This window comes from Phyllobacterium sp. 0TCS1.6A, from assembly GCF_026420825.1.
Classification (GTDB): domain Bacteria; phylum Pseudomonadota; class Alphaproteobacteria; order Rhizobiales; family Rhizobiaceae; genus Phyllobacterium.
In genome coordinates, this window is record NZ_JAPMAB010000004.1 from 114,704 (window position 1) to 169,740 (window position 55,037).

Sequence of the window (55,037 nt, forward strand, 5' to 3'; positions counted from 1 at the left end):
TAGGCGTCGGTCTCACCGCTTCGCTGATCAATCCCGTTGCATTTTCCTATGGCTATGACCGCCTGCGATTTGTCCGGCCGGTGCATATAGGCGACACGATCAAGACCAGGGTGACGATCAGCGCCAAGGAGGACGATCCGAAAAGGCCGCAGGCCGGGCGGGTCGTCGAGCGTTGCGAGGTCCTGAACCAGCGCGGCGAAGTCGTCCTGGCCGCGGATCACATCCTGATCGTCGAGCGCAAGCCACTCGCTGGCTAAGGGTCAGGCCAGCAGGCCGGCAATGGTAAAGCCGCCATCGACACTCAACGTCTGGCCTGTGATGAAGCCGGACTGGCTGCCGTCGAGAAGAAACATCGCAGCGCCGGCTATGTCCTCCGGCATGCCATAGCGTCGTTGCGGCACGGTGTTCATCCAGGCCTCCCTCACCTCCGGCGTATGCACCACCTGCACCAGCGGCGTTTCGATGGGACCGGGGGCGATCGCATTGACCCTTATGCCGTGAGCTGCCCACTCGACGGCAAGGACCTTGGTCATGGTCAGGACACCGCCCTTCGAGGCGCCATAGGCCACGCGGCCGCGATTCCCCTTGATACCCGATACGGAGGCGATGTTGACGATCGAGCCGCCGCCATGGCGCCGCATCGCCTTGCCCGCTTCACGGCAGAGAAGAAAGCTGCCGACGAGATTGACGTCCACGATCTTGCGGAATGTCGCAAGGTCCGTTTCGAATGCCGGCACGTCGCGCGCGATGCCCGCCGAGTTGACCAGCCCGCTTATGCGCCCGAACGCCTCCCATTGCGCCACGCTTTCCACCACGGCTTCCTCGTCGGCGATGTCGATGCAGGCGGTCATTAACGCGGGGCCTGCACCGAGTTCGGCCCTGCATCGTTCGAGTGCCGCCTCGTCACGATCCACGATGACGACCCGGGCGCCGCGGCCGAGAACGGCCTCCACCACCGCCCTGCCTATGCCGGAAGCCCCGCCAGTTACAATGATCACCGAATCCCGATCCATAAGCACCTCCCGAAGCTCATTCGATCCATATCATGGACCATGCAATTCATATGAGTTCCAGTGGACTAGAGGATGAGCAGCTCGTCAAGCTGCATGGCCGTAGAATCGCGATATTTCTGGACATTTGGCGGAAGCCGTCTGGACCTGTCGATCCATATTGTGGAATCGATGTTGCGCGCTCACAGGAGCGCCCTATCTGGCGGTCCGACTAGCAGCCGCGGCACGGCAATTCCTGAAGTTCGATGTTGCCAAGCCGCTTCTATTGGGGTGTTATTGAATGAGGGCATCTGGAGTTGCGCGCTGCAAGCAGAGCGCGCATTCGAAGAGGATGCTCGGATGGACCCTGCCCGCCGCATAGTCGTCGTTGCGTTCTCCCGGTCTGATTCAGGGGAACTCGTGCCGGACATGGATGCGATGAAATTCGAAACGGAAGCGCTCGCCCTCGAAGCGGCAAGAGAACTGGCGCCGCTTCACCTTGGCGTTGTCGCCTGGGCACGCAGTGCGTGCCGGCATCCGGGCGATTATGGCGCGCCGATGATCCTGTTTCAGTCGGGGGAAGTCCCGCCGATCCTGTGATCAGCGGCCTTTCTTCCGGTACAGTATTTCGCCCTTGCCGGATACCGCATTGTCGCCGGCAAACTTGCCTGGCCTCGCGCCCAGCAAGGCGCGATCAGTGATCTTCTCGCTGATGAGATAGCGGTCCAGGAGGCCGGCAAACGGGCTGTCGGGCTCGCCGCATGGCAGGAATGTCGGCGAGAGGTGCTCCGGCTGCCGGTCGAAAAGCAACGTACCGCGCTTCATCAGGTAGCCGGGCATGATTCCTGACCGGCCCAGGATGACGATGGTCCCGGCAATCATGCGATAGCCGGGATAATCGCCGCAGCCCTTGCACAAGGCAATTGTGCCGCGGCGCAGGCGATCCCCGGCATAATCGCCGGCTTTGCCGCGAATGATGAGGACGCCGCCATCCATGCCGGTGATTTCTCCGGCAAGCGGGCCGCCGACATTGTCGCCGGCATTGCCCGTGACCTCTACGCGCCCGCCGGTCATGCCCGAACCTGCATGCTTGCCGACGCTTCCGCCAATATAGAGCGAGCCGCCGGTCATTGCCCTGGCAATCTGGTTTCCGGCGTCGCCGACCAGCCGGATGGACCCGCCGGTCATGCCGGACGCGACCCCGTCAAAACGGGAATGACCGCCTTCGAAGACGATGTTGGCAGGATCGCTGCCGGTGATCTTGAACAGGTCTCCGACCGATGCGGGCCTGCGACTGGTCCCGATGCGGAGTTTGGCGATCTCGTTCCTGGTCAATTCTGCGAGCGTGCTCGGCGTCAGTATCGACAGGTCGAGACGCTCTTCCGGCGGGTTGATCAGGGTGAAGGTCAAGGCTTTCATCAAAGCAGTTCCTTCAGATGATAGTGGAACTTGCCGAGCTTGCCGCCATAATTGCCGGCGCTTATGCGCAGCGCGCCTTTCTGCGGTCCAAGATCGATGACGGCTTTCAATCCGGCCCGCATCGCGGCGGCTACAGCGTCGCTGGTCTCGCCGTCGATGACGATCTCGAGCACCGCATTGATCTCCGGCGTCAGCGCGGATTTGACCACGCCGCGCAAGGTCGGTGCGAAGGCATCATTGGTGGATGCCATCATGCCCTTATATTTGCCGCCGACCTTCGAGCCCGACCGGACGATACCGCCCGGAAAGGGCATGATGGCGCCGGGCACCTTGCCGATCGCCGCAACGGCACGTTCGGCGGCTCGCAGGGCTTTCGCATTGTCCGCCGCAAGCAGAAGAAGATTGCCGCCGCCGACCGCTCCTTTGGTCAGGCCGGTCGTCGCCTCGCACAGGAATTCGCCATCCATGACCGGCACGCGCCAATAGTGTCTGCCGGCCAGTTTCTTCGAAATCTGCCAGCCATCACCGAAATAGCGCAGTGAATTGCCCAGATCGAGGCGCGCCGGCGCCTCCAGCCCGGCAAAACATGCGCTGCCGGGCGATGTGAGGACGCATTGGCCGAGCCTGCTCTTCAGCTGTTTCTGCAATTCGTCCGTGCCCATGGCGAAGATCATCACCCGGCAGCCCGGGCGTCCATCCGGGGTGCGGGATGCGGGAATATCGACGTCGATAGCGGCCTCACAGCCGCAGCCGATAACCGATGTGGCATAGCCGGTCATAGTGATCGCCGCCTGCCGCGCCCATTTCAGCGTCGGCGCCGTGATGATGATCGCCGTTGCCCGCATGCCGAAAGCTTCGGCAAAAGTATCGTCGATGGCGACGCCGTTCCGCATCAGCTGTTCCATGGGACCTCCATGAACGGCTCGTCGCGATCGATCGCCGAATCGGGGAAAGTGAACCATTCAAGCGGCAGGCCGTAGCGGTCCTCGTGATAGGCTTTCATCCGCTTGACCATGGCGCGGTCCGGCGGCGGGTTCAAACGGAGCGTTTTTCCCCAGCGATAGGCCGAAACCTTGCCGTTCTTCACGACAAGCTGGCCATTCTTGAACACAAGTGCCGCCTCGCGGAACATTTTGGCGATATCCTTGCCCCGGCGGTAGACCGCTATGTCGGCAATGGCTCCGGCGCCGAGATGGCCGCGATCCTTCAGACCGAGCAGCTTGGCCGGGGACGCGCGTGTCATGATGGCGATCTCTTCAAGACTGTATTCGCGCCGGATGGATGCAAGCGTCGTCATTTCAAGGGCAGCGACATTCAGTTCGACCGCTCTCGCATCGCGGGCCTCGCTGCTCATCAGCAGCGCGAATATATCAGGATAGGCGGTGAACGGCGCGCCGTTCGGATGGTCGGTCGTGAAAAACACCTGCCAGGGATTGGCAATCAGCAGGAATAGTTCCAGGCCGACCGCCCATTGCAGCGTGCCGTAATAGTTGCGTTTGTAACTATACGGCACGATGCCGCCACCGCCATTGCCATCACCATCGATGATCACCGATTTTTTCGGGCTGGCTTTGTCTATGGCCGAGAACTGGCGCATGACATCCGACGAGATCGTCACGGTCTGGCCAAACATCACCTGCCCCACATCGATGGTGACATTGGGGTTGGAATTCACCGATTCGGCGAGCCGCGCCGCCTCCGATGAAAATGCCCGCTTGCCCTGCGTGCCATAGCCGTAGAATTGCAGATGCGCCAGGTGCATCGGCACACCTTCCGTTGCCGCGATGGTCACATCGGCGGTATCGGCACTGCCGGCGAGGCCGAGATTGTTGGCGTGAACATGCAATGGATGCGGAATACCGAGCCGCGTGACCGAATGCTGCATCGACTTGACGATCTTGCGCGAGCTCAGCCCGTATTCCGGCACCTCATCGTCAAAGGAAAAGGCGCGGACGTTCTCCTTGAAAGCCGCAGCGGCGCCCGCATTGATCACCTTGACGCCGAGCGCCCGGGTCGAGCCGACCACCCAGGCGACATAATCGTCGATCATGGCTTCCGACTTGCCGTCGCGCAGAAGCGAGAGCGTGAAATCATCATTGCCGAGGATGGCGAGCGTCGCCCGGTCGATGATCGGGATGTCGGCAAGTTCGAGGTGGGTGTGCAACGCCGTGTAGGGCGCCATTGCCGGTTCCACCACGGTCGTGAACCCCATCTGGGCGTAGAGACAGCCGGTTTGAAAGGTGGACCAGCCGGCATTCGACAGCGGCGTCGCAGCCGGCCTCGGCAGATGCGCCTTGTGGTGCTCCGGCAGAAGCAGACGGGCGGTATTCACATTGCCGCCGCCAATATGCGAATGGATATCGATGGCGCCCGCCATGATGATGCAGCCGGAGACGTCGTGCGTCTGGTCGGCCGCTTCACCTTCGCGCGGATCCACGATCACGCCATCCCTGATCCAGATGTCGCGTATGCCGGTCGCGCCATTGACCGGATCGACGACCTCGCCACCTGTCAGTCTTGTCAGCATATAAGGGTTCCCTTGCCGGGCATCGCCTCGGCCAGCTGCCGCAGGACGGCCGAGACACTCGGCAGCGGCGACGGTTCCGCCGCCTGTACCACGGTGAATGTTCCCACCCTGCTGGAATAGCGCACGCCATCATGGTCCAGTCCCGCCTCGCCGACGGCAATGGTTACCGCGGCGCCTCGGGCAGGCCTTTCCGTCTTGTCCAGGGCAATCACGGCCGCGCTCCCCCTTTTGGGGGGATCTTCGCCGCCACGCGCGGACATCCAGACATGAACGTCAGCCTCTCGCTCACGTATCATGCGCTGGACGTCCCACCGGACCGGGTCATAGCTTGGGAGGCTATTGATGAAACCTGTGCGGGGTGGAAATCCGGTCATCCATAGTGACGTCAGCACCGTTCCCCAGGCATCGTCGTCGTCCGGCAGGAACAGGCTGCTGAGACGATGCCGGCTGTTGAAATCGACGATCAGGTCCTGCAGCATGACGAGGCCGGCCTGGTCGAGCGAGCCGCCGCTGAATACGAACACGGGGAATTGCGCGGAGGCCATGGCCTTCTTCAACCGCTCCACGTTCTGCAAAGGCGCCGCAACCGTGCGGTCCTGCAACTCGGCGCGCAGTACGGCAAGCGTGGCGTTCAACGACAATCCCTCGCCCTTCAAGGGAACTGCCTTTACCACCGCCTTGCCACGCCGCGTCGGCTGGTCGCTTGCCGACACCTGGAACCAGCGCCGGGGCGCCTTGTCGCCGAGGTCGGGCGAAGAGCCCGCCCAACCCTTGAACAGTTCGGCATGGGCGGGGGCGATATCTCCGACCAGAACAATCAGGCTTGAGCGCCGCCGTACCTCGCCGGGCGTCGTGAACATGCCGCCATGGTCGGTGAACAGCGCGACCTCGCGCGCCACCGCATCACCGGAACGATGGTCATAGGCAGCGCCCAGCACAGCCGCCAGCGCGATCGCGCTGCGCGTACCATGCACATCCGCATCAAGGGAGAAAACGGGGCACCGGCTGGACGCCAGAAGCTTCGCAGCGGTCCGAACTGCATCCGCCAAAGGTACCGGCTGGCTGCCAATCCATGCAACCGACATATTCCGCAACTTTCTGGTGCCGATCCTGAGCTTATCTAATTTTTCTGCGTTGTGAACCCTGCGGGAACGCAAAATTTGCGGTCAGTCATCATATTTGAGATAGGCGAAGCGCTGATCCGTCGCCGGCGTTCCCTCCAGTGAGCCCTGCTCGCGGCCCGGCTGCCATTGCACGACGCTCTCGATCTTTGCCGCCAGCTCGAAATCCTTGTCGGTGATGCCCTTGGCCGCATGGTTCATCAAAAGCACCTCCACCCAGGCATAGGACGCCTTGATGTCGGGATGATGCCAGGCCGCCTCCGCCAGATGCCCGACCGTGTTGATGACCATCAATGTCGATTTCCAGCCATGGGTCTTGTATTTTCGCCTTATCCAGCCGTTCTCATAGCGCCAATGGGACAGTTCCTTCTCCAGCCTGGCGATTATCTCGTCGTCGGAATAGACGCGCTCCCTGCCTTTGTTCGACTTCGTTTCCTGATCCATTGCGACAATCCTCCACGCTTTCATTCAACGGCTTGCGCCGGGATTGAAAGACGATATCATAGTGCAGGGCCCGATTTTTGAGATTGTGTAATTTGCAAATGTCGGAATCCGTCACGATCGAAGTCCCGGCCCGTCTTCACCTTGGCTTCCTCGACATACCGGGCAGCGCCCCCGAGCCCGGCCGCGAGCGGTTTGGCAGTATCGGCCTGCCGATCACCGGCATCTCTACCCAGCTGAAAATTTCGCTGGGCTCGAGCGATCAGGTCGAAGGTGACGAGAGCGATCGAATTTCCCGGCATCTATCGGCTGTCCGTCATCATCTCGGCCTGAATGCCCGGCACAGGATCATCGTCCAACGCACCATTCCCCAGCATGTCGGCCTGGGCTCGGGCACGCAGCTTGCGCTTGCGGTTGCTGCCGGCATTCGCGTCCTGCACAATCTTCCGCTCGATCCCGTCAACGATGCGAGCCTGCTCGGTCGCGGCATGCGCTCGGGCATCGGCATCGCCGCCTTCCGAAGCGGCGGGCTGATCATCGATGCCGGCAAGAGCCCCGCGAGGGCAGCGCCGACGATCGTCGCCAGGCTACCTTTCCCCGAGGATTGGCGGGCGATCCTGGTATCCGATGCCACTACGCAAGGAATCCACGGCGAGGATGAAATCGAGGCGTTCAAGACATTGCCGCCTTTTCCGGCCGCCGCCGCTGCTTCGATCAGCCGCCATGTGCTGATGGGTGTCATGCCCGGCGTGGTCGAACGCGACATAACCCTCTTCGGGCATGCCATCCACGCCATTCAGACAGAGATCGGCAATTATTTCGCCCCGGCCCAGGGCGGCGTTTTTACGAGCAGGCAGGTGGAGGCGGCCATGGGCAGGCTGAGCCAGGCCGGGGCGGTCGGCGTCGGTCAAAGCTCGTGGGGGCCAACGGGCTTCGCCTTTGCCGCGTCCGAAAGCGAGGCGGAACGGATCGTCAATGCCTGCCGTGAGGCGACGGCTGGCGTAAACATTGAGATCGTCGCCGGCAAGAACAGCGGAGCGCACATCCTGCGCCCGGCTGCATCGGACAATTGCGAAGTACCGACCGAAAACATCTTCATTCGACAGGAGCAGATATCTTGAGCCGCAAAACAATCCTGCACATGCTGACACCCCTCCGGCAGATGAGCCCCTTCGATGTGAACATGGCGCTCGACGCGGGCTATGACGCGACCATACCCTATACCGGCGTTGAACTTTCGGATGTCGGCAATCTGGTCCAGGACGCCATCTTCTCGCGCCCGCCCGATGCCGGCGTCGCCACCGGCATATTCATTGCCGGCAAGGATGCGCTTCTTGCCCTGGACATGGTGGAGGCCGCCCGGAGCGCAATGGTGCCGCCCTTCGAAATTTCGGTCTTCGCAGACCCGGCAGGATCGTTCACAACGGCTGCAGCCATGGTCGCGAAGGTCGAAAAGGCCCTGGCCAAGCACCATGGCAGGGATCTACGCGATACCAATATCGCGATCTTCGGCGCTACCGGCGTGGTCGGCTATTGCACGGCGGTGATCACGGCGGAACACGGCGCCAATGTCACCCTTGTCGGCCATGACGGCGTCGAGAGGGTAAATTCCATCGCGGCGACGATAAAGCAGCGCTTCAACGTGACGGTCGAAACGGCGGACGGCTCCACCGAGGAGAACAAGCAGAAGGTGCTGGCGCAGGCGCAAGTGGTGCTGGCTGCGGCCAAGGCAGGCGTTCAGGTGATTTCCGCGGCTCAACTCGGCGAGGCCGGCAAGCTTCTCGTCGCAGCCGATGTGAATGCCGTTCCGCCCGCCGGCATCGAGGGGGTCAAGGTCAACGCCAATGGCGACCCCATCGATGCGACACGCGCCGTCGCCCTTGGTCCGCTTTCGATCGGCAATGTCAAATACAAGACCCAGGCCGGCCTCTTCCAACAGATGATCCAAGCGACGAAACCAGTCATCTTCGATTTTCGGGACGCATTCACCCTTGCTCGCGATCTCGCCAAGTAATGCGGTCTTAATCGCCGCGATTTCCGGACGTTCGCTCGCTGCGGCAGCGCGACGCGCGGGGCTGCGGCCGCTGGTGGCCGATCTGTTCAACGATGCCGATACGCTTGCGCTGGCCGACCGGGCGGTAAAACTCTCCGGCAGCCTTGCAACGGGCATCGACGGGACGCAATTGATCGAAAGCCTGAAGGCTCTTGCCGGCGCCGACAAGCCGCTCGTCATTCTCGGTTCAGGCTTCGAGCGCAATCCGGATATGATCGAGGCCATCTCGCGCGCTTTCCGCCTCGCGGGCAACAGTGCCGAGACGGTGCGCCTCGTCAAAGACCCGGCAAAGCTGGCGGATATCTGTGCCGAGCTTCGTATTCCGCATCCGGACATAAGGTTCGACCGACCGGACGATCCGGACCAGTGGGTGCTCAAATCGGCCGGCGCCGCCGGCGGGTCCCATGTGCAGCGGGCCAGCACGCACGCGCTGGATATGGGCCGCTACTATCAACGCTTCGTGCGCGGAACCAACCTGTCCGCGCTGTTTCTCGCCAATGGCGAAACGGCCATCACCCTCGGCTTCAGCCGGCAATGGGTGTCGCCATCCCGCTCAAGCCCCTATCGCTATGGCGGAGCGGTGCGGCTGCGGCACTACCGCCGGGACAATGCCGACCAGATCAAGGCCTGGCTGTCCGCGCTGACTCGGCGCACCGGGCTGGTCGGCCTGTGCAGCGCCGATTTCATCACCCATGGCGCAACGCAGCACCTCATCGAAATCAATCCCCGGCCGGGCGCGACGCTCGACATATTCGACACGCCGGAGGCTCCCCTGATCGTCGAACATCTCAGGGCGTCGATGGGACATGCGGTGGCCAGACCCAGCTATCGCGGTTCCGCTGCTGCGGCGATCGCCTACACGAATGCCGATATCGGTGCGTTTCCGCACATCGACTGGCCCGATCTTACGGCAGATCACCAGATGGCCGGCACGGCACTCAAGGCCGGCGATCCGGTATGCACCGTCTTCGCCACAGCTGGCTCCGCCAGGGCCGCGATGAAAGCCGTCAAGGAACGGGTCGATCAGATTGCGGCCAATTGGAGAAGGGATTTCCCATGAGAGATGGTCACGCCTATCTCAACAAAAGTGCCGAGGATCTCGCTCGCGCGATGATCCGGGATGCCGACCGGCTGGGCATTTCCCATAGCCGCGGCGAATTGGGCGAGCATCTGATCGACGCGGGCGCGAAGGCGCCGGGCGGCATCGAAGCCGGGTTGCGGCTGATCGAAATCTGCATGGGCGGGCTCGGAACGGCGACCACCACGCTCGGAAGCGGAAAATGGCCCTATGGGGTAACCATATGTTCGTCGCAGCCGGTCCTTGCCTGTCTCGCCAGTCAATATGCTGGCTGGAACCTCTCGCACGAGAAATATTTCGCCATGGGATCAGGCCCGGTGCGTGCGCTGGCGAGAGTGGAACCTCTGTTCGACGAGATCGCCTACCGCGAGCCGGACGCGACCTCCTCCGTCGTGGTGCTCGAGACCTCCTCCCCTCCTCCCCGCGCCGTGGTGGAAAAGGTTGCGAAGGCAACCGATCTCGCTCCCGATGCGCTGACCTTCATCTACGCGCCGACGCAAAGCCTCACCGGCGCCGTGCAGATCATCGGCCGTGTGCTCGAAGTCGCGCTGCACAAGGCGCATGATCTCAAGTTTCCGCTCGAGAATATCGTCGATGGCGTCGGCCGCGCACCCATACCCGCCCCACATCCGGATTTCCTGCGGGCCATGGGGCGAACCAATGACGCCATCATCTATGGCGGTTCGGTACAACTCTTCGTCCGTGGCAGTTCCGACGACGCACGCGCGCTCGCCGAGAACCTGCCGAGCAGGACGTCGCGGGACTATGGGCAGCCCTTCGCGAAGATATTCGAAGAGTTCAAGGGGGACTTCTATGCCATCGACCCACATCTGTTCAGCCCCGCCGAAGTGATTGTAACGGCGATAGAAACCGGCGATACATTCCGCAACGGCGAAATCAACGAAGCCATGCTCGAACAATCCCTGGGTTGAGTGGAATGACCGGAACCATACTGATACTATCGGATCGGCCGGACAAGCAGGTGAGGCAGTTGCGCGCTTCGCTACGCTCCCTCGGCTACAGTTCCGAGACGATGCCCATCGCCGATATCGGCTTCGATACCCGCCATCCTTCGGGAATCGCCATTCCGCGCTTCAATGGCGCTCTTCCGGCCGCAGTCATCGTGCGCTCGGTTTCTTCCGGCAGTTTCGAGGCGATCACCCGGCGGCTCGGCATTCTCCACGCGCTTGGTCATCTCGGCGTGCCGGTCTGGAATTCGGCCAAGGCGATCGAGCGCTGCGTCGATAAATCCACCACGACGTTTCTCCTGGCGCAGGCGGGCCTGCCGACACCCGAGACTTTCGCCGTCGAAAGCCTGGCCAACGCCGCGGCCGTGGTGGAGCGGGAAGCGGTCAATGGCCCCCTCGTGCTCAAGCCGCTGTTCGGCTCGCAAGGGCGCGGCCTGCGATTGATCCGCAGCGTGGCGGATTTGCCTGCGCCGGACGAGGTCGACAATGTCTATTATCTCCAGCGCTTCGTCGCCCGGGCCGGTCCTTCCTATAGCGACTACAGGGTCTTCACCTGTGCAGGAGAGGTCCTCGGCATGATGACCCGCCATGCGGAAGGCTGGATCACCAATATCGCCAAGGGCGCCAAGCCCCAACCGGTGATCGGGGCTATCAGGGACGAACTGGAACGGCTCGGACTTGCGGCATCGGCTGCGATAGGTACCGATTTCGCCGGCATCGACATCATCCCCGCAGCGGACGACCGTCTGCTGATCCTCGAAGTGAACAGCATGCCGGCCTGGACCGGCCTGCAATCGGTGGCGCCGGTCCGCATCGCCGATTGCATTGCCGCGGCGCTGGTCGGCCAGATCGAGCGCGAGCTCCACGAGAGGCCCGCGGCGTGACACCGACGCGGGAACAGATCCGCCGCGCCTATATCGACGCCTGCCATGACGAAATCGAAGCGCTGAAGCCCGGCAATGTCCACCGCTTCGCCGATGGGCACGGGATGAGTGCCGCGCAGTTCTTCGACAGTGCGCAAATATCGGCCGGCGCTGTCAGCGACGCCGCGCAGCCCACCGGAAAAGGCATATTGTCGGCGGTGGATGCTACCCGGCAGAAGGTGGGTACGAACACCAATCTCGGCATCGTCCTGCTTTGCGTGCCGCTGGCCAGAGCCGCAGCGCTCGAAGGACGCGACCTGCGCCACGGCCTGATGCGGACGCTCGACAAACTCGACGACAACGATGCCCGCGACGTCTTCGCCGCCATCGTGCTGGCCAAGCCCGGCGGCCTCGGCACTGCATCCGAACATGACGTGGCGGAACCGCCTGCTGTGCCGCTTCTCGAAGCGATGCGTTCTGCTGCCGATCGCGACATGATCGCCCGGCAATATGCCAATGGCTTCGCCGATATTTTCGAAGGCGGTCTGTCGGCTCATGCCGATGCCGTCCTGAACGGCGAAGATGCCATGTGGCCGGCCGTCTTCGTCTACCTGCATTTTCTCTCGAGCTTCCCCGACAGCCACGTCATCCGCAAGCATGGCATCGCCGCAGCTGACAGCATCATGCTCGAGGCCCGCGAAATCCAGGCGCGAATCCTGCAAATCGGCGACGGGCGTGAGCGGGAAAAACTGCTGCTCGCCTTCGATACGAGGCTGAAGGGGCAGGGCTTCAATCCCGGAACTTCGGCAGACCTTACCGTCGCCAGCCTTTTTGCATCGAAGCTCATCAAGCTCTTGCATAATGACGATGTAAGTGCTTGAATTTCGCCAGCGGATTGTCCGCTGCTATCTGGCCAACCGACCCATTGAACCGAGGGTGCTGTGAACAAGGATAGCTGTCCATCGAGCGTCGTGTCTCGAGGTACGGCGTCTTTGGACAAACACTTGGAAACGGTTAGGGAGGTATTTAGCTGTGGGTAAAATCAACAAGGTCATGGTTGGCGAGTCGCTTGTCGGCGACGGAAATGAAGTTGCGCATATCGATCTTCTCATCGGACCGCGCGGCAGCGCGGTTGAGACTGCTTTCTGCAATGCGTTGACGAACAACAAGGACGGTTTCACTTCCCTGCTTGCAGTCATCGCGCCTAATCTGGCCTGCAAACCCAATACCATCCTGTTCAACAAGGTCACCATCAAGGGGGCCAAGCAGGCGGTACAAATGTTCGGCCCGGCACAGCATGCCGTCGCCAAGGCCGTGCAGGACAGCGTCGCGGACGGAACCATTCCGGCCGATGAAGCAGATGACGTCTTCATCTGCGTCGGCGTCTTCATCCACTGGGAAGCAGACGACGACGCCAAGATACAGGACTTCAACTACCGGGCGACGAAGGAAGCTATCGAACGCGCCGTGTCGGGCAAGCCGACCGCCGCGGAGGCAACCGCCCAGAGAGACGCCGTCAAGCATCCATTCAGCGCTTAGACAAGAAACAACCCCGCACAGAGCGAACCCTCTGTGACATCGGATGGACTGTTGCGCCGGTTGGCAAAACGTCTGGGCATATGAAACAAACCAAGGAAGGCTTCATCGCCATCCTTGGTTAGCCCATACTTACATTACCTGACATGAACGAGCGGATGATTTCGGCGGACAGCGAACCATTGTGAAGGGACGTCGAAACCAGTGCGGCATCGATGCCCATCGCCTCCAGCCGCTCCAGATCGGCCGGGCCGCGAATGCCGCCCGCCGCAATGATTTTTCGGCTTCCGGCGCGTTGCTTCACCGTATCCAGGCGATCGAAATCGGGACCGCCGCCGGCTCCGATGCGGCCAAGGGTCATGACGATCACCCGTGCCGGCCACCGCTCCGCATCGTCCAGAATCGCGGGCGGGCCAAGAAATTCGTCGCCGCGAAAATCCAGCGACAATACGAGACGCGGCTCCCGGTGCAATCGCTCCAGCACAGAGGCATTTTCCTGCGATTCGGAGCCAAGTACGGGCCAGAGACGGTCCGCCGCCAGCGCCGCTTCGAATTCGGACGATCGTGCGAAGCCGGCATCGATGAACACATCCGCCATCTCCAGAAGGGGCTCGAGCAGATCGATCGTCCGGTTTTGCCGACCATGCTGGATCGCATCGAGATCGGCCACGTAGAAGGCGGGAAAGGGATAAAGCTGCCGCAGCCCCCGCGCCACGTCCATGGGATCGGCGCTACGGCTCAGAGGCGTGGCGATCGGCCGATAATTGTCGCGATCGCCCCTCAGCGCCGCCACGACAAGCCCGTCTTTAATGTCCAGTACCGGAATGATATGCACGAATGCCGAATCCAAGGAACGATGTGCCCATGAAACGCCGATTTTCCACTGAAGGGAAGCCCTCCATCACCGGTTGGGACCTGGGCGGCGCCCATCTCAAGATGGCGCGGTGCGAGGCCGGGCAGATCACTTCCGCGCGGATCATCAAGACACCGCTGTGGCTCGGCCTGGACCAGGTGCGGGAGGCGGTGCGCGACCTCGCATCGCTGGCCCATGAGGGCCCGCATATCTTCACGATGACGGGAGAACTGTCCGATACTTTTGTATCACGCGACGAAGGCATCGCGCATTTGCTGGATTTCATCGCCGAGGGATTTGGCTCAGACACATTGATCTATGCCGGCCGGGCCGGAATATGCGACCTTGAAACAGCCCGCTCCCTTGGAGGGGACATCGCATCGGCAAATTGGCATGCGACGGCGTCGCTTGCCGCCAGGCTGGCGGGGACGGGCCTGTTCGTCGACATGGGCTCCACGACGACCGACATTCTCGCCTTCAGCGAGGGTAAATTGCTGAACGACGGCTATTCCGATGCGGAGCGGCTCCTGTCGGGCGAGCTCGTCTATACGGGTTTTGCGCGCTCGGCGCTGATCGGCATCGCCAAGCTTGTTCCGGTGCGAGGCCATATGACGCCGCTGATGAACGAGTACTTCGCCAATACCGCCGATCTCGGCCGCGTGCTTGGCACGTTGGACGAAGCGGACGATCTCTATCCGTCAGCCGACAGGCGGCCCAAGACGATGGCAGGTTCCATCCAGCGTATTGCGCGGATGGTCGGCCTCGACAGCGATGCCCTGGAAGAGAAGGAATGGGTCGATATCGCGCGCTGGTTCAGCGAGTACCAGTTGCGGCTGATCCATGATGGCGCGTTTCGCGTGGCAAGGACCATTTCCGACAATGCCGCTGCGCCAATCGTCGGCGCCGGCATCGGAAGGCCGCAGATCCGGGCGCTCGCGAAGCGCATGGACCGGCCCTATGTCGATTTCGGCAGCTTGATACCGACGACGACCGAAGCCCGCGACGATGCCAGCAAGGCCGCGCCGGCAGCCGCAGCAGCATTGCTGGCCGTCTCACAGCTTACGGATCAACTGCCGCCATCGGCATCATGATTCACCGCCTGGCTCTTTGAATCGCGCTGATCCCGATAATCCTTCACGCGCTGCATCAGCCATGTCCATGCCTTCAACTCGTCCGGACCCGCGGTCTTCTCTATTGCTATCGTGAGATAAGCGATCTCGGATTCGATCTTCTCCGGCGGCAGCATGTGGAGACGGCTCACCAGAATGGCAAGCTCCAGCACCGCCGCCTTGGCGCGGTTGAGCCCACGAAAGGGAGCATGGCTTTCCTCGCGCACCACCTTGCAGAAGTGCCGCGGACGCATGCCGTCATCAGCGACGGAGACAACCTGCAGCACGGCGTGGCTCAACGCGGAGTGCAGACGCGGAACGGGGCAATCATCGACAGGAACCGTCGGCCAATCCTTCCGGCCCGTCAGGCAGCCGGCAAAGACCAATACGTCATCGGTATAGTTCACCACAGCGACGCCGGTCTCGGCGAGATTGTCGAGCGTCCGCGAAGGGCGAAAAGGCGCGATGACCCAGCCGTCGCCCTCCTGGATTATCCCGAGCGGCGCAATATGCACGTCGCCCGCTCGGTTGACAGTCGTCACGATGGTCTCGCTGATATAGCTCAATTCGTGGTGTCTTTCCTGGCTTTCAATGTATGTCCTGCCTCTTTCAGCCTCAGCCGGTCCGCTTCCTTTTCCGGGGCGGCGGCTCCCCACTGCAGAGGCTCGTCTTGCGTATAGCGCTTGCCCAGCTTCCAGGCTGTTTCGGCTTTGGTGAGTTCCGAGCCAAGATAGAATGCGTGGCCGCCATCATTCTCAACGCCGAGATGCGGAAAGAGTTCAAATGCGTCCCGAGCCACCCTGTGCGTCTTGGCGTTGAAGACATGAATCCCGTCCGGCGCCGTCACGATGCGGTAATTGCCGTCGCGCACATCCGCCGCCAGCGCATCGATGTCATCCAGGCTATGCGGATATGGCTTGCGGTCGTGAACCTGCAAAAGGGCGCTGTCATAGCCACGCGGCAGCGCATTGTCGGCTTTGGCAGCATACATGATGCGCCGGGCCCGGTCATGTTCTTCCACCGTGCGGATCGTATGCGGGCTGACATTGACGACGAGGACATTCTCGATCGACAGTTCGGAACAGATGCCCGTCAGCATCGCGGTCATGCCCGACGAATCCGCATCGGTGAGCTCGGTGAGATTTCCGGTTCCCATCATCATCGGCACGTCAGGCCAGCGGCGGCGCGCCTCCAGAAACCGGCCCAATGACGCGGCGAAGCCGAAATGGATGGGGTCCAGCACCGGATCGGCGATGAAGCTGATCCCTGACTTCAGCGCGGCATCGATGGCGCGGCCGAGCGAATCCAGGTCGCCGGCGAGCGCCGGGATCAGGATCGGGACAGCGCCGTGATCCAGCGCAATATCGATCGTCTCTTCGGTGAGGCTGAGCAGATAGTCGGCGCCGGCGCGAGCTCCGACCCGCAATTCCTCGACATTGGCGGAATCGACGCTGACGCTCAGCCCGTTGCCTTTCAGGGTTTGGACCGCCTCCGCGAGATGCGGGAACGGGGTATCCGGAAGACAGCCTATGTCGATGACGTCAGCCCCGGCGCGGGCGTAATGCAGCGCCCGCTCCGTCAAGGCCTCGACGGACATGGCCGACGCATCGACGATCTCCGCGAATATCCGCATATTGTGCCTCGTAAGGTCCACCGGCTTTCCCGCTCTTCCCAGGAACGCCGGCAGATCGGCAATTTCGTCGGGCCCGCGATCGAACGGAATGCCGAAATGCTGGCTCAATCGGTCGAGATCGCCGCGAAACCGGCCCGGCAGGATAATGCGGTCGGCCGCCGGGCCTTGCAGCCGGCGCAGAATGATCTCTTCGCTCATCAGCGCCGCGACTTTCACACCGATATCGATGATCTCATAGCTGAACGGCGGATCGGCCATCTCACCGAGCAGGCGCTCCAGCCGCGAGCGGGCCAGATGTCCGGTCAGGAACAGGTAATGTTCAGCCATCCCCGGCAATCTCGCTGGACCGCCGCGCAATGGCGGCCCTCAGTTCTGCGATCGATTCAACCACCTCCGTGCGCTCGTACGTCTTCAGCCGTTCCGTATTCTCCAGGTCTATCGGCCGCGGATAGACTTTCACCATTCCGCCCGGCGCCCTCGTCATAAGTTCCGGCGCCGTGTCGCATGCGTAGACGATCGACGGCACCAGGCATTTTCCCGCCTGGGCATAGACATTGGTCGGCAGCGTGTCGGATATGCCGGCCACGCACTTGGCCACGGTGTTCGAGGTCGCCGGCGCGATGACGGCCGTGTGGTAGATGCCATTGTAGAACCCGCCGACCGGGACGGAGCTTGCGGTCTTGTCATGCAATACCCGCGTCGTCTCGGGAAAGTCGAGCTTCAGCTTGTACATGCGCAACACCTCGTCGGCGGCTTTCGATACGAACACGTCGCAATGTTCAAGCTCGCGGATCAGCTCGAAACTTTCGATGAAGAAGTGACCGGAACCGGTGAGCGCCCAGGCCCATCTGGGAGTATGCAAACGTGTCATGGAGCTTCCGCTGTTTCGGCCTGCCTGTCATGTATCATCACGCGGCCCGGAGCCGTTGCCAAGGGCAATGTCAACGATCGCGCCAGAGCGGGTCCGGCAATATGGAGCGTGATCGACGGATCGAGCATCCGCGGCAACATGTTGTCGACGATACCCGCCGCGGCGAGGGCATCGACGCGGTCGAATGTGTCGTATTCGTCCGTCTGCTTCACCAGCAGCAATCCGGTCGCTCCGATCTCCCGGGCGAGCCAGGCGCTGAGGCTATCGGAAGTCACGTCCCAGCCGACGGGGATATCGCCTCGCCCGATTGCCATCAGCGAGGGCAGCCATACCGGAACGAGACCGCGCCGAAGCGTCTGGCGCATATCGTCCAATGTCCGCACTGGCTGCATCCGCTCATGACGCTCCGCCATGGCGATGCCGAGCTGGTCCATTGCAAGGATAGCCATCTCATGTGCGGCCGCATCCGAATAACCGAGTTTCGTCTGCGACGACCGCACCTGGTCGGCAAAGGGGCCACCGCCCGGGACGACGATGATCGGAAAGGTCGCGGTGACGAAAGCGTTCAGCCACAGCTGCATTTCGCCATGGCCTACGGTACTGCCGCCGAGCTTCGCGACCAGCGGCGTCATGAGAACTTTCGGTCCATATAGGCTTGCGGCGTGTTGAGCCTCGAGCTTTTCATATCGTTCGTACGCTCGATCTCCACGCCCACGCCGCCCGGTCCAAGTTCGAGCTTTTCGGCGCGAACGACGACACGGGTCACGCGCGGGTTCTTCAGGATGAAGGTCGCGATCTGTTCGGCCAGGGTTTCGGCCAGTTCGACATGGCCTTCGGCGATGATGGCTCGTATGCCATCCATGATCAGATCGTACGACACCACATGGCGCATGTCTTCGGGATTGCGCGTCACACGCAAGACGTCAGCCGTGACGTCGAAGCGGACGTTCTGGGGCTTCCCATGTTCGAAACTATAGGCGCCTATGTTTACCGGCAGGACGAAATCGCGGACGAATATCTTGTCGGTGCCAAGGCCAGCTTCGGCGGAGTCCGGATAATACCCGCGGGCGGCGAGCAATTTGTAGTCCACGATCGCCGGCCCGGTGCCTTCCGGTACATCGGGTATGAGGGCGCGTATCTTCGCAGTCGCTTCCGCGTCGATCGCGGCCTTGCGATCCAGATCGGAGCATAGCGCTCCCCTGAACCCGAGAAAGTCGGGTTCATAGGGCAGCAGGCGCGATACGTCCGGGGCTTCCAGCGAACCGGCCAGGCCGACCATTAGCCGGTGTTCATGGGCGCTCTTGACGAACCGGCCCGTCTGCTCCGGCGAAATATGCTTGAGCAACCGGCCCTTCGACTTGTCGGCGGTATCGACCATCACCCCGTGGAAGCCGCTCCCGGCGAGGCGCTCCAATATGTCGGCATCATATTGATGCCACTCGTCGGCAAACAAAACAGCAATCAATTTCCCGTGTGAGGACAGTGGCTTCAGCTGCTGCAGGCAGGCATTGAGCCGTGCCGACGCGACCAGGCCGATCTTGACGTAATCGACGCCGGCGGCGAGCAGTTCCCCGACCTTCCGGACGATGGCCCCGGGATCCATGGGAAGATCGCCACATGCCGCACTGACAGGACGTCGGCCGGACAGAAACGCCTTTACTTCCAATATCTTGGGCAATTCGACGGCGCCGAGCGCGCCATTGGCCGGCTCCTTCAGATCGATGATATCGGCACCGTTCTGGAAGGCAATCTCGGCCTCCCCGCAGTCCCTGACACTGGCCAGCATTTTCGTCATCAGCTTGCATCTCCACGGCGCAATAATTCAACGCTTTGCGTTAACGAAAAGCTGACATTGAGGGTTGAGATTGTCGCGACGTTGTTTAATAACACTATGGGCACCTCTGTTCTTAATCACCCGCCATTCTTGCGATGGCGGCGGGGACTATGGTCTGAACATGACGAGTACGGTGCCAAATACTCTTACTTTCCTATTCGGCTTTTTTTTGTTGTTCGTCAATGCGTCTCAGCCCCTGGCGCAGGAGGCAAACAACAATGCCGCAGCAAAGCCGGTCAAAGAAATCCGTATCGGCTATCTGAGGGCATATGAGCCTCAACTGGCGCTTTCGGTGCTGGATATCCCACCGCGCGACGAGGGCGTCGCGGGCGCGGACGTCGCCATCAAGGACAACAATACGACGGGTAAGTTCCTCGGGCAGCAGTTCCTGCTGGAAACCAGGGAAACCAAGTTCGACGAAGATGTGGTGCCTGCGTTCAAGGAGATGGTCGCAAAGGGCAGTCGCCTCATATTGACCGATATTTCCGCCAAACAGCTGCTCTCCGTGGCTGACCTTGCCAAGGAATCGGGCGTGCTTCTCTTCAATGTGGGCGCTACTGACGACGCGCTGCGCGAGGAAGAGTGCCGCAGCAATATCTTCCACACCGCGCCGACCCGCAGCATGCTTGCCGACGGTCTCGCGCAATATCTCGTTTGGAAGCAATGGCGCAAATGGGTGCTCCTGTACGGTTCGCACGAGCGCGACAAGCTCTATGCCGAGGCGATACGCCGGGCCGCAGCCCGCTTCGGCGCGACGATCGTGGAAGAGCGAGAGTATGAAGATCGCGGCACGGCGAGGCGGACCGATAGCGGCGTCGTTCTCGTTCAACAGCAGATGCCGGTTTTCACGCAGAACCTCCCCGAGCACGAAGTCGTCATCGTCGCCGACGAAAGCGAAGTCTTCGGCAGCTATGTGCCCTACAGGACATGGACGCCCCGGCCCGTCGCCGGAACCTCGGGCCTTGTCGCATCGAGCTGGCATCCTGCGAGCGAGCAATGGGGCGGCGTCCAGATACAGAACCGCTTTGCCAAGACGACCGGGCGACGGATGCTGTCGAAGGACATGCAGGCATGGACTGCCGTGCGCATCATCGGCGAGGCCGCGACGAGGTCGCAGAGCGCCGAGCCGAAGGACATGGAGACCTATATAAAGTCCGACCAGTTCTCGATCGCCGCATTCAAGGGCCAGAAACTGAGCTTCCGCAACTGGAACTGGCAATTGCGCCAGCCGATCCTGGTCGGCGACGGCCATAGCGTCGTCTCGACCTCGCCGCAGGCAGGCTTCCTGCACCAGACGTCCGAACTCGATACTCTCGGCGTGGACCGGCCGGAGAGCAAGTGCCAGCTGAACTGATCAGAAAATAAATGGGAGGGAAAAATGCGACAACACATGTGCCTGCTCGCTGCGACCGCCGCGCTGCCGTTCCTCGTGCAGCCCGGATGGGCCAATATGGTCTATGTCTCGAATGAGAAAGGCAATTCGGTTACGGTCGTCGATTCCAAGACGATGGAAGTGGTGAAGACGATCGACGTCGGCCAGAGGCCCCGCGGCATCACCATCTCTCCAGACGGCAAGACCGTCTATGTCTGTGCGAGCGACGACGACACCGTCGAGATGATCGATACGGCAAGCGGCGAGGTCGTCGGATCGCTTCCATCCGGCCCCGATCCCGAGCTTTTCGTGCTCTCGCCGGACGGAAAGCGGCTCTATATCGCCAATGAGGACGACAATCTCGTTACCGTGATCGATCTGGAGTCGAAATCGGTGCTTGCAGAGATTCCGGTCGGCGTCGAGCCGGAGGGCATGGGCGTGAGCCCGGACGGAAAGACGATCGTCAATACCTCCGAAACGACCAACATGGCGCATTTCATCGATGCTTCGACGCATGAGATCACCGACAATGTGCTCGTGGATTCGAGGCCGCGCTTTGCCGAATTCAAGCCGGATGGTTCCGAAGTATGGGTATCCGCGGAGATCGGCGGCACCGTATCGGTCATCGACAACAAGACCCGCGCCATTACCAAGAAGATCACGTTCGAGATACAGGGCCTGCGCGCCGAACAGATCCAGCCGGTCGGCGTCGCGATCACCTCTGACGGGAAGAAGGCCTATGTCGCGCTGGGGCCGGCAAACCGCGTCGCCGTGGTGAATACGGAAACCTACGAGGTCGAGAAATATATTCTCGTCGGCCAGCGCGTCTGGCAGCTCGGCTTTACCCCGGACGGCAAGTCGGTCATCAGCACCAACGGCCTGTCGAACGATATTACCTTCATCGACACGCAGACCGACGAGCCGATCAAGTCGGTAACGGTCGGTCAATTGCCTTGGGGCGTGGCGGTCGCGCCAAACTAGCTCATAACAATGTTCAAAGGGAGGAATCAAATGTCGAATATCAAGACGATTGCACTGGCAGGTTTTCTTGGCCTGGCGCTCATGCCGGCGTTCGCGTTTGCGCAGGCCGATGATGATGACGATGACAATGCGGCCGGCGAAACCAAGGCCGCCGCGAAAGCAGATGCACCGGCCATCACCAGGGCGAGCAAGACCGTTCCCGAGTTGATACTGGGCTCGAAGGACGACGAGTTCACGGTCAACCAGAAGGATTTCGAGCTCGTCGCCGGGCAAGGCTACCGTTGGAAGATCACGTCGGCCGCCGGTCTCGAATACAAGTTCATGACCGATCTTTTCCGCAATGTCTGGATGAACCAGATCGTCATCAACGACCTCGAGGTGCATATGAACGGCGCGCCGGCATGGCTGGAATTCGATTCGCCCGGCACCATCAATGTGCAGTTCACGGCGGTGCGTCCCGGAAAATATACCTGGTCGGTGCCGGACCTTGCCGACAAGGGCATGAAGGGCACGATCACCATCAAGTAAGGGCAATGGACATCAGGAAAGCATAGGCAGATGGGCGAGAGAGCCACGCTCAAGAACAATGTCGGCCAGATCGCGAACGACAGCCCGGTGGCGGCGCTGCGGCTGGCCGACGTGAACTATTCCTATGGTGCAAGGCGCGTGCTCCAGGACATTTCCTTCTCCATAGGCCCTGGACGCTTCGCGGCGCTTCTCGGGCTGAATGGAGCCGGGAAGACGACATTGTTCTCGCTCGTCAGCCATTTGTTCGCGACGCCGAGCGGCAGCATCCAGGTCTTCGGCAACGATATCAACCGCAGGGCTGGAGAAGCCCTGCGCCACCTTGGCATCGTCTTCCAGGCAAGGACGCTCGACCTCGATCTGTCGGTGAACCAGAACCTTTCCTATCACGCCGCGCTGCACGGCATCCGTTCCGCCGATGCCAGGAAGCGCATCGAGGAACTGCTGCATTCGATCGACCTGCACGATCGCATCAACGACAAGGTGCGCAGCCTGTCGGGCGGCCAGATCCGCCGGGTCGAGATCATTCGCGCATTGTTGCACCGGCCATCGCTATTGCTGCTGGACGAGGCGACGGTCGGCCTCGATATCAAATCGCGGGCTGCAATCCTTGCCGATATAAGGCGCCTCGTCGAGGACACCGGCATCAGCGTATTATGGGCCACCCATCTGATCGACGAGATTGGCCAGGCCGATCAGGTCCTCGTCCTCAGCCAGGGCAGGCTCGTGGCGGACGGAACGGTGCAGGACATCGTGAACGAGGCCGGCGCGACGACGATCAATGAAGCGTTCTCCCGGCTGACGGGCGTTGTTCCTCTGAACCCAGGCAGCCGGCCATGACGAACGCGACCATATCCGCCGAAACCTATCAGCGTCACAGCTTCGGCCTGATGCAGTATCTCGTATGCCTGAAGGGCATTCTCGTCCGGGAGGGCCTCCGTTACCTGCACCAGCGCGAGCGGTTCGTTTCCTCGCTCGTGCGCCCGCTGCTGTGGCTCTTCATCTTTGCCGCCGGTTTCCGCCAGGTCCTTGGCGTGTCGATCATACCGCCATACCAGACCTATGTGCTTTATGAGGTCTATATCACACCCGGACTATGCGGGATGATCCTGCTGTTCAGCGGCATGCAATCCTCGCTCTCGATGGTCTACGACCGCGAGATGGGCAATATGCGCACGCTCCTGGTCAGCCCGTTTCCGCGCTGGTTCCTGCTTGTTTCCAAGCTTCTCGCCGGTGTCGTGGTTTCGATCGTCCAGGTCTACGCCTTTCTCTTGATCGCCTGGTTCTGGGGCGTCAAGGCGCCGGCCATCGGCTATCTGCTGATCCTGCCTGCGCTGTTCCTCGGCGGCATGATGCTCGGCGGCCTCGGCATGCTGCTCTCGTCGATGATCAAGCAGTTGGAGAATTTCGCCGGTGTCATGAACTTCGTGATCTTTCCGATGTATTTCGCCTCATCCGCTCTCTATCCCCTGTGGCGCGTGCAGGAGGCGAGCCCTCTTCTCTACAAGATCTGTCTTTTCAATCCGTTCACCTATGCCGTCGAACTCGTGCGGTTCGCCTTCTACGGCCAGATCGAATGGGTATCGCTGGCCGTCGTTTGCGGATTCACCCTGCTTTTCATGGCTGGCGCGATCATCGCCTATGATCCGTCGCGCGGCCTGACGGTCCGAAAACAGGAAGGAGCACCGAATTGACCCGAACTCGCGCCATCGCGGCGAGTATTGTCGCCTATCTTGCCCTGTGCGGCACCGCATCCTCCGCCATACAGACTGACCCGACCTGGCCCTGCGTGCAACGCAAGGTGCCGGAATTGTCGGTCGCGCAAGTGTGGACCGGACCGGAACTTCCGGAATCCGCCGATGACTGGGACGACGATCCGCAGCTCCGGGCACTGGTGGATGAACTGGCGGCGCGGCGCAATCCGCTGGAAGAGGCGCAACGAAAAATCGTCAAATTTGCCAAATCCCTGCCAAAAGATCAGGCAAATGCGAAACTTCTGCATCTGTTTCGAGGTGTTTTCGATACGCTCGACGGGCAGCGCAGGCAGATCATCTCCGGCATTGCACGCTATGCCGACAAGCAGCGCGAGCTCGCCGATGATCTGCGCACCGAATCCTCGAAGATCGACGCCATGCGCGCCAAATCGGACGTTGATCCCGACGATCTGGACCGCGCCAATGAGCGGCTGACCTGGGAGACCCGCATCTTCGAGGAGCGGGTTCAGTCGCTGACCTATGTCTGCGAGGTACCGACGATCATCGAGCAGCGGCTCTACGGCCTGGCGAAGACCATCGAGCAATCGCTGCACAAAGACTAGGCCGATCAGGCGGGCAGCGTGACCTTGCCGATGCGGCGATAGGTGAATTCCTCCGGCGATCCGGCTTGCGTCGCATCGTCGATGAGCGCGGCCATGCGGGCATGGAGCGGCGACTTTATGCAGGCAGGATCGGTTGCGGCGGCATCGCCGGCGATCGCCATCGCCTGGCAGCGGCACCCGCCCCAGTCGATCTCGCGCCGGTCGCAGCTGCGGCACGTATCCGACATCCAGTCCGTTCCCCTGAAGGCGTTGAACGCCGGCGAATCGTGCCAGATCCGGCTCAGGCTCCAATCGCCGAACCGCTCGAACCGCAGGGTCTTGATCGTGGCGGCGGCGTGGCAGGGCAGAACCGTCCCGTCCGGCGCCACCATGAAGGCGTCCCTTGCCCAGCCGCCCATGCACGGCTTCGGATAGACCGCGAAATAGTCGGGCGTCACGAAGTCGATCGCCATGATGCCCCGCAGCCGCTCCTTCGCATTCTCGACGATTTCGACCTGGCGTTCGACCGCCTCCCGGTCCGGCATGAGCGCCCGCCGGTTCAGCAGCGCCCAGCCCGCATATTGGACATTGGCGATTTCCAGGCGTTCGGCATCGAGGGAAAGCGCCAGCTCGATGAACTGGCCCACTTCCTCCATATTGTGCCGATGGATCGGCGCATTGATCGTCAGCGGCAGGCCGGCGGCACGAACGCGGCGCGCCGTATCGAGCTTCTTTTCATGTGCGCCCCGTGAATTGCCGATCTTCTCGGTCGTTGCCGCGACGGCGCCCTGGAAACTGAGCTGGATATGATCGAGACCGGCCTCCGCCAGTTCCTCGATGCGGCCTTCGGCAATGCCGACACCTGCCGTGATCAGGTTGGTATAGCCGCCGCGGTCGGCAAGACAGGCCACGAGTTCCGCAAGATCCGTGCGCAGTGTCGGCTCGCCGCCGGAGAGGTGCACCTGCAGGACGCCAAGCTCGGCCGCCTCGCTAAACAATGCCGTCCAGCCGGCGGTATCCAGCTCCATATTGGCTTTCAGAAGTTCCACCGGATTGGAGCAATAGGCGCACTGCAACGGGCAGCGATGCGTCAGCTCTGCCAGCATTCCGATCGGCGGCAATACGGTACTTGTCATAGCGACACCAAAAACTTGTCGGACCATTCCTGCAGGAAACCGGTCACGTCAGGGGCAATCTCGTCTGCTTCCGCTGCATATTGCTCTGCCAGCACGGCAATCATCTCGCCGACGTCCCGATGCCCGTCGCAGAGCCGCAATATATCGAGACTTACCTCATTTGGCCAAAAAACCTTCTCGGGAGAGAGCAAGGCCCAGGCTGCGCGTATATTATCATATTGAAGCCGTACATGCGGCCGCAATCTCGGCCTCGACCGGGACGTGACAATGGCTCGGGCGCGGGCAGTGCCGGTCATCTCACCTCCGGCACGAAAGCGCCCGGCGGGACATGGCCATTCTCGCCATAGGCCTGCTGCAGCGCATCCAGCATCGCCCACAACACATCGCACTTGAAGACGAGGGCATCGATGACGCTCTGCTGCTTCTCGGCATTGTTCGCGTGTTTCATCACATAGGCGAGCGCAAAATCGGAATCCCGCGACGCCTGCTCCGGCCGCTTGTCGAAATAGGCGAGGATATCCCTGGTGACATAGTCATATTTCGCCAGCATCGCCGGAACGCGTTCGCCGATGATGACCGGCGAGAACAATTCGGTAAGCGAGGAGGCGACAGCCTCGAGGAAGGTGCGATTGACGCAAAAGTTTAGATAGGCACCGACAGCAAATCGCGTGGCCGGAAGAACGAGCCGCTCGCTTTTCACGACATCGATGTCGAGCCCAAGCCCGGTAGCAAGCTTCAGCCAGCGCGCGATGCCGCCGTTCCAGCCATCATTGCCATCATGATCCTCGATGCGCTTGCGCCACTCCGCCCGGAACTCCGGATCTTCGGAGCGCATGATGATCGCCGCATCCTTGCGCGGGATGACCGACTGATAGGAATAGCGATTCAGCGCCCAGGCCTGCATCTGCCCCTTCGTCAGCGCACCGCTCATCATCTGATGGTGGAACGGATGACGATTATGATAGCGCGCGGCGCCGACGCTTCTCAGCACCTCTTCCAGTTGAGAGGGTGACAATCCTCCACGCGCGGCATCGCCGAACTCACTCAAAGCCAAACCTCCATGCCATCGAATGCAATCTTCCATCCCGCCTCGACGACCTGCGCATGCTCGGCCGAAGCGTCGTCGAGAACCGGATTGGTGTTGTTGATATGGACGAAGATCCTGTTGGCTATCGCAAGGTCCGACAGCGCGGCGATGGACCCGTCCGGGCCGCTCATGTGCACATGGCCCATGCGCGCTCCTGTCTTGGAGCCTATGCCGGCCTCGATCATCTCGTCGTCCGTATAGAGCGTTCCGTCGAAAAGCAGGCAATCCGCCCGCTGCAATCGCGCCTTGAGCTCGTCGTCCACGCGGGCGCAACCGGGAATATAGAATGCCGCCCTGTCGCCCTCCTCGAGCGAGAGCCGCACCCCGACCGTATCGCCCTCTTCCGTGCCGAAACCCGTATCCGCCTTTGCCGCATCCTCAAGGAACAGCGCCACCTTGCCCGGAACGTTGAAGGTTTCGACGACAAGGCCGGTCGGCGTCCCGGACGCGTCGAGCAGCTCGGTGACGGCGCCGATCTCGAGTTCGCGCCGCTGCACGACCGATGTGTCGAGGACGTTGAAGACGGAATTGGAGCGCAGCACGTCAAGGACGCGGCGGGTCGCATATAGCGCGAAAGGCTCCCGCTCCCGCAGGCTCAACAGGCCGGCGATGTGATCGACATCCGCATTGGTCAGGACAACGGCGCGTATCGGCGTCGACCGAAGCGGGCCATCGGCGCGCGGCTGTATCTCCGGAGTTGCGGCAATCTGCTGCCTGATATCGGGTGAAGCGTTGAAGACAACCCAGTCGGTGCCGTTCGCACTGGCCGCTAGACTGGACTGGGTGCGGGGGCGAAATGCAGGATCGCCATTCCAAGCGCCGCGGCTGAGCCTGTAGTTGCAGTTCCATTGGGGAAACCCGCCGCCAGCGGCGGAACCAATGATTTTCAAACGCAGCATGAGCTCATCTCCAGACGGCGAGCGTCTGCTATGCACTAGATCGCAGGTCGAGGCGAAACGCCCTGCGCGGGACACCACGCAGGGCGAGAGCCGGAGTCTATTTCTTTGCCTTCAGTTCAGCGGGCATGTAACGGGTGAGTTCCATACCAGCTGCAACCTGACACATGGTCGGCTTTGTCCAAGTCTTCTTCATGCGAGCCTCCTTCTACCAATGAATCACCGAGGTGATCCGCCATCATACGCCTCGTGGCGCAAGATCAAAATCACAAGGGTTTGTTCACCCTGGTGTCCTGCCCGGCTGCAATCCAGCCATCTGTACCCAGCGGATACCAGAACACGGCGGTGTAACCCCATTCGACTGCCCGCTTGGCCGCATTCCACGACATCCAGCAGTCCTTCATGCAATAGAACAGAACTTTTCGATCCTTGTTCCGTCCGAGATGCGCTTCAAGTCCATTGCGGAAATAGGTTTCCATCTCCTTGTTCAGAACCCCGTAGCCGACATTGGCGAGCCAGATGCTGCCCGGAATATCGCTGCGCACCTTCTCCTTCCACACCGTACCCGCCGGCAGCTTGGCCGGTTTCGGATCATGCGGCAGGACGTCCACGAACAACGTTTCGCCCTTCTTCCACAAATCGATCGTCTCTTCGGTCGAGACGACCTTTGCCCCCTTCAGCGTAGCCGGAACCGGTGCCCGGTACGCCTCCATCCTGTATCCGTCAGGCTCGGCCGCTTTGTCGCTGCCCGCCAGTGCCGGAGCGCCATTGAATGCGACCAGGAATAGTGCCGCAACAACGTGATGCCTCGCGCATTCCCTCCCGCGCCTATTGGGTGATCGGCTTGTCATTTTCATCGATAAGCGGCACATGGAAGTCGAGCAGGATGCGATTGATCTCCTGCTGGTTCTCCCTGATGACCTTGTTCAACGTGCGTTTCCACTCCTGGTCCGAAGGGCGGACGCCCATGGTGATCCGGTAGATCATGTGGCCGCTCTTTTCCTTCGCCAGCGACACCACTGCCAGCTCAGGGTCCATCTTGTGTGCGTAATAGCCCGCCATCGGCCCCCAGAGGATGGCAACGTCTATCTCGCCCTTCAGAAGATCCTTGATCATGGCCTCGGCCATCGAGGGCGCCAGCCGCGTATCGACCATCAGCGGGTATGGCTGGACATTGCGCATATAGCCCACCTTGGCGAGATTGGCCGCGGGCGGGGTTCCGGCAACGACACCGATCCTCTTGTCCGCCAGTTTCCTGTCTTCAATGGTGGCGACATCGTCGAGACCCGCGCCCTTCTTGAAGATCATCACATAGGTCGAGCGGTAATAGGCATTGGTGTTCTGCACCAGCTCGTCGCCCTGCGCATAGCCCATGATGATATCGCAGCGGTTCGAGCGCAGCGTATTGCGCACGAAGCCGGTTGCCATCGGATACCAGGTGTAGCTGACCGACTTTCTTCCCGTCTTGGCGGCAACGAGATCCGCCAGTCTGTTCTCGAAGCCGCCGCCCGACTGATCGGAGAAGGGCATGTTCGACGGATCGGCGCAGACGCGCAGCACATTGGGATCGACCAGTTCGCCGGCCGATCCGAGGCCCGCTCCCTGGGCCGACGCCGCATTGGTTGCCGCAGCGGCCATCGCGGCCGCGAAAAGAGCGGAGAACAATGTCCTGGCGAGACTGTGCCGACGCGTCATTCTAGCCACCCATACATGATTTTTCCGCCTCTTTGGCGGCTTCCGGCTTGTCGGCATGCTTTGCCGGGCGGCCCCGCGGCAGATCGCCGACGGCGCGCGCGCGCAGATAGACGTAAAGATCGTCCATGTAGCAGTAGACGTTCTTGTTGTCGCCGAAGGCCGGCATCACCTTTTCATTGCCGCTGCTGAGGTTCTTGCGTCCCCCCGCGACGATCGACATGAAATCCGCATAGGGCATGTTCTTCAAGGATTCCGCCAATGCCGGCGCGAAAGACGATCCCGCCCCATCGGCACCATGGCAGACATTGCATTCGGAGTTGAAACGCCGGTAACCGCTATAGGTATACCAGTCGACCGACCCGTCGCCGTCAATCTTGAATGTCGGGTTTCCTTCCTTGTCCGCATGCTTGCCATTGTCCTCGGACACCGCAGCAGCGGCTTCCTTGTCATCGGCCAGGACACTGCCTTGCGTAGCAAGCATGGCAATGGCCGCGGCTACGGCAAGTAGTCTTGTTCTGATCGGCATTCCGTATCCTCGCATTCCACCGTCAAGCAACGTTGAGCGATGCCAGTCCAGCGGTTGGTTTGATCGACATTTCCCGGTGACACAAAGGGGCCCGGCATCAAAGCCGGGCGCCTTGTTCTCGCGCCTTCAGTTCCCGATCAATCGGGAACCGTGAATACGGTCAATTGACCGCCCAAGGCCGTATAGTCGGAAAGTCCGGCATAGCCACCGACGGCACCGAGACCGTCCGTGCCCTTTGTCAGGCCGGCGGCAAGACCAATTCCCGCCCATCCGCCAACGCCGGAAAGAACGGCAACATATTGCTTGCCCTTGTGCTCATAGGTCGTCACGTTGCCGATGATGCCGGAAGGAGTCTTGAACTTGTAGAGTTCCTTGCCGTCCTTATCGACCGCCTTGAGGTAGCCTTCAAGCGTGCCGTAGAACACGACATCGCCATCCGTCGCCAATGCCCCGGACCAGACCGAGAACTGCTCCGGCTTGGACCAGACGATTTCGCCTTTCGCTGCATCCCATGCGATGAAATTACCCATGCCACCATGGCTGTTCGGTGCCGGGTACATGGAAAGCGTCGCGCCGATATAGGGCTGTCCTGCCGTATAGCTCACGCGATAGGGCTCGTAATCCATGCAGACATGGTTGGTCGGCACGTAGAAGAGCTTGGTCTTTGGCGAGAAGGTGGCAGGCTGCTGGTCCTTGGTGCCGAGAGCAGCAGGGCAGATGCCTGTCGTATTGACGTCTTCGCCCTGTTTCGCGGTCGAGTACTTGTCGACGACGGTAGGCCGGCCATAATCCTTGCTGCTCTTGTCCATGACGACCTCGGTCGCCCAGTTGACAGCAGGGTCATACTTCTTGGCAACAAGCAGCTCGCCGGTTTCACGATCGAGCGTATAGGCGAAGCCATTCCGGTCGAAGTGAACGAGGACAGCCCGATCTTTCCCGTCGATGGGAATATCGGCCAGGATCATCTCGTTGACGCCGTCATAATCCCACTCGTCGTGGGGCGTCATCTGATAGAGCCATTTCGCCTGACCGGTATCGGCATCGCGCGCCATGATGGTCATCGACCATTTGTTGTCACCGGGACGCTGGCTCGGGTTCCATGTGGACGGGTTACCCGTGCCATAATAGATCAGGTTGAGCTTCGCATCGTAGGAGTACCAACCCCAGGTTGTTCCGCCGCCGATCTTCCACTGGTCGCCTTCCCAGGTCTTGGTGCTGGAGTCCTTGCCGACCGGCTTGCCGAGTTCCGTGGTCTTTTCAGGATCGATCAGAGTCTCCTCGTCCGAACCCATGGACCATGCGCGCCAGGCCTGCTTGCCGTCCTTGATGTTGTAGGCGGTCAAAGCGCCGCGGACGCCGAATTCGCCGCCGGAGATACCGACGATGACCTTGTCCTTGACGACCATCGGGGCGGAAGTTCCCGATTCACCCTTGCTGCCGTCGGCTGCTTCGCCGTTTTTCACCGACCATACGGGCTTGCCTGTTTTCGCATCGAGAGCGACAAGCGTCGTATCGGCCTGGTAGAGGAAGATCTTGCCATCGCCATAGGCGACGCCGCGATTGACCGTATCGCAGCACATGATCGGAATGACGTTCGGATCCTGCTTCGGCTCGTACTTCCATAGAATCTTGCCGTCATTGTTCAGGTCAAGCGCATAGACCGTGTTCGGAAAGGGCGCATGAACATACATGATGTCGCCGATGATGAGCGGGCCGCCTTCATGGCCACGCAGCACGCCTGTAGAGAACGTCCAGGCGACCTGAAGATTCTTGACGTTATCCTTGTTGATCTTATTGAGCTTTGAGTAACGGGTATTCGCATAGTCGCCGGTCTGGATTGCCCAGTCCTTCGAATTCGAGATCAGAGCCTGCAGATCGTCATTGGCCAGTGCACCTCCCGCCAATGAGACCGACATGGTACAGACTGCCAGCGCTCGCATGAAATTCTTGTGTACACGCATTTTGAATCCTCCCTATGTTCACATCAATGAACCATCGGACGGAGCTGGTTTTAAAGCAGCGGTCCGCTCCATTAGCTCACGCAAATGGGGAAGTATTTCCGGCAGCGTGTCACGACCTAAGCCAGGCGCGCAGAGGGCACCGTTACTGCCCACCCCGCTTGGCCTACGAAGACTGTCACCACTCCCTTGACGGTAACGTCCTTGAAGCCGGAAACAAGATGACGATAGGAGAAAGATTTAGATTAGGCAAGCGTGTTTCTTACTTTATATTTTTCGCATTGCGAAATGTATTTGCTGCATTGCAGCATATTGCTGCTGGCCGAGTAAACATTTCGCAGCCTGCCTCGACAACATTAATTGATACTTGAGTGGCCGAAAATTCTTGCCATGTATTATTTGGGTTTGCTATTTATCTGGGAAATTTATGTCTCCTGCCCGGAGGACGCCGATGTCCCATCTTTCTCGTCTTGTCGCGCCGCTTGTGTTCGCAGTAGCAGCAATTCACACGGTTGCTCCGGCCGGTGCGGCCACTGATTATCCGACTTCGACACTGGCGGAATATGTCTATGGCTGCATGAAGGCCAACGGCGAAAACCGCGATATGCTTCAGCGGTGCTCCTGTTCGATCGACGTGATTTCGTCCGTCATCACCTACGATCATTATCTGGCTGCCGAAACCTACAAATCCATGGGCCTGGTCCCGGGCGAGAATGGCGTCCTCTTCCGGGAGAGCGCTCCGGCGAAGGCCTCGATCACCGAATTGAAGCGCGCCCAGGCCGAAGCGGACATACGCTGCTTCTAGTGAGCCTTTCGAATCGGAAGTTCATCTGACACTGCTGCAATGCTGTCGTGAACTTCAGATTCGGAACACTAGCCTTTCGGGCCATTGATTCGCGCCTTCCGCTCAGAGGCTCGACGTTGCGACGGGCCATTCGTTCTCGAACTTCTTGCCTTCGGTATCCGCCGCCTCGACCTTGATATCCTCGCCCGGCTTCGCATCGAACTCGAAGCGAAAATTCGGGTCTTCGGAGATAGAAATCCCGCCTTCCATCGACATGATCAGCCGGTCTCCCTGAGACACGGTGAGCCCCTGGATGAAATGGGCCGGGATATAATACCGTGTCACCTGATCCATCTGCAGCCCGGAATTGTTCGGGTGCCTTATCATCAGCTGCATGTCGGTGACGCGCGTCATCGATGTGGACGACAGCGTCTTCGACGAGAATACCCGCAATTTCATCTTGCCGAGATTGGCCATGGCCTCGTCGGCATTCTTGGTGGCCGGCGCCGAACAGCCTCCGGACGCCTTCACGAAAGCCTGGGTCATGTGAAGCTTGCCATCCTCGGTCTCGGCGATGGCGCGGACATAGGAATAGGCGTTGACGCGCAGCCGCGTCGCCAGATGGGTCACGCCGGCATCGGGCCCGAACTTGAACACCGCCGCGACCGGCGCCGGATTCTCGTCGACGATCAGCGTGACGGTCTTGATTCGCTGGTCCTTGGCTGTGTTGAAGCGCAGGTCCACCGGCACGATCGCGGCGTCCTCGGCGCGCTTCGGCGCTTCGATACTGATAATTCCGCCGTCATTTCCGATAGGTCGCTGCCCGAAAACATCGCCTTTCAGCGAATTCCAGGTGGCATCACCCGGACTGGATGTGTCTTCGGCGACTGATGGTTGGGAAACGAGGACACCAGCAACGGCCAAGGCCGCAATGATGATATCGCGGCGCTGCAGGATCATTTTCTCGAACATTCATGCCTCCACCAATAGGACTGGCGGTGCCCGGCTCTGCCCGTCATTGTAGCACTTATCCGGGCGGCGGCAATGGCATCATTGCCATTCAAGCTCGGCATAGGCCGCCGTCGCATTGCGCTGATTATAGTCGTCGAAGAGCTGCCAATTGCCGCGCTCGCTCTCTCCCGCCTTCTTTACCGCCTCCATCATCGGCACTCCTTCGCGGATCGCCTTGCGGACATCACCGATCAGCACGTCGAAATAGCGCTTTTGCCGCTCGAGCACGTCCGGCCAGGGCGACGGAACGGGCCCATGACCCGGCACCGCCATGCTCGCCTCGATGGCCCGCAACATATCCAGCTGCCCGACCCATCCAAGCAGGGAACCGTCAAGCGTCGGCAAGTGCTCGGCAAAGCACAGGTCGCCGGTGAAAAGCACCTTCGTCTTCTGGTCGAATACGGTCAGGTCATTGTCCGTATGGGCCGGCTTCCAGGGCTGAAGCGTAAGTTTACGCTTACCTATATCCAGTTCTTCGACGGCGGACACGAGTCTTGTCGGCAGCACGATGCGGATGTCCTGCATCAGCTCGGCGCCCATGCTGCTCCGATAGCTCTCCAGATAATAATCGCCGCGGCTTTCGAGGGCCCGGCGCAAATTCCGGTGGCCGACGATCGTCACTGTTTCCGCGTCGAAAGCGCCATTGCCGAAGATGTGATCCGGATGCATGTGGGTATTTATCAGATAGCGTATGGGCCTGTCGGTCTGGGCTCTGATGGCATCGATGAGCGCCCTGCCCTCGGCGACGCTGCCACCGCTGTCGATCACCGCGACGGCGTCCTCGCCGATGACGAAGCCGAGATTGCAGATCTCGCCGCGATTGCCGCCATTCATCATCGCCGGCACTCCCGCGAAGGCGAAGACGCCATCCGCAATCTGCTTGACCGGCAATGCGCCCGTCGCGCCTGTCTTCGCATATGCCGCTCCGGTCCCGCACAGGCTGCAGAACGCGGCGGCCTTGAGGAAGTCTCTCCGGTTCGCCCGAATCACGATCCGGGCTCCGGTGCGAGGAATTGTTTGCGGAACGACCGCCGCAGATCGTCTCTCGCCTTCTCGTCGCGCTCGCGCCGCGGCACCGTGATATCGAACATGCCGACGACCTTCGCCGGGCGGGGCGACAGCACGATGATGCGGTCCGACAGCATGATCGCCTCGTCGAGATCATGGGTAACCATCAATGCCGTCGTCGGCCGTTCCGACCAGACCGACAGCAGCAGGTTCCGCAATTGCTGCGCCAATCCCTGGTCCAGCGAGACGAAGGGCTCATCCAGCAAGAGCACGTCAGGCTCGATGGCGAGCGCCCTTGCAATCGCCACGCGGCGCGCCAGACCGAGCGAGAGCTCACCCGGATAGAACGAGCGCAGGTGGTCAAGGCCGAGGATTTCGAGCAACGGGTCGAGATTGGCATCCTTCCGATGCCCGGGCAGCGCCAGCCTTATATTCTGCTCGACGGACCGCCACGGCAGCAGCGTCGGCTCCTGGAACACGGCGCCGACGCGTGGATCAGGCCAGTTCGGCAGCCGCACCGAACCGCCATAGTCACCGTCCAGCCCCATGAGAATGCGAAGTATCGTGGTCTTGCCGCAGCCCGACGGGCCAAAGATGCAGGCGAACCTGTTCTCCGGAACGTCGAAATGCAGGTCGCGCAGGACGTCGATCCTTTCACCCGTGGCGGAGGAGAAGGATTTTTCTTCGACATGGACTTCAAGCCGCGCGGCGGCGCCAGCGTGTTGATGTGCGTTCAAGGGGTTGCACCACCATCAATTCGATTGAAAGCATCACAGCGACGAATGCCAATGTATAGGCGAGAATTGCCGCAACATCGAAGAGCTGGAAAAAGAGGTTGATCTGGAAGCCGACACCGTTGGACCTGCCCATCAGCTCGACGACGAGCACGATCTTCCAGATGAGCGAAATGCCCGACCGAGACGCGGCGGCGATGTAGGGTTGCAGCTGCGGCATGAGAATGTGCCGGAACCGGTCGAAGCCGCCGAAGCGATAGACGCTGGCCATTTCGGCATAGCGCGGATCGAGCGCCCGGGCGCCTTCGCGCATGGTCACCGCGACATTCGGGATCTTGTTCAGCGCCACCGCGCCGATCGCGGCGGCTTCGTTGAGCCCGAACCAGATATAGGCGAGCACGATGATCACCAGCGCGGGAATATTGAGGAAGAGGATGAGCCAGGGATTGAAGAACTGGTCGGCCCGCCGGTGCATGCCGAGAAAAATGCCGATGGCAGCGCCGATGATCATGGCGAGGAGGAACGAAGCCGCCACCCGCCAAAGCGTTATGGCCAGATGGTAAGGCAGGTCGCCGCTGGCCATCTCGCCGAGGAACGTCTGCCACACCAGCAGCGGCGGCGGAAACGAGCGCGTCGGCCAGAGCGTGGCGCCGAGCTGCCATGCCACAAGCAGCGCCGCGAAGGACAGGAGCACCATCCAGATCGGCGCCGCGGCTTGCTCTCCCATCGACCGTCCCAGCGGTTTCTCCTCCGCCATCATTCGCGCGGCTCCCAGAATGTGCCCGGCGCCAGCGATACCGCATCTCCCACCAGCTTCTTGCCTCCGATCTTGGCGAGGACCGCGTAGAGCTTTACGGCATCGGCCTGTTCCTCGATCGTGGTCCGGGCCGGAATGCCTTCCCTGTAGCGGTCGCGCAGCTTGACGAGTTCGTCGCCTTCGGCCTTGACGATGGGGGCAAGGCGTTCCCATTCCGCATCCGAGGTCTTCAACAACGCTTTCGCATCCCGGCTCGCCGCGACGAAACCGGCAATGGCCTGCGGATGCGCCTCGGCCCATTTGTCGTGGAATATATAGCCGATGGCCGAGACTGCGCCCGTCGCGCCCAATGCCTGCGCGGCCTCGCTGGTGCTGATCAGCCGGCGGAAACCCGAAGCCTCCAGCCTCGCGCAGAAGTTCCAGAAATTCAGCACGGCGTCGAGTTCGTTCTGCCGTGCCTTCTCCGCCAGCAATGGCGGCGTGCCGTAGATGATTTCGTTCTCTTCCACCAGATCCAGCGACATGCTCCTGGCAAAGCCCTGGATAAGCAGCCAGCTCTTGTCGAGCGGCCCTCCTGCCACGCCCAGTTTCTTGCCTTTCAGATCGGCGAGACGCTTGATGGGCGATTCGTTGCGGACCATCATCGCTCCCACCGCGCTCGAATAGGGCACGAAGGTCAGATCCTCCCCCGAGGAACGCTGGCGGGAAACCCAGAGCCAGTCCGAAACGATGATATCGACAGCTCCGGCCATCATGGCGACATTGGTCGCATCCTCGCTGGCGAAGAACTGCACTTCCATGTCCAGGCCGTGCTTTTCATCCAGGCCATGATGCTTGATCGTATCGAGCTCCCAGTTGACCGTGCCGAATTTGAGCACCCCGATGCGCAGTTTTTCGGCGGCCCCCGCCGGTGCTGCTGCCATGGCGGCGATCAGCAGGACCAGCGCCAGCAGCCGCATGACGAGCCGGCGGTGCAACGGGACTGAAACCGCACCTGCCGCCATTTGGGCAACCATTTGGGCGCTCATAGGGTGATCTCGTTGGAGGGGAACTTGCATTTCCAGCGCGCCACCCGCAGCTTCGGGTGTTGATCCGCCCATTTTGCGATCTCGGCAGGCGCAAGGAACATGCAGTTGAGAAGATTCGACCTGTTTTCGAAGCGCAGGCGCTCTTCCCTGCAGCTGGAAGGATTGGAAATCAGACAGACGGTCAGGATGAGCTCAACGACATTCACTCGGCACCTCCAATCCCTATCTGTTCCATCCCTGCGCGCCATGTCCGGCATCGGAAAGGCGGGGGACGAAGTGTCGGTCGGATCTCTCACGGTGCCCAATGAGAAACGCATTCCCAAACTACGAGCACGCCAGCTTTTCGTCAATCATCGGGGCGGGGAAAACGCAAACGTGATGGTGCGACTTTATTTTCCGGGACGGGCAATTGACTTATGGTTTGGGGCAGGTAACGTTTTCAGCGGTGATGCCAATGCATGGAGAATTGGCACCAGTCTTCGTCTAGGGCACCCTTGGCGAATATGAGGAAATGCCATGCGATACCCTGTAATACTGATTGGTTTGTCAGTTGCAGTCCTGTCGGTTGTTGGAGCCCGTGCGCAAGACGCGGGCGATGCAACGGCTGGTGCAACCGTGTTCAAGAAATGTACCGCCTGCCATGTGGCCGATACCGACAAGAACAAGGTCGGGCCGTCCCTGAAGGGGATTTTCGGCAGAACCGCCGGCACCCATCCCGGCTTCAATTATTCACCTGCGATGAAGGCAGCCGGTGCGGGCGGTCTCGTATGGGACGCGGCGTCGCTGCGTGACTATCTTCACAATCCCAAGGCCAAGGTGAAAGGCACGAAGATGGCGTTTCCGGGCATGAAGGACGAGACGGAAATCTCCAATCTCGAAGCCTACCTCAAACAATATTCGAACTAGCATTTCGGCCGCCGGTTGAACCGGCGGCACGAAGCCGCGTGCCGATAGCCTGGCGATATTACGGATTTTCACGCCATTTTATCGAGCAGCCGACGGAAGCGACCTGCTCTCGCGGCCCCTCTCCGGTCTCGGCTATCTGCAACATCGCCTCGAACAGGTCGCGGCGCAGCCCCGGCTGGTCCTTCTCCTTGCGCGAGGCATCGAGCCGGCCGCGATATTGCAGTTCTCCCCGGCTATTGAAGCAGAAGAAATCCGGCGTGCAGACGGCTCCATAGGCGCGGGCGACGGTCTGGTCCGCATCGTGGAGATAGGGAAACGGCAAGCGGTTGTCCTCGGCAAAGCGCCGCATGTTCTCATAGGAATCATCCGGATAGGCCTCGGCATCGTTGGAGTTGACGGCAACGAAGCCGATTCCGATGGGCGCGAGTTCCTCGGCGTCGCGCACAATGCGCTGGATGATCGCTTTGACATAGGGGCAATGATTGCAGATGAAGGCGACGACCAGGCCCTTCGGCCCGGCCTGCTGCAGGATCGAATGGGCTTTTGCGTCCGTTCCCGTCAGAACCGCGTCCCTGGCCTTCCAGCCGAAATCGCAAACTGGTGGTATCGCGGCCATGTCGCCTCCCTATGCTGCGCGCGCCTGCCGGGCGCTCTCGGCAGCCTGCCGTATCGCGCCGATATTAGCCGCATAGGCGGCCTTGCCGCTACCCTTGAAGATCGCCGACCCTGCGACGAGCACATTCGCGCCGGCTTCCGCGACGAGCGGCGCGGTCTCGGCGGTGATCCCGCCATCGACCTCGATATCGATCGGGCGGGCGCCGATCAGGCTTTTCACCCGCCGGATCTTTTCGACGACCGACGGAATGAACGCCTGCCCGCCGAAGCCCGGATTGACGGTCATCAGCAGCACGAGATCGAGCCGGTCGAGGACATATTCGATGACGGATTCCGGCGTCGAGGGATTGAGCGAAACGCCGGCCTTCTTGCCGAGTTGCCGGATGGTCTGCAGGGAGCGGTCGAGATGCGGACCCGCCTCCGCATGGACGGTGATGATGTCGCAGCCTGCATCGGCGAATGCGGCGAGGTAATTATCCGCCGGGGCGATCATCAGGTGGCAATCGAACACCGCGTCGGTGCGGTTTCGGACCGATTTGACGATCTGCGGCCCGAATGTGATGTTCGGCACGAAATGTCCGTCCATCACGTCCAGATGCACCCAGTCCGCGCCGGCGGCAATGACGTCCTCGACCTCCTGGCCGAGCCTCGAGAAGTCGGCTGAAAGAACCGACGGTGCTATGAGCGTATCCCTGGTCATGACGATTGCTCCTCCTCCACCCGTGGCTGGGCAAACACGCGGCTGCCCTTGATGTCGTCGACGGTGATGCGCGACAGCGTATCCGCATCGATCGCGCCGCTGGAATTCTCGAACAGCCGGTTGGCCTGGCGCAGCCGCGCACGGTCGAGCGCATTGCGGATGGAGCGGGCATTGGCGAAATGCGGTTGCCGCCGCCGCTGTTCGATGTAGTCGGCCATGATCCTCCGGCCTTCGTCGTCGAAATGATAATTCTGCTTCGACAACATGATTTCGGCGATCTGGAGCAATTCCTCCGGACTATAGTCGGGGAAATCGATGTGATGCGCAATCCGCGAGCGGAATCCCGGATTGCTGGCGAAAAACTTGTCCATCCGGTCGCTATAGCCCGCAAGGATGACGACGAGGTCCTCGCGCTGGTTCTCCATGACCTGCAGGAGAATCTCGATCGCCTCCTGGCCGTAGTCGCGTTCGTTCTCCTGCCGGTGCAGGTAATAGGCCTCGTCGATGAACAGCACGCCGCCCATCGCCTTTTTGAGGATTTCCTTCGTTTTCGGCGCCGTATGCCCGATATACTGGCCGACGAGATCGTCGCGCGTCACCGAAACGAGATGACCCTTGCGGATATAGCCGAGCCGATGCAGCAGATCGGCCATCCGCAGCGCCACCGTGGTCTTGCCGGTGCCGGGATTGCCGCTGAAGCTCATATGCAGCGTCGGCGTCTCGTGGGCGAGGCCCATCCGCCGCCGCGCCCGTTCGACCAGCAGCAGGGCGGCGGTCTCCTTGATGCGCTGCTTGACCGGACGGAGCCCGATCAATTCGCGATCGAGCTCCTCCAGGACCTCCGCGACGCCGGAATCGACATATTCCGCACGCAGGTCAACGGTCTTCGGCGCATCTTCCGCCGCTGTGGCGATGGTGTCGGCGCCGATGTCAGCCATAGCGCTGCCCCACCGGCTTGTCGGCTGCATAGGCGCGCGTCGTGTAGCGGATCACGCGGCCCGGCGCCTCCTGGCGGGAAAGCTGGAAGCCGGGCTCCTCCGCCGGGCGGTTGACGATGAAGGACAGCTTCACCGACTCCCAGCCATGGCTGTTGTCGAAGGCCACCAGGCGGATATAGCAATGGCCATAGACCTTGCGGCATTCCTTCAGCTCCATGAGCAATGCGGCCGCATCCGGATTGTCGAACATCGGATGGCCCCACATCTCCCAATAGGTGTTGCGGGGATGCGGGTCGTCGGTGAATTCGAGGCTGACCGCCCAGCCATTGTCGATGCAATACTGCGCCTGCCGCGCAATCTGCTCATCCGTCAGGTCCGGCAGAAATGAGAATGTTCCCTGGGTGATGCGCATGTCATTTCTCCTATTCGGCTGCTGTCGCGGTCGGAACGAAATCCGGCGAGTCGGTTGAGGTGTAGTTGAAGGTGACGTCCTTCCAGACTTCGAGCGCCTGCTGCAGCGGCTGGCAGTTGCGGGCTGCCGTCCGCAATATTTCCGGCCCCTCGCGCACGATGTCCCGGCCCTCGTTGCGGGCGAGGATCATGCATTCGAGCGCTACCCGGTTGGCCGTCGCGCCGGCGGCAATGCCCATCGGATGGCCGATCGTGCCGCCCCCGAACTGCAGGACGACGTCCTCGCCCAGAAGATCGAGCAATTGGTGCATCTGGCCGGCATGAATGCCGCCCGAGGCCACGGGCATCATCTTGTTCAGCGAGCCCCAGTGCTGGTCGAAGAACACGCCGTTCTCCAGCCGCATCGGATTGAAGTCGTCGCGGCAGATGTCGTAATAGCCGCGCGTGGTGGCGGGATCGCCCTCCAGCTTGCCGACGACAGTCCCGGCATGGATGTGGTCCACCCCGGCGAGGCGCATCCATTTGGCAATGACGCGGAACGAAACGCCGTGCGACTTCTGCCTCGTATAGGTGGAATGACCCGCCCGGTGCAGATGCAGGATCATGTCGTTGCGCCTGGCCCATTTCGCCATGGACTGGATGGCGGTATAGCCGATGACGAGATCGATCATGACGATGTTCGAGCCCAGTTCCTTGGCGAAATCGGCGCGTTCATACATGTCTTCCATCGTGGCGGCGGTGACGTTCAGGTAGCTGCCCTTCACCTCGCCCGTTGCCGCCTGCGCCTTGTTCACGGCCTCCATGCAATAGAGGAAGCGCTCGCGCCAGTGCATGAAGGGCTGGGAGTTGATGTTCTCGTCGTCCTTGGTGAAGTCGAGGCCACCCTTGAGCGCCTCATAGACCACGCGGCCATAATTGCGCCCGGACAGGCCGAGCTTCGGCTTCACGGTCGCGCCGAGCAATGGCCGGCCGAACTTGTCGAGCCGTTCGCGTTCGACGACAATGCCGGTCGGCGGGCCCTGGAACGTTTTGACATAGGCCACCGGCAGGCGCATGTCCTCCAGCCGCAGCGCCTTCAGGGGCTTGAAGCCGAACACATTGCCGATGATCGACGCCGTCAGGTTGGAGATCGAGCCCGGCTCGAACAGGTCGAGGTCATAGGCGATATAGGCGAAATACTGCCCTTCGCCATTGGGAACCGGATCGACCCTGTAGGCCTTGGCGCGGTACTTCTCCGTCGCGGTCAACCTGTCGGTCCAGACGACGGTCCAGGTCGCGGTAGAGGATTCGCCCGCGACTGCCGCCGCCGCTTCGATCGGGTCCACGCCGTCCTGCGGCGTGATGCGGAACAGGGCGATGATATCGGTGTCCTTCGGCTCGTAGTCGGGCTCCCAATAGCCCATCTTCTTGTATTCCATGACACCGGATCTGTAGCGTTCCTTCCCCGTCACTGTTTCTGATTTGTTTGACATTGTACGTCCTTTCTCGCTGATGGGGCTTCAGGCAGCCTTCGCTGCGGCAAATTGCGGGTCGAGCTTTCCTGCGGCGTATCGTTTCGCCATCTCGTCGAGGCCGAGAGGCCTGATCTTCGAGGCGTGGCCGGCCGAGCCGAAGCGCTCGAAACGATCGCGGCAAAGATCGCGCATGGCGTCGAGCGCCGGCTTCAGGAATTTGCGCGGGTCGAATTCCGCCGGATTCTCCAATGCGATCTTGCGGAACTGCCCCGTCATCGCCATCCGGCAGTCGGTGTCGATATTGACCTTGCGCACGCCATGGCGAATGCCGCGTTCGATCTCCTCGACGGGAACGCCATAGGTCTGCGGCATCTCGCCGCCAAACCGGTTGATGATGTCCTGCAAGGGCTGCGGCACCGATGACGAACCGTGCATGACGAGATGCGTGTTCGGCAGCTTGCGGTGGATCTCCTCGATGACGCCCATCGCCAGGATGTCGCCATCGGGGGCACGGGAGAATTTATAGGCGCCGTGCGACGTGCCGCAGGCGATCGCCAGGGCGTCGACATGCGTCCGCTGCACGAAATCCACCGCCTGGTCCGGATCGGTCAGCAGCTGCTCATGGCTCAGCTTGCCGCTTGCACCATGACCATCCTCGGCTTCCGCCTCGCCGCTTTCGAGCGAGCCGAGCACGCCGAGCTCGCCTTCCACCGACACGCCCAGCCAATGGGCGATGGAGGTGACGCGCCGGGTGATCGCGACATTGTATTCGAACGATGCGGGCGTCGCCGCGTCGGCCTCGAGCGAGCCGTCCATCATCACGGAGGTGAAGCCGTGACGGATGGCCGTCATGCATGTGGCCTCGTCATTGCCGTGGTCCTGGTGCAGGCAGATCGGGATGGCCGGATACATCTCCACCAGCGCATCGATCATCCGGGCGAGCATGACGTCCTTGGCGTAGGACCGCGCACCGCGCGACGCCTGCAGGATGACCGGCGCATCACAGGCCGCCGCCGCTTCCATGACCGCGAGGCCCTGTTCCATGTTGTTGATGTTGAAGGCGGGGACGCCGTAACCATGCTCTGCCGCGTGGTCGAGCAATTGCCGCAATGTAATCCTGGCCATCCTCAATACTCCTTCTCGTTGATGAGCTTGCGCGCCGTGGCGACGATATGTTCGGGTGTGATTTCGAAATGCCGGTAGAGCTCGGGCGCCGGCGCGCTGGCGCCGAAACCCCGCATGCCGATGAAAGCGCCGCGCTCGCCGATCCAGCGATCCCAGCCGAGCCGGGCCGCGGCTTCGATGCCGATGCGCGGGGCCGCGGCGAGAACCGACCGCCGATAGGCGCCGGGCTGCGCTTCGAACAGTTCCCAGCACGGCATCGACACCACCGCGGCGGCGATGCGGTGCTGCGCCCGCAATATGTCCGCCGCGGTGCAGGCGATCTCCACCTCGGAACCGGTCGCCAGCAGCGTGACTGCACGCGGTTCCGCCGTTTCCCGCAGGACGTAGGCGCCCCGCGCCGAGCGGCAATCCTCCGAATGTGCCTGCCGAAGCATGGGCAGGTTCTGGCGCGAAAGGACGATGACGCTCGGCCGGTCCCGCTGCTGCAGCGCCAGTTCCCAGCACTCCGCCGTCTCGATGATATCGGCCGGGCGGAACACGTTGAGATTGGGCGTTGCCCGCAGCATGGCCAGATGTTCGACAGGCTGGTGCGTCGGGCCATCCTCGCCGAGGCCGATGGAATCATGCGTCATGACATAGATCACCTGCTGGCCCATCAGGGCAGAGAGGCGCATCGCCCCGCGCGCATAATCGGCAAAGGCGAGGAATGTGCCGCCATAGGGGATGAAGCCGCCATGCAGCGCCAGCCCGTTCATCGCTGCGGCCATGCCATGCTCGCGGATGCCGTAATGGACATAGCGGCCGGTGAAATCGTCCGGGGTGATGCTCATCATCCCCTTGGTCAGCGTCAGGTTCGAATGGGTCAGGTCGGCCGAGCCGCCAACCGTCAGCTCCGTCTGTTCGTTGACGACGCCCAGCACCATCTCGGACGCCTTGCGGGTTGCGACCTTCGTCGCATTCTCCGCATGGTGGCGGCGGAACTTCGCCAGTTCCTCGGCCAATGTCGGCGGAAGCTGCCGCTGCATCGTCTGCCGGAACTCGTCGCCCAGCGGCGATGCGCCTACCCGCACGCACCATTCGCGGCGTTGATCGGCACCGCGCCGCGCCACATCGCGCCAGGCCTCGACGATCTCATCCGGAACGATGAAGGGCTCGTGCTGCCAGCCGATCGCCTGCCGCGCCGCCGCGATCTCGTCGGCGCCGAGCGGCGCACCATGGACCTTTTCGCTGCCCTGCAGGTTTGGCGCGCCCTTGCCGATCACCGTGCGGCAGGAAATGAGCGATGGGCGGCTTGTCGTCCGGGCGTTCGCGATGGCTTCGCCTATCGCCTCATGATCGTGCCCGTCCACCTCCTGCACCTCGAAGCCGGCCGCCTTGAACCGCTCGAGCTGGTCCGTCGAGGTCGACAGCGAGGTGGGACCGTCGATCGAGATGGAATTATTGTCCCAGAGCACGATCAGCTTCGACAGATTGAGATGGCCGGCAAGATCGATCGCCTCGTGGCTGATGCCTTCCTGCAGGCAGCCGTCGCCGGCAATCACATAGGTGAAATGATCGACGATCTCGGCGCCGAACCGGGCGGCCAGCATGCGCTCGGCAAGCGCCATGCCGACGGCGGTGGCAATGCCCTGCCCGAGCGGGCCGGTCGTCATCTCGATGCCCTGCGCGTGGCCGTATTCGGGATGTCCTGCCGTCCTCGCGCCCAGTTGGCGGAAGCGTTGCAGCTCCTCTATCGGCATGTCCGGGTAGCCGATGAGATAATGGATGGCGTATTGCAGCATCGAGCCGTGCCCCGCCGACAGGACGAAGCGGTCGCGGTCCGGCCATTGCGGATGCAGCGGGTCGAGCTTGATGAACCTGTTGAACAGCACCGCCGCGACGTCGGCCATGCCCATCGGCATGCCGGGATGGCCGGAATTGGCCTTCTGTACGCTGTCCATGGCCAGGGCGCGGATGGCATTGGCCATGTCGCGTTCCGCGACGCTCTCCCTGTCCGGGCTTTCCTTCAGCAAAGCTTGTGTCTGCATGGTCGTCTCCTCACGAGGCTCTGTTTTTGCGTTCGATCAGCTGCATGATCAGCGGCGTCAGGATGAGTTGCATCGCCAGGTCGAGCTTGTTTCCCGGTACGACGATCGAATTTGCCCGCGACATGAAAGAATCGTGGATCATCGAAAGCAGGTACGGGAAGTCGATGCCTCTCGGCCGGGCGAAGCGGATGACGAGCATCGATTCGTCAGGCGTCGGTATCCATCGCGCGATGAACGGGTTGGACGTATCGACGATCGGCACGCGCTGGAAATTGATGTCGGTCAGCGTGAACTGCGGCGTGATGAAGCGCACATAGTCCGGCATGCGGCGCAGGATGACGTCCATCACGGCCTCGGTCGAATAGCCACGCGTCGCGCGGTCGCGATGGATCTTCTGGATCCATTCGAGGTTGATGACCGGCACGACACCGATCTTGAGATCCGCATGGCGCGCGAGATCGATGCCGTCGGCAACCGCGCAGCCGTGCAGCCCCTCATAGAAGAGCAGCGTACTTGGCGGCAGGTCGCGCCATTCGGTGAAGGTGCCGGCCGGCGTGTCGTAGAGCCTGGCCTCCTCCTCGTCATGGACGTAGGTGCGCGTCTTGCCGGTGCCCTTGCGGCCATATTCCTCGAACACCTCCTGGAGCTTCAGCAGTTCGTTGGCGTCGGCATTGAAATGGGTAAAGTTGGGATTTCCCTTCTTCTCCTCTTCGGCAACTTTCTCCTTCATGGCGTTGCGGTCATATTTGTGGAAGGCATCGCCTTCGATGAAGGCGGCTTCGATCTGTTCGCGGCGGAAAATCTGCTCGAATATCCGCTTGACCGACGTGGTGCCGGCGCCCGACGAACCGGTGATCGAGATGATCGGATGCTTTGTCGACATGATGCCCCCCTCAAACCCTGAACAGGCCGCGATTGCTGAAAAGCGGCGCCCGTTCTCCGATATTGCTGGGATCGGTGTGATAGCGTCCGATGCGCGCGACCTCCCGCGCGGCGCCGAAGACCAGCGGAACGCGCTGATGCATCGCGTGCGGAACGATATCCAGTATCCTGTTGACGGTATCGGTCGCCGCTCCACCCGCCTGCTCGATCAGGAACGCGATCGGGTTGGCCTCGTAGACCAGCCGCAGCCGGCCCTCGCCATAGGTCTTGCGCTTGTCGCCGGGATAGAGGAACACACCGCCGCGCGTCAGGATGCGGTAGGCTTCGGCAACCAGCGAGGCAATCCAGCGCATGTTGAACTCGCGCCCGCGCGGCCCCTCGCTGCCCTTCAGGCAGTCGTCGATATAGAGCCGGACGGCCTCGTCCCAATGCCGGTAATTGGCGGCATTGATCGCAAATTCATGCGCCCTGCTTTCAATCGCAACGCTTTCATAGGCCTGGACGAAAGTGCCCAGCCGGCTCGAAAACACGAAGATATGCGTGCCGCTTCCAAGGGTGAGCACCAGGGCAAGCTGGGGCCCGTAGATGAAGAAGCCGGCGGCGAGCTGGTTGCTGCCCGACTGAAGGAAGGAGGCGAGCGGGTCCTTCTCCGGGTCACCGACGACCGGCAGTATCGAGAAGATCGTGCCGATGGAGACGTTGGTGTCGATATTGGACGAACCGTCGAGAGGATCGATCGCCAGCGCCAGCCGCGCGTCGGTTGCAAGCACCGCCGGCGTCGGCAGTTCCTCCGAACCATAGAGGGCGACAGGCGCTTCGCGGACCGCCTGCAGAAACATGTCGTCGGCAAAGACGTCCAGCGCCTTCTGCGTGTCGCCATCGGCATTGACGGAGCCGCCGCCATTGGAGAAAGCCTTGCCGAGAGCGCCCTGATTGATGAACCCGCGGATTTTCACGGCCGTCAGGGCCAATTGGCGCACGACCGAGGAGACACTCACGCGCGAGGGGTCTTCATCCTTCGCATAGGAGCCGAGAAAGGCATCGAGCGTTGCCGTGGTCATCATCTTTCCTCCCGCACCCGGCGTGCGTGCCGGGCTTGCGAATAGAGGACCATTCACGCCGCAATAAGTAAAATTTATTTAATTTACTGATCCGGTAAAAAAATCTAAGTTATGCCCATGCGCAACCTCAACCTCAAGCAATTGCGGGCAGTTCAGGCGATCAAGCAGCACGGAACCATCGTCGCCGCCGCCAATGCACTCGGCCTGACCCCGCCGGCGGTGACCATCCAGCTCAAGCTTCTGGAGGAGGATGCGGAAATCGTGCTGTTCGACCGCACCAATGAAGGGCTGCGCCCGACGGCTGCGGGCCTTGCCTTTCTCGATGCCGCCCAGATGATCGAAGAGCGGCTGCGCCTGCTCAATGACGAGATCGACGCGCTGAAAGGCCTCAGGACCGGATCGCTGTCGCTTGGTGTCGTATCGACGGCGAAATATTTCGCGCCGCAGATGATGGCGACCTTTGCCAAGGATCATCCCGATATCGCGGTCAAGCTCATCATCGGCAACCGCGCCGAGATCATCGAGAGCCTGAAAAGCCATTCGGTCGATCTCGCGCTGATGGGCCGGCCGCCGCGCGACGTTCCGCTGCGGTCCGCCGTATTCGGCGATCACCCCCTCGTCATGATCGCCGCTCCCGACCATCCCCTGGCCAGCAGCCGCGACATCACCAAGGAGCGTATTGCCCGCGAGAATTTCCTCATTCGCGAATCCGGCTCCGGCACGCGCATATCGCTCGAAATCTTCCTGAGCGAACTGCCGGGACGGCTCGATGATCTCGGCACGGAGATGTCGTCGAACGAGACGATAAAACAGGCCGTGATGGCAGGGCTCGGCGTCGCCTTCATCTCCGCCCATACGATCGCGCTGGAACTGGAGGTCGGCAGGCTGGTGATCCTCGACGTCATCGGCATGCCCATCCGCCGCCAGTGGTTTTCCGTCGTGCGCACGGACAGGACCATGTCGCCGGCGATGCAGGCCTTCCAGAATTTCCTGGCGAGGAAGGGAGCGCAGTGCCTGCCTTCGATCGACAGGCTCTATCCGTTCACGGGCACTTGAGCGGCATCAGCCGGCAAGCCGGCCCTTGAGCGCTCCCGCCCGCCTCGAACCTGCGCCGGCCTTCTTTTCCTGCAACAGATTCTGGGCCTGCGACAGATTCTGGATGATCGGGCAATCCGGGCGATTGTCGCCATGGCAATGCGCCGCCAGATGGCGCAGCGTGTCCGCCATCTCCTGCAATTGCAGCATCTTCTCCTCCAGCTCGCGAACATGCCTGAGGGCGATGGTCTTCACGTCGGACGATGCCCGGCTGCGGTCGCGCCAGAGCATGAGCAATTGGCGGATATGGTCGATGGAGAAGCCGAGATCCCTGCCGCGCCGGATGAAGCGCAAGGTGTCGAGATCGTCACCGCCATAGACGCGGTAACCGGATTGCGTTCGATCGGCCGGCTCGATGAGGCCTATCGATTCGTAATGACGGATCATCTTGGCCGATACGCCGGAGGATGCAGCTGCCTCGCCAATATTCATGGACGCTCTCCTTTCGCCTCGTGCTCATATTTGTGCATTCCGGCCTGCATTACCAAGGGGCGCCCTTGAGTTTTCGACCGCGAGGCGCTGGCGCGAGCGAAGGCGCGATGCCCATTGCATAAATTGCCGCCCGCACCTAAACCAGCTCTGTATATCGCGGCGGGAGACATGCAATGGAAAAGGCCAAATATCATACCCAGCTCGGCGGGCTGCCGGGACAGACGGAGCTGCTGTCGAGCAAGGCGGTTTTCACCACCGCCTATGCCGTCATTCCGAGGACTGTCATGATGGACATCGTGACCAGCCTGCTGCCGCATTGGGACAATACCCGCGCATGGATACTTTCGCGGCCGCTTACCGGCTTTTCCGAGACATTCTCGCAATATCTCATGGAAGTCGGCCCCGGCGGCGGCAGCCAGCGGCCGGAACCGGACGCGAGGGCCGAGGCAGCGCTGTTCGTAGTCGACGGGCAATTGACCATCGAGACCGAAGGCCGCGCCCATGCCTTGCGGGCGGGTTCCTTCGCCTTCATACCGGCGGGCTCGTCCTGGACCGTGCACAATCCCGGTGCCGAGGCAGCGCGCTTCCATTGGGTGCGCAAGAAATTCGAGGCGGTCGACGGGCTGGAACCTCCCCCGGCGGTCTTTGCCCATGAGGACGATGTCGCCCTGTCGCCCATGCCCGATACCGACGGACGCTGGGGCACGACGCGTTTCATCGATCCCGACGATGTGCGTTACGACATGCACCTCAATATCGTGACCTTCGAGCCCGGCGCCACCATTCCATTCATGGAAACCCATATCATGGAACACGGGCTCTATGTCCTCGAAGGCAAGGCCGTCTATCGCCTCAACCGCGACTGGGTGGAAGTCGAGGCCGGCGATTTCATGTGGCTGCGCGCCTTCTGCCCGCAGGCCTGCTATGCCGGTGGCCCCGGTCGCTTCCGCTACCTTCTGTACAAGGACGTCAACCGCCACCCCAGGCTGTGGTGATTGCATCACCGACGCCTTCAGGGCAGCGAAATCTCTGCAACGAGGCCGCCGCCGGGTCGATTGTAGATCCGCGCTTCACCGCCGATCACGGCGGCAAGCTGCTGCGCTATGGCCAGGCCGAGACCCGTGCCGCCGGTATCGCGGTTGCGCGAGCTCTCCAGCCGGAAGAACGGCTGCATGGCGGCGTCTAGCTTGTCGTCGGGAATGCCGGGGCCGCGATCCAGCACCAGGATGGCGATCGAGCCTGCGCCCCGGCGTTCGACGCTGATTTCGGCGGCGCCGGCGAATTTCAGGGCGTTGTCGATGAAATTGGTCAGGATGCGCCGTAGCGCGTGCGGCCTGGTCAGCGCCGTGCCGTGGACAAGACCGGCAACGGCGACGGCCTTGCCCATGTCCTGGTAGTCATAGGCGATACTGTCGATGAAGGATGCGAGATCGATGCGCGCGGCCTTCTCGCCGCTGCCATGGGAGCTTCGCGCATAGGCGATGCCATCCTGCACCAGGCGCTCGATCTCGCGCAGGTCGCCGATCAGCTTTGTCTTCTCCGGCGTATCTTCGGCCATGTCGGCCCGCAACCGCATCCGCGTGATCGGGGTCTGCAGGTCATGGGAGATCGCCGCCAGTATCTGCACGCGCTCCTCGAGGTAGTGGGCGATACGCTCGCGCATGGCGTTGAAGGCGCGGGCCGCATCGGCGACCTCGCTCGGGCCGGTCTCGCTCAGCGGCGAACTCTTCCTCTTCGGATCGAGGGCATCGGCCGCGGCGGCGAGAGTGCCAAGCGGGCGAACCGCCTGGCGCACCGCAAGCCATGTGCACAGAACCAGCAACAGCATCTGCGCGGCAAAGACATAGGGCAGCCACTCGGCCAGCGGCATGACACCGCGCGGCGTGACATCGATGGTCAGCGGCGAACCGTCGGAAAGCGTCAAATGCGCCTGCAACCGCTTTCCGTCACCCGGAATGGCTTCGACCCGCAGCGGGAACCTGTTGCCTGCCGCCTCTTCGATCCGCTCGGCGATCTCCGCGCCACGGCCCGACATGTCGGGGACCCCCGGCAGGCCCGGCCCGAGGACGAGCTGGTAATTGCCGCGGCTCAGCCGATCCAGCCAATCGGCTCGCTCATTGGCGGGCAGCCTGTCGATGACCGCAATCGACGTCGCAAGGTCGCTTTCCAGCGTCCCCAGCATGACCGCCTTGGCGGACATGTAGCGTTCGGCGAAGAGAATGCTGAACGACAGGCCATAGGCGACAGCCAGGCCCGCGAACAATATGAGGAAGAGCCGGGCGCGCAGCGAGCTTGGCCAATGGAAGGACCCGGGCCACTGGAAGGTGGGCCAATGCGAGACGCTTTCCCTCATGTCCGTGGCACCGAAATCTCGACCGGCACGGAAAACACATAGCCCTCCGCCCGCACCGTCTTGATATAGGTCGGCTCCCGCGCATCGTCGCCGAGCCGCTGGCGCAGGCGGCTTACCAGCAGGTCGATCGACCGGTCGAACAGTTCGGCGTCGCGGCCCTGCGTGAGGTTCAATATCTGATCACGATTGAGCACGCGCTGGGGATGATCGATGAAGACGCGCAACAGCCGGTATTCGGCGCCGCTGAGCGCGATCTCGGTGCCGTCCCTGTCGAGGAGGTGCCGGCCGACCGTATCGAGCCGCCAATTGCCGAATGTCAGCAACTGCCCCGCCTCGCTGATCTGCAGATTGGGCGGCAGCATGCGCGTGCGCCGCAGCACCGCCTTTATGCGCGCCAGCAGCTCGCGGGCCGCGAAGGGCTTCGGCAGATAATCGTCGGCGCCCATTTCAAGGCCGATAATGCGGTCCATCTCGTCGTCGCGGGCGGTGAGCATGATGACGGGCGTCGCCTTGTGCCTGCCGGCGCGAAGCTCCCGGCAAAGCACCAGCCCGTCATCGCCCGGCATCATCACGTCGAGGACGATCAGGTCGACCGTGCCCGTTTCGAGGAAACTGCGCATCTGCCGGCCGTCGGCCGCGACCGTGGTGCGCAGACCGTTCTTCTTCAGGTAACTCGACACGAGCTCGCGAATTTCACGGTCGTCATCGACGATCAGTATGTGATCCACATGCTCCATTTTTCATCTTTCAGCAGTCCGAAGCTGGCCGTGCGGCCGGCGACATTAATTCCGTTTCAGCGCGCGCGAGTAAAGCGGTTTCTCCACCGCCCCGGCTCAGAACTTCGCGACGTCGAGGATGGCCCGGGCGAAAGCCTGCGGCGCCTCCTGCGGCAGGTTATGGCCGATGCCGCCGGTCAATGTCCGGTGCTCATACCTGCCGGAGAACTTGCCCCTGTATGCCGAAGGCTGCGGATGCGGCGCGCCGTTGGCATCGCCCTCGAGGGTGATCGTCGGGATGGCGATGACCGGCGCCATTGCAAGCTGCTTCTCATACTCGTCGAATTGCGCCTCGCCTTCCGCCAGGCCGAGCCGCCAGCGATAATTATGGATCGTGACCTCCACATGGTCCGGATTGTCGAATGCCGCTGCCGAGCGATCGAAGGTTTCGTCGTCGAACTTCCATGTCGGCGACGCGGTGCGCCAGATCAGCCTGGCGAAATCATGCGTATTGGCCTGGTAGCCAAGCCGGCCCCGCTCGGTTGCAAAGTAGAACTGATACCACCAGGACAGCTCCGCCGCCGGCGCGAGCGGCTTGCTGTTCGCCGCCTGGCTGCCGATGAGATAGCCGCTCACCGAAACCATCGCCTTGCAGCGCCCGGGCCACAGCGCGGCCATGATATTGACCGTCCGCGCGCCCCAATCATAACCGCCGAGTATCGCCTTATCGACGCCGAGCGCATCCATGAAGGCAATCATGTCGGCTGCCAATGCCGCCTGCTGGCCGTTGCGCGGCGTCGCGTCGGAGAGAAAGCGCGTCGTGCCATAGCCGCGAAGATAGGGGACAAGCACGCGGTAACCGGCATCGGCAAGCAGCGGCGCGACATCGACATAGCTGTAGATGTCGTAGGGCCAGCCGTGAACGAGCAGGACGACCGGACCATCGGCAGGACCGGCTTCCGCATAGCCGATGTCGAGAACGCCGGCCTTGACCTGCTTCAGCGCCGCGAAGGATTTATGGCCACCGGCTGCGGCCGGCGCGGCGGTGGATGATTGCGCATGTCCGATCGCGCTCATGCCGAACTCGGCGGCGGCGACGGTCATGGCGGCTATACCGAAAAAGCGGCGGCGCTGCGGGTTGAATTCGAGGGTCATCATTTCTCTCCATCTCGGTTGTCTGCTGACGCCGAGAAAGCCAGCCGCATGTATCGCCGGTGTGTCGTGTCCGATCCGCAATTGCATGCGGATGTAACGGGAAGCCACCTTGATACATTGCGATACAATTCGCCTGGTGCAGCGCATCAGGAGGAGTTGCATTACCCTGCGTGCTTCATGGTTCGACAGGCATGCAGCAACACTTATCCCACTTTTTTGGATTAACCGGCAGTTTGGGGATGAATTTGGGGCCTCAGAAAAATATTTTTGAGGCCAGATGCCCTGCAAGCCGCTGATTTCGCTTGCAGTGAGCGCGAAACGACCCGCCAAAATGCGGGGGGATAAATGGAAACTTATCCCCCCTGTTTGAAGCTGGGGTATTCTGCACAAATCCTTTCCAGTGGGGGAGCAGCTTCCGGTGCTGTTTCGATTGCTGGGAAAGGATGGCGTTGCCGGACGGTCGGAAGTGACAACCCCGATTGGCCGGCAAACTGCAGATGGAAACGGAGGTGGCGCTTCGTTTTCCGGGTTGTTGCGTCTGACAAGCGCAACAATGGCAGGCAAAGACGTCGCGGGCGGTCTTCGGACCTCGACCCTGATTATAATACTGACGCGCTGAAGACCGCCCGTCTCCCCCCATTTTCAATGACCAGACGCGATTTTCGCGGGCGTGGTGCAGATTTTCCGTATCCGGCATCGCCAACAAGAGATTGCACCCCACCTTTACGCCGTAGCTTCCGGCATGGTTGCCAGCACCCGCACGGCGCCGTCGTCGATGACGTTCCGCATCGATCGCTTGGCGGCGCGGACATTGCCGTCCCGGATCGCATCGGCGATCGCCCGGTGGCGCGCCACCGTGTAATCATGCCTGTGGGCATTGGGTATGGGCGAGCTGATCGTGAAGGTCGTCACGAGCGCCACCTCGATCAGGGTGCTGATCGAGCGCATGAACGGATTCTGCGACGCATCGGCAATCGCCATGTGAAATTGCAGGTCGCTATCGACGAAATTCGACACGGACTGGCCGGCCTCCGCCATTTTCTCCACCCAGTGATAGAGCTTGTCCAGCTGCGGAGCGGTTCTGCGAAGGGCGGCGAGACCCGCCGCCTCCGGTTCGAGCGCCAGACGCATCTCCAGCAGGCTCATGAGGAATTCCGGCGTCGGCCCGGCCTCGAAATGCCATACCAGTATGTCCGGATCGAACAGGTTCCAATGCGACCTTTCCAGCACGCGGGTGCCGATCTTGGCGCGGGGCTGGATCAGCCCCTTGGCCGCCAGCGTCTTCAAGGCCTCGCGCAAGACGGTTCGCGAAACGCCGAACTGCTCGAACAATTCCGCGTCGCCCGGCAGGATGCTGTTCTCGGCATAGGCCCCGCTGACGATATTCAGCCCCAGCGCCCGCATGACGTGGCCGTGCTGGGTGTGCGACTGGCCGGCCGTGCGGAAATCGTAATTGCTGAGGTCGTGTCGTGGCAAATCATCCCCCAGTCGGCGCCGCGGATCGCCTGAGCGACAGGACCACCAGCACCCGCTGCAGTCCGATGAACGAGAAGAGCAGGACGCCGACGACGATCTTCGTCCACCAGCTGGAAAGGGTGCCGTCGAAGACGATATAGGTCTGGATAAGGCCCTGGATGATCACCCCGACAAAGGTGCCCGCAATATAGCCGACGCCGCCCGTCAGCAGCGTGCCGCCGATGACGACGGCTGCGATGGCATCGAGTTCGACACCGACCGTCGCGAGCGAATAGCCGGCCGACGTATAGAGGGAGAAGACGATGCCGGAGAGGCCGGAGAGGAAGCCGGACATGGCGTAGATGCCGATGGTCGTTCGCGCCACCGGCACGCCCATCAGTTCGGCGGAGCTGCGGTTGCCGCCGATGGCATAGATGTAGGAGCCGAACTTGCTGAAATGCGCAATGATCATGCCGACCACGAACACGGCTACCATCAGGCAGCCGATGAAGGTCAGCCTGCCGCCGCCGGGCAGGCGGTAGAACACGCCCTGCAAGGCGGCATAGAAGGGATGGTCGATCGGAATGGAATCCGTCGTCATGACGAAGCACATGCCCCGGGCG

Annotated in this window: 62 protein-coding genes (2 of these 62 running past the window's edge); 20 read left to right on the forward strand and 42 right to left on the reverse strand. The window is 61.6% G+C overall.

What is annotated here, in order from left to right; all coding sequences use genetic code 11:
* A protein-coding gene (locus tag OSJ75_RS11435) for a MaoC/PaaZ C-terminal domain-containing protein (RefSeq protein ID WP_250018882.1) crosses the window boundary here: on the forward strand, positions 1-257 show its 3' portion. 199 nt of this gene lie to the left of the window's left edge; only the last 257 of its 456 coding nucleotides appear in the window; its start codon lies off the left edge, out of view; it ends in the stop codon at positions 255-257.
* Between the two features lie 3 nt (positions 258-260).
* Here the strand turns inward: OSJ75_RS11435 and OSJ75_RS11440 are convergent, their stop codons facing one another.
* Entirely contained in the window at positions 261-1,013 is a 753-nt protein-coding gene (locus OSJ75_RS11440; RefSeq protein WP_267228133.1) for an SDR family NAD(P)-dependent oxidoreductase, read from the reverse strand.
* A gap of 336 nt (positions 1,014-1,349) precedes the next feature.
* Between OSJ75_RS11440 and OSJ75_RS11445 the strand changes: the two genes are divergently transcribed.
* Complete coding sequence (locus tag OSJ75_RS11445; protein WP_250018884.1) at positions 1,350-1,589, forward strand: hypothetical protein; 240 nt, start codon at positions 1,350-1,352, stop codon at positions 1,587-1,589.
* Here the strand turns inward: OSJ75_RS11445 and OSJ75_RS11450 are convergent, their stop codons facing one another.
* The 5 genes from OSJ75_RS11450 to OSJ75_RS11470 form a co-directional block, all read right to left on the reverse strand.
* On the reverse strand, positions 1,590-2,408 hold the full coding sequence (locus OSJ75_RS11450; RefSeq protein WP_267228134.1) for a formylmethanofuran dehydrogenase subunit C: 819 nt from the start codon (positions 2,406-2,408) through the stop codon (positions 1,590-1,592).
* Positions 2,408-3,313 (reverse strand): formylmethanofuran--tetrahydromethanopterin N-formyltransferase, encoded by a 906-nt coding sequence (gene fhcD, locus OSJ75_RS11455; protein ID WP_267228135.1) that lies wholly within the window; start codon positions 3,311-3,313, stop codon positions 2,408-2,410. Before fhcD ends, OSJ75_RS11450 begins: the two co-directional genes overlap by 1 nt.
* Entirely contained in the window at positions 3,301-4,935 is a 1,635-nt protein-coding gene (locus OSJ75_RS11460) for a formylmethanofuran dehydrogenase subunit A (RefSeq protein ID WP_267228136.1), read from the reverse strand. The genes fhcD and OSJ75_RS11460 overlap by 13 nt, the downstream gene beginning before the upstream one ends.
* Positions 4,929-6,020, reverse strand: coding sequence for a tungsten formylmethanofuran dehydrogenase (locus tag OSJ75_RS11465; protein WP_267228138.1), 1,092 nt, complete (start codon positions 6,018-6,020; stop codon positions 4,929-4,931). Before OSJ75_RS11465 ends, OSJ75_RS11460 begins: the two co-directional genes overlap by 7 nt.
* A gap of 81 nt (positions 6,021-6,101) precedes the next feature.
* On the reverse strand, positions 6,102-6,500 hold the full coding sequence (locus OSJ75_RS11470; RefSeq protein WP_250018889.1) for a 4a-hydroxytetrahydrobiopterin dehydratase: 399 nt from the start codon (positions 6,498-6,500) through the stop codon (positions 6,102-6,104).
* Positions 6,501-6,598: 98 nt separating this feature from the next.
* Between OSJ75_RS11470 and OSJ75_RS11475 the strand changes: the two genes are divergently transcribed.
* The 7 genes from OSJ75_RS11475 to fae all read left to right on the forward strand — a co-directional run bounded on the left by OSJ75_RS11475 (position 6,599) and on the right by fae (position 12,998).
* Complete coding sequence (locus OSJ75_RS11475) at positions 6,599-7,618, forward strand: beta-ribofuranosylaminobenzene 5'-phosphate synthase family protein (RefSeq protein WP_267228139.1); 1,020 nt, start codon at positions 6,599-6,601, stop codon at positions 7,616-7,618.
* Positions 7,615-8,511: an NAD(P)-dependent methylenetetrahydromethanopterin dehydrogenase gene (locus tag OSJ75_RS11480; RefSeq protein ID WP_305884373.1), complete on the forward strand. Its 897-nt coding sequence runs from the start codon at positions 7,615-7,617 to the stop codon at positions 8,509-8,511. The genes OSJ75_RS11475 and OSJ75_RS11480 overlap by 4 nt, the downstream gene beginning before the upstream one ends.
* Positions 8,489-9,610: an ATP-grasp domain-containing protein gene (locus OSJ75_RS11485; RefSeq protein ID WP_267228140.1), complete on the forward strand. Its 1,122-nt coding sequence runs from the start codon at positions 8,489-8,491 to the stop codon at positions 9,608-9,610. The genes OSJ75_RS11480 and OSJ75_RS11485 overlap by 23 nt, the downstream gene beginning before the upstream one ends.
* Entirely contained in the window at positions 9,607-10,560 is a 954-nt protein-coding gene (gene mch, locus OSJ75_RS11490; protein WP_250018892.1) for a methenyltetrahydromethanopterin cyclohydrolase, read from the forward strand. Before OSJ75_RS11485 ends, mch begins: the two co-directional genes overlap by 4 nt.
* Positions 10,561-10,565: 5 nt before the next feature.
* Positions 10,566-11,480 carry an ATP-grasp domain-containing protein gene (locus OSJ75_RS11495; RefSeq protein WP_267228141.1) on the forward strand — a complete coding sequence of 305 codons (915 nt, stop codon included), beginning with the start codon at positions 10,566-10,568 and terminating at the stop codon, positions 11,478-11,480.
* The gene (locus OSJ75_RS11500; RefSeq protein ID WP_267228142.1) at positions 11,477-12,340 is read left to right on the forward strand and encodes a triphosphoribosyl-dephospho-CoA synthase; all 864 of its coding nucleotides are present in this window, start codon (positions 11,477-11,479) and stop codon (positions 12,338-12,340) included. Before OSJ75_RS11495 ends, OSJ75_RS11500 begins: the two co-directional genes overlap by 4 nt.
* A gap of 151 nt (positions 12,341-12,491) precedes the next feature.
* The gene (fae, locus tag OSJ75_RS11505) at positions 12,492-12,998 is read left to right on the forward strand and encodes a formaldehyde-activating enzyme (protein WP_250018895.1); all 507 of its coding nucleotides are present in this window, start codon (positions 12,492-12,494) and stop codon (positions 12,996-12,998) included.
* Positions 12,999-13,116: 118 nt separating this feature from the next.
* Here the strand turns inward: fae and OSJ75_RS11510 are convergent, their stop codons facing one another.
* Positions 13,117-13,830: a HisA/HisF-related TIM barrel protein gene (locus OSJ75_RS11510; protein WP_267228143.1), complete on the reverse strand. Its 714-nt coding sequence runs from the start codon at positions 13,828-13,830 to the stop codon at positions 13,117-13,119.
* A 29-nt stretch (positions 13,831-13,859) separates the two neighbouring features.
* On the opposite strand from OSJ75_RS11510, the gene OSJ75_RS11515 reads away from it, so the two are divergent.
* Entirely contained in the window at positions 13,860-14,939 is a 1,080-nt protein-coding gene (locus OSJ75_RS11515) for a hydantoinase/oxoprolinase family protein (RefSeq protein WP_267228144.1), read from the forward strand.
* Here the strand turns inward: OSJ75_RS11515 and OSJ75_RS11520 are convergent.
* Genes OSJ75_RS11520 through OSJ75_RS11540 form a run of 5 tightly spaced genes read right to left on the reverse strand, consistent with a single transcriptional unit; the run spans position 14,915 to position 19,256 of the window.
* Positions 14,915-15,523, reverse strand: coding sequence for a DUF447 domain-containing protein (locus OSJ75_RS11520; RefSeq protein ID WP_267228146.1), 609 nt, complete (start codon positions 15,521-15,523; stop codon positions 14,915-14,917). The genes OSJ75_RS11515 and OSJ75_RS11520 overlap by 25 nt on opposite strands.
* Positions 15,520-16,917 carry a DUF6513 domain-containing protein gene (locus OSJ75_RS11525; RefSeq protein ID WP_267228147.1) on the reverse strand — a complete coding sequence of 466 codons (1,398 nt, stop codon included), beginning with the start codon at positions 16,915-16,917 and terminating at the stop codon, positions 15,520-15,522. The genes OSJ75_RS11520 and OSJ75_RS11525 overlap by 4 nt, the downstream gene beginning before the upstream one ends.
* Positions 16,910-17,461 (reverse strand): flavoprotein, encoded by a 552-nt coding sequence (locus OSJ75_RS11530; RefSeq protein ID WP_250018900.1) that lies wholly within the window; start codon positions 17,459-17,461, stop codon positions 16,910-16,912. The genes OSJ75_RS11525 and OSJ75_RS11530 overlap by 8 nt, the downstream gene beginning before the upstream one ends.
* Entirely contained in the window at positions 17,458-18,093 is a 636-nt protein-coding gene (locus tag OSJ75_RS11535; protein WP_267228148.1) for a dihydroneopterin aldolase, read from the reverse strand. The genes OSJ75_RS11530 and OSJ75_RS11535 overlap by 4 nt, the downstream gene beginning before the upstream one ends.
* Positions 18,090-19,256, reverse strand: coding sequence for a (5-formylfuran-3-yl)methyl phosphate synthase (locus tag OSJ75_RS11540; protein ID WP_267228150.1), 1,167 nt, complete (start codon positions 19,254-19,256; stop codon positions 18,090-18,092). The genes OSJ75_RS11535 and OSJ75_RS11540 overlap by 4 nt, the downstream gene beginning before the upstream one ends.
* A gap of 211 nt (positions 19,257-19,467) precedes the next feature.
* On the opposite strand from OSJ75_RS11540, the gene OSJ75_RS11545 reads away from it, so the two are divergent.
* From OSJ75_RS11545 to OSJ75_RS11570, 6 genes are read left to right on the forward strand one after another with little or no spacing between them, the layout of a single operon-like run.
* On the forward strand, positions 19,468-20,649 hold the full coding sequence (locus tag OSJ75_RS11545; protein ID WP_252597203.1) for an ABC transporter substrate-binding protein: 1,182 nt from the start codon (positions 19,468-19,470) through the stop codon (positions 20,647-20,649).
* A 24-nt stretch (positions 20,650-20,673) separates the two neighbouring features.
* Complete coding sequence (locus OSJ75_RS11550; protein ID WP_267228151.1) at positions 20,674-21,648, forward strand: YVTN family beta-propeller repeat protein; 975 nt, start codon at positions 20,674-20,676, stop codon at positions 21,646-21,648.
* 30 nt (positions 21,649-21,678) lie between these two features.
* Positions 21,679-22,176 (forward strand): hypothetical protein, encoded by a 498-nt coding sequence (locus OSJ75_RS11555; protein ID WP_250018905.1) that lies wholly within the window; start codon positions 21,679-21,681, stop codon positions 22,174-22,176.
* Positions 22,177-22,206: 30 nt separating this feature from the next.
* The gene (locus OSJ75_RS11560; RefSeq protein WP_267228152.1) at positions 22,207-23,013 is read left to right on the forward strand and encodes an ATP-binding cassette domain-containing protein; all 807 of its coding nucleotides are present in this window, start codon (positions 22,207-22,209) and stop codon (positions 23,011-23,013) included.
* Entirely contained in the window at positions 23,010-23,867 is an 858-nt protein-coding gene (locus tag OSJ75_RS11565) for an ABC transporter permease (protein WP_267228153.1), read from the forward strand. The genes OSJ75_RS11560 and OSJ75_RS11565 overlap by 4 nt, the downstream gene beginning before the upstream one ends.
* Positions 23,864-24,490, forward strand: a complete 627-nt coding sequence (locus OSJ75_RS11570; RefSeq protein WP_267228154.1) for a hypothetical protein — start codon at positions 23,864-23,866, stop codon at positions 24,488-24,490. Before OSJ75_RS11565 ends, OSJ75_RS11570 begins: the two co-directional genes overlap by 4 nt.
* A gap of 5 nt (positions 24,491-24,495) precedes the next feature.
* On the opposite strand, the gene pqqE is transcribed toward OSJ75_RS11570, so the two are convergent.
* The 9 genes from pqqE to xoxF5 all read right to left on the reverse strand — a co-directional run bounded on the left by pqqE (position 24,496) and on the right by xoxF5 (position 31,749).
* Positions 24,496-25,605 (reverse strand): pyrroloquinoline quinone biosynthesis protein PqqE, encoded by a 1,110-nt coding sequence (pqqE, locus tag OSJ75_RS11575; protein ID WP_267228155.1) that lies wholly within the window; start codon positions 25,603-25,605, stop codon positions 24,496-24,498.
* Positions 25,602-25,901, reverse strand: a complete 300-nt coding sequence (gene pqqD, locus OSJ75_RS11580) for a pyrroloquinoline quinone biosynthesis peptide chaperone PqqD (RefSeq protein WP_250018910.1) — start codon at positions 25,899-25,901, stop codon at positions 25,602-25,604. Before pqqD ends, pqqE begins: the two co-directional genes overlap by 4 nt.
* Positions 25,898-26,653, reverse strand: coding sequence for a pyrroloquinoline-quinone synthase PqqC (gene pqqC, locus OSJ75_RS11585; protein WP_250018911.1), 756 nt, complete (start codon positions 26,651-26,653; stop codon positions 25,898-25,900). Before pqqC ends, pqqD begins: the two co-directional genes overlap by 4 nt.
* Positions 26,650-27,591: a pyrroloquinoline quinone biosynthesis protein PqqB gene (pqqB, locus tag OSJ75_RS11590; protein WP_323748383.1), complete on the reverse strand. Its 942-nt coding sequence runs from the start codon at positions 27,589-27,591 to the stop codon at positions 26,650-26,652. Before pqqB ends, pqqC begins: the two co-directional genes overlap by 4 nt.
* Positions 27,592-27,688: 97 nt before the next feature.
* Entirely contained in the window at positions 27,689-27,784 is a 96-nt protein-coding gene (locus OSJ75_RS11595; protein WP_250018912.1) for a pyrroloquinoline quinone precursor peptide PqqA, read from the reverse strand.
* 70 nt (positions 27,785-27,854) lie between these two features.
* On the reverse strand, positions 27,855-28,439 hold the full coding sequence (locus OSJ75_RS11600; RefSeq protein ID WP_267228156.1) for a PQQ-dependent catabolism-associated CXXCW motif protein: 585 nt from the start codon (positions 28,437-28,439) through the stop codon (positions 27,855-27,857).
* Positions 28,417-29,283: a substrate-binding domain-containing protein gene (locus OSJ75_RS11605; RefSeq protein WP_267228157.1), complete on the reverse strand. Its 867-nt coding sequence runs from the start codon at positions 29,281-29,283 to the stop codon at positions 28,417-28,419. The genes OSJ75_RS11600 and OSJ75_RS11605 overlap by 23 nt, the downstream gene beginning before the upstream one ends.
* A gap of 1 nt (position 29,284) precedes the next feature.
* Positions 29,285-29,764 carry a c-type cytochrome, methanol metabolism-related gene (locus OSJ75_RS11610; protein WP_250018984.1) on the reverse strand — a complete coding sequence of 160 codons (480 nt, stop codon included), beginning with the start codon at positions 29,762-29,764 and terminating at the stop codon, positions 29,285-29,287.
* Between the two features lie 182 nt (positions 29,765-29,946).
* Positions 29,947-31,749, reverse strand: coding sequence for a lanthanide-dependent methanol dehydrogenase XoxF5 (xoxF5, locus tag OSJ75_RS11615; RefSeq protein WP_267228272.1), 1,803 nt, complete (start codon positions 31,747-31,749; stop codon positions 29,947-29,949).
* Between the two features lie 469 nt (positions 31,750-32,218).
* On the opposite strand from xoxF5, the gene OSJ75_RS11620 reads away from it, so the two are divergent.
* Positions 32,219-32,572, forward strand: coding sequence for a hypothetical protein (locus OSJ75_RS11620; RefSeq protein WP_267228158.1), 354 nt, complete (start codon positions 32,219-32,221; stop codon positions 32,570-32,572).
* Between the two features lie 102 nt (positions 32,573-32,674).
* On the opposite strand, the gene OSJ75_RS11625 is transcribed toward OSJ75_RS11620, so the two are convergent.
* The 6 genes from OSJ75_RS11625 to OSJ75_RS11650 form a co-directional block, all read right to left on the reverse strand.
* Positions 32,675-33,523, reverse strand: a complete 849-nt coding sequence (locus OSJ75_RS11625; protein ID WP_267228159.1) for a quinoprotein dehydrogenase-associated SoxYZ-like carrier — start codon at positions 33,521-33,523, stop codon at positions 32,675-32,677.
* Positions 33,524-33,601: 78 nt separating this feature from the next.
* Positions 33,602-34,552, reverse strand: coding sequence for a quinoprotein relay system zinc metallohydrolase 2 (locus OSJ75_RS11630; protein ID WP_267228160.1), 951 nt, complete (start codon positions 34,550-34,552; stop codon positions 33,602-33,604).
* Positions 34,549-35,307 (reverse strand): ABC transporter ATP-binding protein, encoded by a 759-nt coding sequence (locus tag OSJ75_RS11635; protein ID WP_267228162.1) that lies wholly within the window; start codon positions 35,305-35,307, stop codon positions 34,549-34,551. The genes OSJ75_RS11630 and OSJ75_RS11635 overlap by 4 nt, the downstream gene beginning before the upstream one ends.
* Positions 35,267-36,031 (reverse strand): ABC transporter permease, encoded by a 765-nt coding sequence (locus OSJ75_RS11640; protein WP_267228163.1) that lies wholly within the window; start codon positions 36,029-36,031, stop codon positions 35,267-35,269. The genes OSJ75_RS11635 and OSJ75_RS11640 overlap by 41 nt, the downstream gene beginning before the upstream one ends.
* A gap of 29 nt (positions 36,032-36,060) precedes the next feature.
* On the reverse strand, positions 36,061-37,089 hold the full coding sequence (locus OSJ75_RS11645) for an ABC transporter substrate-binding protein (RefSeq protein WP_267228164.1): 1,029 nt from the start codon (positions 37,087-37,089) through the stop codon (positions 36,061-36,063).
* Positions 37,086-37,295 carry a hypothetical protein gene (locus OSJ75_RS11650; RefSeq protein ID WP_250018919.1) on the reverse strand — a complete coding sequence of 70 codons (210 nt, stop codon included), beginning with the start codon at positions 37,293-37,295 and terminating at the stop codon, positions 37,086-37,088. Before OSJ75_RS11650 ends, OSJ75_RS11645 begins: the two co-directional genes overlap by 4 nt.
* 310 nt (positions 37,296-37,605) lie before the next feature.
* On the opposite strand from OSJ75_RS11650, the gene OSJ75_RS11655 reads away from it, so the two are divergent.
* Complete coding sequence (locus tag OSJ75_RS11655; RefSeq protein WP_250018920.1) at positions 37,606-37,995, forward strand: c-type cytochrome; 390 nt, start codon at positions 37,606-37,608, stop codon at positions 37,993-37,995.
* A gap of 58 nt (positions 37,996-38,053) precedes the next feature.
* Here OSJ75_RS11655 and OSJ75_RS11660 read toward each other — a convergent pair whose 3' ends face one another.
* The 9 genes from OSJ75_RS11660 to OSJ75_RS11700 are packed head-to-tail and all read right to left on the reverse strand — an operon-like array spanning position 38,054 to position 47,208.
* Positions 38,054-38,611 (reverse strand): thioredoxin family protein, encoded by a 558-nt coding sequence (locus tag OSJ75_RS11660; protein ID WP_267228166.1) that lies wholly within the window; start codon positions 38,609-38,611, stop codon positions 38,054-38,056.
* Between the two features lie 9 nt (positions 38,612-38,620).
* On the reverse strand, positions 38,621-39,310 hold the full coding sequence (rpe, locus tag OSJ75_RS11665) for a ribulose-phosphate 3-epimerase (RefSeq protein ID WP_250018922.1): 690 nt from the start codon (positions 39,308-39,310) through the stop codon (positions 38,621-38,623).
* The gene (gene cbbX, locus OSJ75_RS11670) at positions 39,307-40,248 is read right to left on the reverse strand and encodes a CbbX protein (protein ID WP_267228168.1); all 942 of its coding nucleotides are present in this window, start codon (positions 40,246-40,248) and stop codon (positions 39,307-39,309) included. The genes rpe and cbbX overlap by 4 nt, the downstream gene beginning before the upstream one ends.
* Complete coding sequence (locus OSJ75_RS11675; protein WP_267228169.1) at positions 40,241-40,660, reverse strand: ribulose bisphosphate carboxylase small subunit; 420 nt, start codon at positions 40,658-40,660, stop codon at positions 40,241-40,243. The genes cbbX and OSJ75_RS11675 overlap by 8 nt, the downstream gene beginning before the upstream one ends.
* Positions 40,661-40,670: 10 nt before the next feature.
* Entirely contained in the window at positions 40,671-42,131 is a 1,461-nt protein-coding gene (locus tag OSJ75_RS11680) for a form I ribulose bisphosphate carboxylase large subunit (protein WP_250018925.1), read from the reverse strand.
* A gap of 27 nt (positions 42,132-42,158) precedes the next feature.
* The gene (fba, locus tag OSJ75_RS11685; RefSeq protein ID WP_267228171.1) at positions 42,159-43,238 is read right to left on the reverse strand and encodes a class II fructose-bisphosphate aldolase; all 1,080 of its coding nucleotides are present in this window, start codon (positions 43,236-43,238) and stop codon (positions 42,159-42,161) included.
* A gap of 2 nt (positions 43,239-43,240) precedes the next feature.
* The gene (gene tkt / locus OSJ75_RS11690; protein WP_267228172.1) at positions 43,241-45,265 is read right to left on the reverse strand and encodes a transketolase; all 2,025 of its coding nucleotides are present in this window, start codon (positions 45,263-45,265) and stop codon (positions 43,241-43,243) included.
* Between the two features lie 10 nt (positions 45,266-45,275).
* Entirely contained in the window at positions 45,276-46,148 is an 873-nt protein-coding gene (locus OSJ75_RS11695; RefSeq protein ID WP_267228173.1) for a phosphoribulokinase, read from the reverse strand.
* A 10-nt stretch (positions 46,149-46,158) separates the two neighbouring features.
* Entirely contained in the window at positions 46,159-47,208 is a 1,050-nt protein-coding gene (locus OSJ75_RS11700; protein WP_250018929.1) for a class 1 fructose-bisphosphatase, read from the reverse strand.
* A gap of 117 nt (positions 47,209-47,325) precedes the next feature.
* On the opposite strand from OSJ75_RS11700, the gene OSJ75_RS11705 reads away from it, so the two are divergent.
* The gene (locus tag OSJ75_RS11705; RefSeq protein WP_250018930.1) at positions 47,326-48,264 is read left to right on the forward strand and encodes a LysR family transcriptional regulator; all 939 of its coding nucleotides are present in this window, start codon (positions 47,326-47,328) and stop codon (positions 48,262-48,264) included.
* A gap of 6 nt (positions 48,265-48,270) precedes the next feature.
* Here the strand turns inward: OSJ75_RS11705 and cueR are convergent, their stop codons facing one another.
* Positions 48,271-48,735 carry a Cu(I)-responsive transcriptional regulator gene (gene cueR / locus OSJ75_RS11710; protein WP_267228174.1) on the reverse strand — a complete coding sequence of 155 codons (465 nt, stop codon included), beginning with the start codon at positions 48,733-48,735 and terminating at the stop codon, positions 48,271-48,273.
* A gap of 173 nt (positions 48,736-48,908) precedes the next feature.
* On the opposite strand from cueR, the gene OSJ75_RS11715 reads away from it, so the two are divergent.
* On the forward strand, positions 48,909-49,730 hold the full coding sequence (locus tag OSJ75_RS11715; RefSeq protein WP_250018932.1) for a bifunctional allantoicase/(S)-ureidoglycine aminohydrolase: 822 nt from the start codon (positions 48,909-48,911) through the stop codon (positions 49,728-49,730).
* A gap of 17 nt (positions 49,731-49,747) precedes the next feature.
* Here the strand turns inward: OSJ75_RS11715 and OSJ75_RS11720 are convergent, their stop codons facing one another.
* The 5 genes from OSJ75_RS11720 to yjfF form a co-directional block, all read right to left on the reverse strand.
* A complete protein-coding gene (locus OSJ75_RS11720; protein WP_267228175.1) occupies positions 49,748-51,088 on the reverse strand; it encodes a sensor histidine kinase in 1,341 nt (446 codons plus the stop codon).
* Positions 51,085-51,825 carry a response regulator gene (locus OSJ75_RS11725; RefSeq protein ID WP_250018934.1) on the reverse strand — a complete coding sequence of 247 codons (741 nt, stop codon included), beginning with the start codon at positions 51,823-51,825 and terminating at the stop codon, positions 51,085-51,087. The genes OSJ75_RS11720 and OSJ75_RS11725 overlap by 4 nt, the downstream gene beginning before the upstream one ends.
* 96 nt (positions 51,826-51,921) lie before the next feature.
* Positions 51,922-52,959 carry an alpha/beta fold hydrolase gene (locus OSJ75_RS11730; protein ID WP_267228176.1) on the reverse strand — a complete coding sequence of 346 codons (1,038 nt, stop codon included), beginning with the start codon at positions 52,957-52,959 and terminating at the stop codon, positions 51,922-51,924.
* A gap of 723 nt (positions 52,960-53,682) precedes the next feature.
* Positions 53,683-54,435 (reverse strand): FadR/GntR family transcriptional regulator, encoded by a 753-nt coding sequence (locus OSJ75_RS11735; protein WP_267228177.1) that lies wholly within the window; start codon positions 54,433-54,435, stop codon positions 53,683-53,685.
* Between the two features lies 1 nt (position 54,436).
* Positions 54,437-55,037: the 3' portion of a galactofuranose ABC transporter, permease protein YjfF gene (gene yjfF, locus OSJ75_RS11740; RefSeq protein ID WP_267228178.1), read on the reverse strand. It continues 377 nt past the right edge of the window; only the last 601 of its 978 coding nucleotides appear in the window; its start codon lies beyond the right edge, outside the window; the stop codon is at positions 54,437-54,439.

Coding starts and splice junctions, on each gene's coding strand:
- OSJ75_RS11440 (WP_267228133.1), bottom strand. CDS start 1,013: ATGGATCGGGATTCGGTGATCATTGTAACTGGCGGGGCTTCCGGCATA.
- OSJ75_RS11445 (WP_250018884.1), top strand. CDS start 1,350: ATGGACCCTGCCCGCCGCATAGTCGTCGTTGCGTTCTCCCGGTCTGAT.
- OSJ75_RS11450 (WP_267228134.1), bottom strand. CDS start 2,408: ATGAAAGCCTTGACCTTCACCCTGATCAACCCGCCGGAAGAGCGTCTC.
- fhcD (WP_267228135.1), bottom strand. CDS start 3,313: ATGGAACAGCTGATGCGGAACGGCGTCGCCATCGACGATACTTTTGCC.
- OSJ75_RS11460 (WP_267228136.1), bottom strand. CDS start 4,935: ATGCTGACAAGACTGACAGGTGGCGAGGTCGTCGATCCGGTCAATGGC.
- OSJ75_RS11465 (WP_267228138.1), bottom strand. CDS start 6,020: ATGTCGGTTGCATGGATTGGCAGCCAGCCGGTACCTTTGGCGGATGCA.
- OSJ75_RS11470 (WP_250018889.1), bottom strand. CDS start 6,500: ATGGATCAGGAAACGAAGTCGAACAAAGGCAGGGAGCGCGTCTATTCC.
- OSJ75_RS11475 (WP_267228139.1), top strand. CDS start 6,599: ATGTCGGAATCCGTCACGATCGAAGTCCCGGCCCGTCTTCACCTTGGC.
- mch (WP_250018892.1), top strand. CDS start 9,607: ATGAGAGATGGTCACGCCTATCTCAACAAAAGTGCCGAGGATCTCGCT.
- OSJ75_RS11495 (WP_267228141.1), top strand. CDS start 10,566: ATGACCGGAACCATACTGATACTATCGGATCGGCCGGACAAGCAGGTG.
- OSJ75_RS11515 (WP_267228144.1), top strand. CDS start 13,860: ATGAAACGCCGATTTTCCACTGAAGGGAAGCCCTCCATCACCGGTTGG.
- OSJ75_RS11525 (WP_267228147.1), bottom strand. CDS start 16,917: ATGGCTGAACATTACCTGTTCCTGACCGGACATCTGGCCCGCTCGCGG.
- OSJ75_RS11530 (WP_250018900.1), bottom strand. CDS start 17,461: ATGACACGTTTGCATACTCCCAGATGGGCCTGGGCGCTCACCGGTTCC.
- OSJ75_RS11535 (WP_267228148.1), bottom strand. CDS start 18,093: ATGACGCCGCTGGTCGCGAAGCTCGGCGGCAGTACCGTAGGCCATGGC.
- OSJ75_RS11540 (WP_267228150.1), bottom strand. CDS start 19,256: ATGACGAAAATGCTGGCCAGTGTCAGGGACTGCGGGGAGGCCGAGATT.
- OSJ75_RS11550 (WP_267228151.1), top strand. CDS start 20,674: ATGCGACAACACATGTGCCTGCTCGCTGCGACCGCCGCGCTGCCGTTC.
- OSJ75_RS11555 (WP_250018905.1), top strand. CDS start 21,679: ATGTCGAATATCAAGACGATTGCACTGGCAGGTTTTCTTGGCCTGGCG.
- OSJ75_RS11560 (WP_267228152.1), top strand. CDS start 22,207: ATGGGCGAGAGAGCCACGCTCAAGAACAATGTCGGCCAGATCGCGAAC.
- OSJ75_RS11565 (WP_267228153.1), top strand. CDS start 23,010: ATGACGAACGCGACCATATCCGCCGAAACCTATCAGCGTCACAGCTTC.
- pqqE (WP_267228155.1), bottom strand. CDS start 25,605: ATGACAAGTACCGTATTGCCGCCGATCGGAATGCTGGCAGAGCTGACG.
- pqqD (WP_250018910.1), bottom strand. CDS start 25,901: ATGACCGGCACTGCCCGCGCCCGAGCCATTGTCACGTCCCGGTCGAGG.
- pqqB (WP_323748383.1), bottom strand. CDS start 27,591: ATGCTGCGTTTGAAAATCATTGGTTCCGCCGCTGGCGGCGGGTTTCCC.
- OSJ75_RS11595 (WP_250018912.1), bottom strand. CDS start 27,784: ATGAAGAAGACTTGGACAAAGCCGACCATGTGTCAGGTTGCAGCTGGT.
- OSJ75_RS11600 (WP_267228156.1), bottom strand. CDS start 28,439: ATGACAAGCCGATCACCCAATAGGCGCGGGAGGGAATGCGCGAGGCAT.
- OSJ75_RS11605 (WP_267228157.1), bottom strand. CDS start 29,283: ATGACGCGTCGGCACAGTCTCGCCAGGACATTGTTCTCCGCTCTTTTC.
- OSJ75_RS11610 (WP_250018984.1), bottom strand. CDS start 29,764: ATGCTTGCTACGCAAGGCAGTGTCCTGGCCGATGACAAGGAAGCCGCT.
- xoxF5 (WP_267228272.1), bottom strand. CDS start 31,749: ATGCGAGCGCTGGCAGTCTGTACCATGTCGGTCTCATTGGCGGGAGGT.
- OSJ75_RS11620 (WP_267228158.1), top strand. CDS start 32,219: ATGTCCCATCTTTCTCGTCTTGTCGCGCCGCTTGTGTTCGCAGTAGCA.
- OSJ75_RS11625 (WP_267228159.1), bottom strand. CDS start 33,523: ATGTTCGAGAAAATGATCCTGCAGCGCCGCGATATCATCATTGCGGCC.
- OSJ75_RS11640 (WP_267228163.1), bottom strand. CDS start 36,031: ATGGGAGAGCAAGCCGCGGCGCCGATCTGGATGGTGCTCCTGTCCTTC.
- OSJ75_RS11645 (WP_267228164.1), bottom strand. CDS start 37,089: ATGAGCGCCCAAATGGTTGCCCAAATGGCGGCAGGTGCGGTTTCAGTC.
- OSJ75_RS11655 (WP_250018920.1), top strand. CDS start 37,606: ATGCGATACCCTGTAATACTGATTGGTTTGTCAGTTGCAGTCCTGTCG.
- OSJ75_RS11660 (WP_267228166.1), bottom strand. CDS start 38,611: ATGGCCGCGATACCACCAGTTTGCGATTTCGGCTGGAAGGCCAGGGAC.
- rpe (WP_250018922.1), bottom strand. CDS start 39,310: ATGACCAGGGATACGCTCATAGCACCGTCGGTTCTTTCAGCCGACTTC.
- cbbX (WP_267228168.1), bottom strand. CDS start 40,248: ATGGCTGACATCGGCGCCGACACCATCGCCACAGCGGCGGAAGATGCG.
- OSJ75_RS11675 (WP_267228169.1), bottom strand. CDS start 40,660: ATGCGCATCACCCAGGGAACATTCTCATTTCTGCCGGACCTGACGGAT.
- OSJ75_RS11680 (WP_250018925.1), bottom strand. CDS start 42,131: ATGTCAAACAAATCAGAAACAGTGACGGGGAAGGAACGCTACAGATCC.
- fba (WP_267228171.1), bottom strand. CDS start 43,238: ATGGCCAGGATTACATTGCGGCAATTGCTCGACCACGCGGCAGAGCAT.
- tkt (WP_267228172.1), bottom strand. CDS start 45,265: ATGCAGACACAAGCTTTGCTGAAGGAAAGCCCGGACAGGGAGAGCGTC.
- OSJ75_RS11695 (WP_267228173.1), bottom strand. CDS start 46,148: ATGTCGACAAAGCATCCGATCATCTCGATCACCGGTTCGTCGGGCGCC.
- OSJ75_RS11700 (WP_250018929.1), bottom strand. CDS start 47,208: ATGACCACGGCAACGCTCGATGCCTTTCTCGGCTCCTATGCGAAGGAT.
- OSJ75_RS11705 (WP_250018930.1), top strand. CDS start 47,326: ATGCGCAACCTCAACCTCAAGCAATTGCGGGCAGTTCAGGCGATCAAG.
- cueR (WP_267228174.1), bottom strand. CDS start 48,735: ATGAATATTGGCGAGGCAGCTGCATCCTCCGGCGTATCGGCCAAGATG.
- OSJ75_RS11715 (WP_250018932.1), top strand. CDS start 48,909: ATGGAAAAGGCCAAATATCATACCCAGCTCGGCGGGCTGCCGGGACAG.
- OSJ75_RS11720 (WP_267228175.1), bottom strand. CDS start 51,088: ATGAGGGAAAGCGTCTCGCATTGGCCCACCTTCCAGTGGCCCGGGTCC.
- OSJ75_RS11725 (WP_250018934.1), bottom strand. CDS start 51,825: ATGGAGCATGTGGATCACATACTGATCGTCGATGACGACCGTGAAATT.
- OSJ75_RS11730 (WP_267228176.1), bottom strand. CDS start 52,959: ATGACCCTCGAATTCAACCCGCAGCGCCGCCGCTTTTTCGGTATAGCC.